Source organism: Lawsonibacter celer (assembly GCF_014281125.1).
In the GTDB taxonomy this organism is placed as follows: domain Bacteria; phylum Bacillota; class Clostridia; order Oscillospirales; family Oscillospiraceae; genus Lawsonibacter_B; species Lawsonibacter_B celer.
On record NZ_JACOEA010000004.1, the window covers coordinates 1 to 56,281 of the forward strand.

52 protein-coding genes and 2 tRNA genes (1 of these 54 cut by a window edge) are annotated in these 56,281 nt (G+C 58.7%); 25 read left to right on the forward strand and 29 right to left on the reverse strand.

Annotated features, from left to right (window positions below; translation table 11 throughout):
* Positions 1-69 precede the first annotated feature (69 nt).
* The 7 genes from H9Q75_RS08195 to H9Q75_RS08225 form a co-directional block, all read right to left on the reverse strand.
* Entirely contained in the window at positions 70-1,350 is a 1,281-nt protein-coding gene (locus tag H9Q75_RS08195) for a TRAP transporter large permease (protein ID WP_186565990.1), read from the reverse strand.
* Entirely contained in the window at positions 1,347-1,886 is a 540-nt protein-coding gene (locus H9Q75_RS08200) for a TRAP transporter small permease (RefSeq protein WP_186565991.1), read from the reverse strand. Before H9Q75_RS08200 ends, H9Q75_RS08195 begins: the two co-directional genes overlap by 4 nt.
* Positions 1,887-1,965: 79 nt before the next feature.
* Positions 1,966-3,054 carry a TRAP transporter substrate-binding protein DctP gene (dctP, locus tag H9Q75_RS08205; RefSeq protein WP_186565993.1) on the reverse strand — a complete coding sequence of 363 codons (1,089 nt, stop codon included), beginning with the start codon at positions 3,052-3,054 and terminating at the stop codon, positions 1,966-1,968.
* 80 nt (positions 3,055-3,134) lie between these two features.
* On the reverse strand, positions 3,135-4,013 hold the full coding sequence (locus tag H9Q75_RS08210; RefSeq protein WP_186565995.1) for a DUF6282 family protein: 879 nt from the start codon (positions 4,011-4,013) through the stop codon (positions 3,135-3,137).
* Between the two features lie 39 nt (positions 4,014-4,052).
* On the reverse strand, positions 4,053-4,433 hold the full coding sequence (locus H9Q75_RS08215; protein ID WP_186565997.1) for a cupin domain-containing protein: 381 nt from the start codon (positions 4,431-4,433) through the stop codon (positions 4,053-4,055).
* Between the two features lie 119 nt (positions 4,434-4,552).
* Entirely contained in the window at positions 4,553-5,338 is a 786-nt protein-coding gene (locus H9Q75_RS08220; RefSeq protein ID WP_186565999.1) for a DUF169 domain-containing protein, read from the reverse strand.
* A 17-nt stretch (positions 5,339-5,355) separates the two neighbouring features.
* Positions 5,356-6,282: a beta-keto acid cleavage family enzyme gene (locus H9Q75_RS08225; protein WP_186566001.1), complete on the reverse strand. Its 927-nt coding sequence runs from the start codon at positions 6,280-6,282 to the stop codon at positions 5,356-5,358.
* Between the two features lie 289 nt (positions 6,283-6,571).
* Here H9Q75_RS08225 and H9Q75_RS08230 point away from each other — a divergent pair, with 289 nt between their 5' ends.
* A complete protein-coding gene (locus tag H9Q75_RS08230; RefSeq protein WP_186566003.1) occupies positions 6,572-8,041 on the forward strand; it encodes a sigma-54 interaction domain-containing protein in 1,470 nt (489 codons plus the stop codon).
* 77 nt (positions 8,042-8,118) lie between these two features.
* On the opposite strand, the gene H9Q75_RS08235 is transcribed toward H9Q75_RS08230, so the two are convergent.
* Both H9Q75_RS08235 and H9Q75_RS08240 read right to left on the reverse strand, forming a co-directional pair.
* Positions 8,119-8,919 carry an HpcH/HpaI aldolase family protein gene (locus H9Q75_RS08235; RefSeq protein ID WP_186566005.1) on the reverse strand — a complete coding sequence of 267 codons (801 nt, stop codon included), beginning with the start codon at positions 8,917-8,919 and terminating at the stop codon, positions 8,119-8,121.
* 42 nt (positions 8,920-8,961) lie between these two features.
* The gene (locus H9Q75_RS08240; protein WP_186566007.1) at positions 8,962-9,438 is read right to left on the reverse strand and encodes a cupin domain-containing protein; all 477 of its coding nucleotides are present in this window, start codon (positions 9,436-9,438) and stop codon (positions 8,962-8,964) included.
* 338 nt (positions 9,439-9,776) lie between these two features.
* Between H9Q75_RS08240 and H9Q75_RS08245 the strand changes: the two genes are divergently transcribed.
* Positions 9,777-10,649 (forward strand): hypothetical protein, encoded by an 873-nt coding sequence (locus H9Q75_RS08245; protein ID WP_186566009.1) that lies wholly within the window; start codon positions 9,777-9,779, stop codon positions 10,647-10,649.
* 36 nt (positions 10,650-10,685) lie between these two features.
* Entirely contained in the window at positions 10,686-12,632 is a 1,947-nt protein-coding gene (locus tag H9Q75_RS08250) for an oxidoreductase (RefSeq protein WP_186566011.1), read from the forward strand.
* 116 nt (positions 12,633-12,748) lie between these two features.
* On the opposite strand, the gene H9Q75_RS08255 is transcribed toward H9Q75_RS08250, so the two are convergent.
* Together H9Q75_RS08255 and H9Q75_RS08260 are read right to left on the reverse strand one after the other, a co-directional pair.
* Positions 12,749-13,684, reverse strand: a complete 936-nt coding sequence (locus tag H9Q75_RS08255; RefSeq protein WP_186566013.1) for an SPFH domain-containing protein — start codon at positions 13,682-13,684, stop codon at positions 12,749-12,751.
* The gene (locus H9Q75_RS08260) at positions 13,684-14,154 is read right to left on the reverse strand and encodes an NfeD family protein (RefSeq protein ID WP_186566015.1); all 471 of its coding nucleotides are present in this window, start codon (positions 14,152-14,154) and stop codon (positions 13,684-13,686) included. The genes H9Q75_RS08255 and H9Q75_RS08260 overlap by 1 nt, the downstream gene beginning before the upstream one ends.
* A gap of 149 nt (positions 14,155-14,303) precedes the next feature.
* Here H9Q75_RS08260 and H9Q75_RS08265 point away from each other — a divergent pair, with 149 nt between their 5' ends.
* From H9Q75_RS08265 to groL, 5 genes are all read left to right on the forward strand, one after another.
* Positions 14,304-15,422, forward strand: coding sequence for a THUMP domain-containing class I SAM-dependent RNA methyltransferase (locus H9Q75_RS08265; RefSeq protein WP_186566016.1), 1,119 nt, complete (start codon positions 14,304-14,306; stop codon positions 15,420-15,422).
* 20 nt (positions 15,423-15,442) lie between these two features.
* The gene (locus H9Q75_RS08270) at positions 15,443-16,591 is read left to right on the forward strand and encodes a WG repeat-containing protein (RefSeq protein ID WP_186566018.1); all 1,149 of its coding nucleotides are present in this window, start codon (positions 15,443-15,445) and stop codon (positions 16,589-16,591) included.
* Between the two features lie 31 nt (positions 16,592-16,622).
* On the forward strand, positions 16,623-17,597 hold the full coding sequence (locus H9Q75_RS08275; protein WP_186566020.1) for a diacylglycerol/lipid kinase family protein: 975 nt from the start codon (positions 16,623-16,625) through the stop codon (positions 17,595-17,597).
* Positions 17,598-17,782: 185 nt separating this feature from the next.
* A complete protein-coding gene (locus tag H9Q75_RS08280) occupies positions 17,783-18,067 on the forward strand; it encodes a co-chaperone GroES (protein WP_186566022.1) in 285 nt (94 codons plus the stop codon).
* 208 nt (positions 18,068-18,275) lie between these two features.
* A complete protein-coding gene (gene groL / locus H9Q75_RS08285) occupies positions 18,276-19,910 on the forward strand; it encodes a chaperonin GroEL (protein ID WP_186566024.1) in 1,635 nt (544 codons plus the stop codon).
* Between the two features lie 44 nt (positions 19,911-19,954).
* Here the strand turns inward: groL and H9Q75_RS08290 are convergent, their stop codons facing one another.
* Positions 19,955-20,203 carry a helix-turn-helix domain-containing protein gene (locus H9Q75_RS08290; RefSeq protein ID WP_186566026.1) on the reverse strand — a complete coding sequence of 83 codons (249 nt, stop codon included), beginning with the start codon at positions 20,201-20,203 and terminating at the stop codon, positions 19,955-19,957.
* A 97-nt stretch (positions 20,204-20,300) separates the two neighbouring features.
* Between H9Q75_RS08290 and H9Q75_RS08295 the strand changes: the two genes are divergently transcribed.
* Together H9Q75_RS08295 and H9Q75_RS08300 are read left to right on the forward strand one after the other, a co-directional pair.
* Positions 20,301-20,594 (forward strand): hypothetical protein, encoded by a 294-nt coding sequence (locus H9Q75_RS08295; protein ID WP_186566028.1) that lies wholly within the window; start codon positions 20,301-20,303, stop codon positions 20,592-20,594.
* A gap of 33 nt (positions 20,595-20,627) precedes the next feature.
* Positions 20,628-21,227 (forward strand): carbohydrate-binding family 9-like protein, encoded by a 600-nt coding sequence (locus H9Q75_RS08300; RefSeq protein ID WP_186566030.1) that lies wholly within the window; start codon positions 20,628-20,630, stop codon positions 21,225-21,227.
* A 48-nt stretch (positions 21,228-21,275) separates the two neighbouring features.
* Here the strand turns inward: H9Q75_RS08300 and prfB are convergent, their stop codons facing one another.
* Positions 21,276-22,397 carry a peptide chain release factor 2 gene (gene prfB, locus H9Q75_RS08305; protein ID WP_186566032.1) on the reverse strand — a complete coding sequence of 374 codons (1,122 nt, stop codon included), beginning with the start codon at positions 22,395-22,397 and terminating at the stop codon, positions 21,276-21,278.
* Positions 22,398-22,831: 434 nt separating this feature from the next.
* On the opposite strand from prfB, the gene H9Q75_RS08310 reads away from it, so the two are divergent.
* Positions 22,832-22,918: transfer RNA gene (locus H9Q75_RS08310), tRNA-Leu, on the forward strand.
* Between the two features lie 3 nt (positions 22,919-22,921).
* A tRNA-Met gene (locus tag H9Q75_RS08315) sits at positions 22,922-22,997 on the forward strand.
* A gap of 93 nt (positions 22,998-23,090) precedes the next feature.
* Here H9Q75_RS08315 and H9Q75_RS08320 read toward each other — a convergent pair.
* Positions 23,091-23,897, reverse strand: coding sequence for a DeoR/GlpR family DNA-binding transcription regulator (locus H9Q75_RS08320; RefSeq protein ID WP_186566034.1), 807 nt, complete (start codon positions 23,895-23,897; stop codon positions 23,091-23,093).
* A gap of 375 nt (positions 23,898-24,272) precedes the next feature.
* On the opposite strand from H9Q75_RS08320, the gene H9Q75_RS08325 reads away from it, so the two are divergent.
* Positions 24,273-24,950, forward strand: coding sequence for a hypothetical protein (locus tag H9Q75_RS08325; protein WP_186566036.1), 678 nt, complete (start codon positions 24,273-24,275; stop codon positions 24,948-24,950).
* A gap of 178 nt (positions 24,951-25,128) precedes the next feature.
* On the opposite strand, the gene H9Q75_RS08330 is transcribed toward H9Q75_RS08325, so the two are convergent.
* From H9Q75_RS08330 to H9Q75_RS08340, 3 genes are all read right to left on the reverse strand, one after another.
* Complete coding sequence (locus H9Q75_RS08330) at positions 25,129-26,652, reverse strand: xylulokinase (protein ID WP_186566038.1); 1,524 nt, start codon at positions 26,650-26,652, stop codon at positions 25,129-25,131.
* 15 nt (positions 26,653-26,667) lie between these two features.
* Positions 26,668-27,672 (reverse strand): hypothetical protein, encoded by a 1,005-nt coding sequence (locus H9Q75_RS08335; protein WP_186566040.1) that lies wholly within the window; start codon positions 27,670-27,672, stop codon positions 26,668-26,670.
* A gap of 115 nt (positions 27,673-27,787) precedes the next feature.
* Positions 27,788-28,882 (reverse strand): ethanolamine utilization protein EutH, encoded by a 1,095-nt coding sequence (locus tag H9Q75_RS08340; RefSeq protein WP_186566042.1) that lies wholly within the window; start codon positions 28,880-28,882, stop codon positions 27,788-27,790.
* 587 nt (positions 28,883-29,469) lie between these two features.
* Here H9Q75_RS08340 and H9Q75_RS08345 point away from each other — a divergent pair.
* Genes H9Q75_RS08345 through H9Q75_RS08355 form a run of 3 tightly spaced genes read left to right on the forward strand, consistent with a single transcriptional unit; the run spans position 29,470 to position 32,564 of the window.
* Positions 29,470-30,960 (forward strand): NAD(P)/FAD-dependent oxidoreductase, encoded by a 1,491-nt coding sequence (locus H9Q75_RS08345; protein ID WP_186566044.1) that lies wholly within the window; start codon positions 29,470-29,472, stop codon positions 30,958-30,960.
* Positions 30,957-32,204: an FAD-dependent oxidoreductase gene (locus H9Q75_RS08350; RefSeq protein WP_186566046.1), complete on the forward strand. Its 1,248-nt coding sequence runs from the start codon at positions 30,957-30,959 to the stop codon at positions 32,202-32,204. The genes H9Q75_RS08345 and H9Q75_RS08350 overlap by 4 nt, the downstream gene beginning before the upstream one ends.
* A gap of 6 nt (positions 32,205-32,210) precedes the next feature.
* Positions 32,211-32,564, forward strand: a complete 354-nt coding sequence (locus H9Q75_RS08355) for a DUF1667 domain-containing protein (protein WP_186566048.1) — start codon at positions 32,211-32,213, stop codon at positions 32,562-32,564.
* A gap of 212 nt (positions 32,565-32,776) precedes the next feature.
* Here H9Q75_RS08355 and H9Q75_RS08360 read toward each other — a convergent pair whose 3' ends face one another.
* Positions 32,777-33,427: a LexA family protein gene (locus H9Q75_RS08360; protein ID WP_186566050.1), complete on the reverse strand. Its 651-nt coding sequence runs from the start codon at positions 33,425-33,427 to the stop codon at positions 32,777-32,779.
* Between the two features lie 537 nt (positions 33,428-33,964).
* Between H9Q75_RS08360 and H9Q75_RS08365 the strand changes: the two genes are divergently transcribed.
* From H9Q75_RS08365 to H9Q75_RS12980, 3 genes are all read left to right on the forward strand, one after another.
* Entirely contained in the window at positions 33,965-35,422 is a 1,458-nt protein-coding gene (locus H9Q75_RS08365) for an N-acetylmuramoyl-L-alanine amidase (RefSeq protein WP_186566052.1), read from the forward strand.
* 370 nt (positions 35,423-35,792) lie between these two features.
* Positions 35,793-36,095 (forward strand): hypothetical protein, encoded by a 303-nt coding sequence (locus H9Q75_RS08370; RefSeq protein ID WP_186566054.1) that lies wholly within the window; start codon positions 35,793-35,795, stop codon positions 36,093-36,095.
* Between the two features lie 58 nt (positions 36,096-36,153).
* Positions 36,154-36,378 (forward strand): S-layer homology domain-containing protein, encoded by a 225-nt coding sequence (locus H9Q75_RS12980; RefSeq protein WP_186566056.1) that lies wholly within the window; start codon positions 36,154-36,156, stop codon positions 36,376-36,378.
* Between the two features lie 115 nt (positions 36,379-36,493).
* Here H9Q75_RS12980 and H9Q75_RS08380 read toward each other — a convergent pair whose 3' ends face one another.
* From H9Q75_RS08380 to deoC, 7 genes are all read right to left on the reverse strand, one after another.
* Positions 36,494-37,390, reverse strand: coding sequence for a dihydrodipicolinate synthase family protein (locus tag H9Q75_RS08380; protein ID WP_186566058.1), 897 nt, complete (start codon positions 37,388-37,390; stop codon positions 36,494-36,496).
* A 29-nt stretch (positions 37,391-37,419) separates the two neighbouring features.
* Positions 37,420-38,211 (reverse strand): SDR family NAD(P)-dependent oxidoreductase, encoded by a 792-nt coding sequence (locus H9Q75_RS08385; protein ID WP_186566060.1) that lies wholly within the window; start codon positions 38,209-38,211, stop codon positions 37,420-37,422.
* 15 nt (positions 38,212-38,226) lie between these two features.
* Entirely contained in the window at positions 38,227-39,786 is a 1,560-nt protein-coding gene (locus H9Q75_RS08390) for a xylulokinase (protein WP_186566061.1), read from the reverse strand.
* 38 nt (positions 39,787-39,824) lie between these two features.
* Entirely contained in the window at positions 39,825-42,371 is a 2,547-nt protein-coding gene (locus H9Q75_RS08395) for an ATP-binding cassette domain-containing protein (protein ID WP_186566063.1), read from the reverse strand.
* A 117-nt stretch (positions 42,372-42,488) separates the two neighbouring features.
* Positions 42,489-43,574, reverse strand: coding sequence for a sugar ABC transporter substrate-binding protein (locus H9Q75_RS08400; RefSeq protein ID WP_186566065.1), 1,086 nt, complete (start codon positions 43,572-43,574; stop codon positions 42,489-42,491).
* A gap of 75 nt (positions 43,575-43,649) precedes the next feature.
* Complete coding sequence (locus H9Q75_RS08405) at positions 43,650-44,636, reverse strand: ABC transporter permease (RefSeq protein WP_186566067.1); 987 nt, start codon at positions 44,634-44,636, stop codon at positions 43,650-43,652.
* Positions 44,637-44,706: 70 nt separating this feature from the next.
* Positions 44,707-45,354 carry a deoxyribose-phosphate aldolase gene (deoC, locus tag H9Q75_RS08410; protein WP_186566069.1) on the reverse strand — a complete coding sequence of 216 codons (648 nt, stop codon included), beginning with the start codon at positions 45,352-45,354 and terminating at the stop codon, positions 44,707-44,709.
* Positions 45,355-45,724: 370 nt separating this feature from the next.
* Between deoC and H9Q75_RS08415 the strand changes: the two genes are divergently transcribed.
* Positions 45,725-46,504 carry a DeoR/GlpR family DNA-binding transcription regulator gene (locus tag H9Q75_RS08415; RefSeq protein WP_186566071.1) on the forward strand — a complete coding sequence of 260 codons (780 nt, stop codon included), beginning with the start codon at positions 45,725-45,727 and terminating at the stop codon, positions 46,502-46,504.
* A gap of 52 nt (positions 46,505-46,556) precedes the next feature.
* Here the strand turns inward: H9Q75_RS08415 and H9Q75_RS08420 are convergent, their stop codons facing one another.
* Positions 46,557-47,996, reverse strand: a complete 1,440-nt coding sequence (locus H9Q75_RS08420; protein ID WP_186566073.1) for a sigma 54-interacting transcriptional regulator — start codon at positions 47,994-47,996, stop codon at positions 46,557-46,559.
* A gap of 350 nt (positions 47,997-48,346) precedes the next feature.
* Here H9Q75_RS08420 and H9Q75_RS08425 point away from each other — a divergent pair, with 350 nt between their 5' ends.
* From H9Q75_RS08425 to H9Q75_RS08445, 5 genes are all read left to right on the forward strand, one after another.
* Positions 48,347-49,666 (forward strand): GntP family permease, encoded by a 1,320-nt coding sequence (locus H9Q75_RS08425; protein ID WP_186566075.1) that lies wholly within the window; start codon positions 48,347-48,349, stop codon positions 49,664-49,666.
* 116 nt (positions 49,667-49,782) lie between these two features.
* The gene (locus tag H9Q75_RS08430; protein ID WP_186566077.1) at positions 49,783-50,817 is read left to right on the forward strand and encodes a ketopantoate reductase family protein; all 1,035 of its coding nucleotides are present in this window, start codon (positions 49,783-49,785) and stop codon (positions 50,815-50,817) included.
* A 27-nt stretch (positions 50,818-50,844) separates the two neighbouring features.
* On the forward strand, positions 50,845-51,585 hold the full coding sequence (gene fabG, locus H9Q75_RS08435; protein WP_186566078.1) for a 3-oxoacyl-ACP reductase FabG: 741 nt from the start codon (positions 50,845-50,847) through the stop codon (positions 51,583-51,585).
* A gap of 48 nt (positions 51,586-51,633) precedes the next feature.
* Positions 51,634-52,500 (forward strand): beta-keto acid cleavage family enzyme, encoded by an 867-nt coding sequence (locus H9Q75_RS08440; RefSeq protein WP_186566079.1) that lies wholly within the window; start codon positions 51,634-51,636, stop codon positions 52,498-52,500.
* A 15-nt stretch (positions 52,501-52,515) separates the two neighbouring features.
* Positions 52,516-53,682, forward strand: coding sequence for a thiolase family protein (locus tag H9Q75_RS08445; RefSeq protein WP_186566081.1), 1,167 nt, complete (start codon positions 52,516-52,518; stop codon positions 53,680-53,682).
* An 80-nt stretch (positions 53,683-53,762) separates the two neighbouring features.
* Here H9Q75_RS08445 and H9Q75_RS08450 read toward each other — a convergent pair whose 3' ends face one another.
* The 3 genes from H9Q75_RS08450 to H9Q75_RS08460 all read right to left on the reverse strand — a co-directional run.
* On the reverse strand, positions 53,763-55,088 hold the full coding sequence (locus H9Q75_RS08450) for a hypothetical protein (RefSeq protein WP_186566083.1): 1,326 nt from the start codon (positions 55,086-55,088) through the stop codon (positions 53,763-53,765).
* Between the two features lie 2 nt (positions 55,089-55,090).
* Complete coding sequence (locus H9Q75_RS08455; RefSeq protein ID WP_186566085.1) at positions 55,091-55,555, reverse strand: RNA polymerase sigma factor; 465 nt, start codon at positions 55,553-55,555, stop codon at positions 55,091-55,093.
* Positions 55,556-55,666: 111 nt separating this feature from the next.
* A protein-coding gene (locus H9Q75_RS08460; protein WP_186566087.1) for a carbon starvation protein A crosses the window boundary here: on the reverse strand, positions 55,667-56,281 show its final stretch. It continues 864 nt past the right edge of the window; the window shows 615 of its 1,479 coding nt (coding positions 865-1,479); its start codon lies off the right edge, out of view; it ends in the stop codon at positions 55,667-55,669.

The following is a 56,281-nucleotide window of genomic DNA, read 5'->3' on the forward strand; positions in this document are numbered from 1 at the left end:
TGGCGGCTGCTGCCTGCCGCAGCAGCCGCCACGCTGGGGGTATCAGTCCGGCTCCAAAGTCCGAATGGGTCAGGTGATGCCCATAAGGTTGGGCAGGAACATGATGATTCCCGGCACATAGGCCATCAGCAGCGTCACCGCAAAGGCAACGATGATAAAGGGCAGCAACTGCTTGGAAATGCGGATGAGCGGCACCTTGGTGATGTTGGAGGTGACGAAGAGCGTCATGCCCACGGGCGGGGTGACCAGGCCGAGGGTGATCATGATGCAGAACCACACGCCGAACTGCACCATATCCATGCCGGCGGCCGCCGCCAAAGGCATCAGCACCGGTGTGAAGATCAGCTGGGCGGCGGTGGCCTCCATGGCGCAGCCCACCACAATGAGAATGGCGAACATCAGCAGAATAATGACCGCGCCGTTCTGGGTAAAGCCCAGCACCGCATTGGAGATCTTGTCGGGAATCTTGTCCACGGCCATGGACCAGCCCATGATGTTGCCGAAGCCGATGATAATAAAGATGCCGGCAGTCACGGGAACGGAGCGCATGAATACCTTTGGGAGCATAGAAAGCTTGAACTTGCGGTAGATAATACCGGCTACGATAGCAGCCACCACGGCCACCGCTCCGGACTCCTGGGGCGTAAAGATGCCGGCGGTGATGCCGCCCACCAGGATAACGGGTACTAGCAGGGCGGGGATAGCTTTCACAAAGGACTTCCCAAATTCCTTCAGGTCAAAGCGCTCGGTGCTGCGGGGAAGGTTGAGGCGCTTGGTTTGGATCCGGATGACCAAGATGTAGCCCAGACCGATCAGAATGCCGGGGATGGCGCCGCCGGCAAACATGGCGGTGACGGACACACCGGAGAGCACACTAAAGTACACGAAGGTGACGCTGGGCGGAATGACCGGGCCCAGCACGCCGGAGGCGCACACCAGGGCGGAGGAGAAATCATCCCGATAGCCGTCGCGGATCATCTCAGGCACCACCACGGCGCATAGGATGGCGGCCACCGCGTTGGCGGAGCCCAAAATGGCGGAGAGGATCATGGCCACCAGCACCACCACATAGGCCAGACCGCCGCGGAGGTGCCCTACCAGGGAGCGGACGAAGTCGATGAGCTTCTGGGTCACGCCCATGGCGTTCATCAGCTCGCCGGCCATAATAAAGAAGGGAATACAGGTCAGGCTGGACACGCTGGCGCCTGCAAAAATTTTCTGGGTAATGATGTTGAAGTAGGCATCCACGCCCATGGAGGCCACATGCGTCAGGCCGGCCAGACCCAGCACCACGCAGATGGGCACGCCCAGAATCAGGGTAATCAGAAATACGGCGACCACTAAAGTCATGCGTCAGGACCTCCTTCCTCCGGCTTGGCCGGGTGCTTGTTATACGCGCCGGAGCGATAGTTGCATGCGATGGTATAGTATTTTTCCAGGGCGAGGATGATCAGAATACCGATGCCGATGGTAATGGGCAGGTAGGGAATTGCCATAGAGATGCCGAGACCAATGCTGATCTGCCGGGAAATAGAGGGCATCTGCAGATTCAGAATCGAATTGTAGAAGATGTAGCAGGAAAAGACCAGGACAATAGTGTTGATGAGCAGCTCCAACGCCAGGCGGAGCTTGCCATGCATATGGGTTTGTACCATGTCAAAGGATACCAGACCGCCTGCCTCCCGATAGGCGACTGAGCCGCCCAGGAACGCCACGGCTACGATGCAGTAGCGGATAAATTCATCGGCCCAGACAAAGGAGTGGCCCAGAATATAGCGGCGCACGATCTCCGCCACGGAGGCGATCAGCATCGCAGCCAGTATGGCTGCGGTAATCCACTTGAAAATCGTGCAGACCACATCCAGAATGCGTGTAATTATTTTCATAAATCGTTCCTCTCTTGCTCTGGCAGGCGGGTGGATTCCACCCGCCTGCCAGAATTCAGGGTGACAACAGATTCAAAAATCAGCTCAGGGACTCCACATAGGCGATGAAGTCGGCGATCAGGGGGTCTTTCTCACGATACTCATCCCAGATGGGAGTGCAGATATTCACGAACTCCTGCTTGGCGTCGCCCTCGATGACATTGATGGCGGTGGTGTTGTCGGCCACAATGGCGGCGCGGGCTTCCTCCTCATAGTCGGGCAGGTAGGTGCTGAATACATTCTCACAGCCCTTGGTGAAGCCGTCGGTGATGATCTGGCGCTGGTCGTCGGTCAGACTGTTCCAGAAGTCCAGGTTGAACACCACAAAGGCAGGATAGGGGTACATGCCGATCTCTGAGACGTACTTGAGCTGCTCATAGTGCTTCAGGGCGTAAATGGAGGTCAGATTAATCTCCTCGCCGTCCACCACCTTGTTCTGCAGGGCGGAGTAGACGTCGTTATAGCCCACGGTCATGGGGGAGGCACCCAGGCGCTCAATGGCGTCGGTGAGCATATTGGAGGGGGCGATGCGCAGCTTCAGGCCCTTCAGGTCGTCCACACAGGTAATGGGACGGGTGTTGTTGGCAAAGTGGCGCAGGCCGTTCTCCGAAAAGCCGATGATCTTCAGACCCAGGTCCTCGGCAATTTTGTCGTAGATGGCCTGAGCGGCGTCGCTGCTCAGGGCGGCCTGCTCGGTCTCATAGTCGGTGATCAGGAACGGGAGCTGGAAGCACTCGGAAAGCGTGGTGTACAGGTTCAGGGAGGAGGCGGAGCACTCTACCATCTGGACCGTGCCGTCCATCACCTGCTGCATGACATCAGACTCGCCGCCCAGCACGCCGTCAGGGATGAAGTCGATCTCAATGGCGCCGCCGGAGGTCTCGCTGATGTAGTCAATGGCGTCATAGTGCCCCATGGCGGGGGGCATGGAGCTGTTTCCGTAGCTGGCAAAGGTAATCTTCACCGGGTCGCCTGCAGGCTGCTGCGTCTCGCTCCCGGAGGGGGAACTGGTGGAGGGCGCAGGTGAATTGGTGTTGCCGCCGGAAGGCTGGCCGCCGTTTCCGCAGGCGGAGAGAAGCATAGAGACGGAGAGGACTCCGGCCAGGAGCAGTGCCATTTTCTTTTTCATAGTTACCTCCTAGTATTGTTACATGTGCTCATTTTAACATACTTTGTCCGTGTTTTGTGGGGGGACGCGGACAGCCGGGCTTATAGACCCAGCAGCTTGGCAGGGTTCTCCTTTGCGATGAGGTTGATGTCGGCCTCGCTCAGGCCGAACTTGTCCATGAGCAGACGGATGAAGCGGTACATACCCTCCACGGGGGAGCCGTTGCCGTTCTGGCCCATGTCGGAGTCGAGAATGATATTCGACAGGGGGACCGCCTTGAGCATATCGGCGATCACCTGGTCGTCCAGGGAGCCCAGCTTGGAGCCGGAGGTGAACACGCACACATTCAGCTCAATGTAGGCGCCCATTTTGGCCCACTTGGTCATCTGCTCGTAGGTGGCGCCGATGTGGAACTGGGGATGGTTGACCAGGATGCGCTTGACGCCCAGCTCCACCGCCTTTTCCACCAGATGGTCGATTTCCCACGCAGTGCCGTGGCCGGTGCCCAGGATGACGTCCTTCTCCGCGATCAGCTTCAGGCACTCCACCGCCGCAGGGTCCATCACGCCGTTTTCATCCACATAGACCACCGGGCTCTCGGGCACGGACATCTTTCCAGAGCCGACGAAGGTGCCCTTGTGGTGGTCGATGTGGTTCTTGGAGGACACGGTGGGGAAGTAGATGATCTTAGCGCCCATGTTGATGGCCGCGTCCAGCGCCAGGGCGTTGAACAGGCCCATGGAGTTGTTGAGCGCCATGGAGCTGTAGATCTCGACCCCCTGGGAGTCACAGTGCTCCTGAACCATCTTGACCCCCATGCAGGAGGGGAAGTAGTGGTCCTTGACCAAGAAGCCGCGGTAACCGGCCACAATGGCTTCCTTCAGCATATCGGCGGCGTCCACGGCGCGGTTGGCCACCGAGGGGCCGGCGTGGACATGCAGGTCGATAATGCCTTTGAGAATCTCTCGCTCGTCAAACATAGTCTACAACCTTTCTCTCAAATTTTCAGCAGAAAAAACTTATTTCTTCAGGCTCTCCAAAAATTCGGTGTACTTCTGTTTGAATTCGGGGCGGGGCGTGCCGAAAATATCCATCTGGAAGCAGGGAATGTCGGTGTCGTGCACATCCACATAGTGCTCCACGCCACCGGGGACCACGACGAAACCGCCGGGGGTCAGGTGATAGGGCACACCGTCCACATAATAGTCGCACTCGCCGGCCACCACCAGGGCCACCTGTTCCTCGGGATGGGAGTGAGGGCGCTTCTCATGGCCGGACTCCACAATACCGATGGTGACGGTCACGTCGTCGGCGCCCATGGCCAGGGTGACCTGTTTGATGCCCTCGCGGATGGGGCGGTAGGGCATGTGGTTCCAGTTTCCAGACATAATTTCGCTCATTTCAATTTCCTCCTTGATGCAATTTGTTTGGTTGTTTGGTATACGGGTCCATATGCTTCACAGCCGCGCGGGCCGGTGGAGTGGTCCGCGCGCTGTTGACGCCGAAATCGGAATGCGCCTCAGTCCTCCCGCAGGCCGAAGCAGCGCTCCAGCTCTGCATAGATGGGCGGGAATTTGGGCTCGGCCTGGAGGCCGTAATAGGGGGATGGGATGCGGGCGGCGCCCGCTCTGTGGGAATCGGCCAGGCCGCGGATGATGTCGCGGAGCCTGCTGGCCGGCGCGGTAAAGACCATCTCGTCGTCGCCCAGCATGCCGAAGACCTTTTCGCCGCCGCCGGGCACCACCACCTGGCACTGGTCGGTCTGCAGAGTGACGGCGATCTCAGTGGCGCAGGCGCAGCGGCCCATGAACTTGGACTCGATGGTGCCGCCGGAGTGATAGAGGGCGGCCTGCACCAGACGCACGGCCTGGCCGGGGTTGCAGTAGAAGAGAACCACGTCAGGGTCAAAATCGGCGCGGTGGAGGGGAGCCAGCAGAATGGCGGAGAGCGGCCGTCCCGACCGGGGCGTGATGCTCTGGGTAATGGCGCCGTGCTCCAGGGTGTCGGTATACGCGGGGGAGACAATGCTGCCGTTTTTGATAAATTCAGGCACCTCCCGGATGCCCATCAGAATCAGGGAGTTGGAGCAGCTGTGGTCCTCCTCACAGAAGCCCATGGTCCAGCCGAAGCGGCGGGCCAGCGCCACGCCCTGGCACAGGTTGAGCCTGTGCCCCATGTCCCGCAGAGGGCGGCGGGTGCGCTCCGGGAATTGCTCCGCATTTTCCAGAGTTTTGACTGCCACGGGAAAGGTGGCGGTGCGCAGATATTTCTGTACCGCCTCATCCAATTCTTTGCAGATGCTCATGTGCCCGCACTCCCCTCTCAAACCTTAACGCGGTCGGAGCCCTTCAGCTCCAGAAGCTTACGCACCTCGGCGGGGGTGGCCACCTCAAGGCCCATAATGTGCGCCATGTTGCGCACGGCCGCCACCTGCTCCCCACTGGACTGGGCCAGCACGCCGGGCGTAATGTACAGGTTATCCTCCAGCCCCACACGCACGTTGCCGCCCAGAGCCAGGGCGGTGGCCGCCATGGGCATCTGGTGCTTGCCGGCCGCCGCCACGGACCAGTGGAACTCGCCCAGCTGCTTGCAGGCGGTCTCGTACAGGAAATTCACGTTGGCCACCGTGGCGGGCAGGCCGCCGGTGATGCCCAGCACAAACTGCAGGTAGGGGGGTGTTTTGACAAGTCCCTCCCGGATGAAGTAGGCGATGTTGTTGATCATGCCAACGTCATAGACCTCGAATTCCGGACGGGTGCCGTTTTCGTTCATGGTGCGCACATACTGCTCCAGGCCGTTGTAAGTGTTGGCAAAGATGTTGCCCCGGGTACCGGTCAGGTAGGGCTTTTCCCAGCCAAAGCCGTCGGGAATCTTTTTGGCGATATCCGCCAGAACAAAGTTCATGGAACCTGCGTTGCAGGAGGCCAGCTCCGGCTGCAGCGCCGGAATGGGAGCCAGGCGCTCCTCCAGCGTCATCATCTGGCTGGCCCCTGTGGTGACGCAGCAGATGACGTCGCAGCGCCGGTGGATGCCCGCCACCGTCTCCCGCATCAAATCCAGGCTGGCGTCCGGCTCGCCGGTGGCCTGGTTGCGGGTGTGCAGGTGCACCACTGCGGCGCCTGCCTCATAGGCCCGGGCGGCCTCATCAATCAGCTGCTGTGTGGTAACGGGGAGATAGGGACTCATGCTGGGGGTGTGCACGGCACCGGTCAGCGCAGCGGTAATAAAAATTTTCTTGTGGTTCTTCATTGTCTTTGACCTGCTCCCTTCCGTGGAGAAATTTCTGATGAATATACATGCAAGCCGCGTGCCAATTTTGTCTGCTGCGGAAAAAAGAAGTTTTTCCTGCGGCAGCAAGGGGTTGCACTTTTGAAAAAATTGGAGTATGATAGGTCCAATTCGAAAATGCATCAAAAATTAGAGGCGATACCTCACTCTTCTTTGGCCAATTTGCCCAGAAAAGGGCACATAAACGGGCTTTTTTGGGAAAAATTCAAAAATGACTTGAAAATGCGAAAACGATTTAGGAGGGAGCGCAATGCGTGATACCCAGCAGCAGTGGGAGGATCCGCGCTTTATCAACATGTACGTACTGGCCGACCTGGTCAATCAGCCGATTCATATCACCACGCCGGACGGCGTAGTCCGCTTTGTGAACAAAGCCTGGAGCACCATGTACCACAAACCCTTGGAGGAGGCGGTGGACCGCCATATCCACGACCTGCTGGAGGGAGAGCACCTGAACTACTATCTCTCGGTAGAGGATGCGGAGTCGGAGGACCTGGAGAACCTGAGCTATGAGCACTTCACCGAGCCCAAGAGTACTTCAGCTGCCGTACAGGCGGTGGAGGAGAGGCGGCAGATTACCTGTCTGACCCAGACCCCGACCTATAATCAGATGATGGTAACTGCGACGCCGATCTTTAACGACAAAAATGAGATCGTCTGTGTCTTTACCCTGGTGCAGGATCTGACCGCAATGGGACGGTGGAGGGATGCCATTGAGCAGGAGATGCAGAAAAATACCGTGCTCCAGCGGGAGCTGCAGTATCTGCGCAACAGTCAGGCCGACTCCAATCTCATCGGCAACTCCAAGGCAATAGTGGCCCTGCGCCGGCTGATCACGGTGGTGGCCTCCTCAGACGCCAGCGTGCTGATTTCCGGTGAGAGCGGCGTGGGCAAGGAGGTTGTGGCCAAGGAGATTTACAGCGAGAGCCAACGGAAGGACAAGCCCTTTATTACCGTCAACTGTGCCGCAATTCCGGAAAATCTGCTGGAATCCGAGCTGTTTGGACATGAAAAGGGCGCGTTTACCGGAGCTATCTCCTCAAAGGTGGGCCTGTTTGAGATGGCCAACTGCGGCACCATTATGCTGGACGAGATCGGCGAGTTTCCCCTGCACCTGCAGCCCAAGCTGCTGCGTGTGCTTCAGGAGCGGGAGTTCCGCCGGGTGGGCGGGACCAAGCGGATCCCCATTGATGTGCGGGTGATCGCCGCCACCAACCGGGACCTGCTGGCCATGACCAAAACCGGCAGCTTCCGCATGGATCTGTACTATCGCCTGAATGTGTTTCCCATTCAGATTCCCTCCTTGCGCCAGCGCAAGGAGGATATCCCGCTGCTGGCCTCCGCCTTTCTCAACCAATTCAACAAAAAGTACCAAAAATCCAAGTTCTTTACCACACAGGCCATCTTCTCCCTGGAGCAGTACCCGTGGCCGGGCAATGTGCGGGAACTGGAGAACGCGGTGGAGCGGCTGGTGGTCATCGGGGAGAAGGACGCCATCACGGTGGACCAGGTGTGCGCTGTGATGGGGACCGATTCCTCGGAGTCGGTCAACCTGCCGGGCAATGTTACCCTGAAGGAATCCGTGGCCATCCTGGAGCGGCGGCTTATCTCCGAGGCGCTTTCCACGTACAAGACAACCTATAAGGCCGCGGAGGCGCTGGGGACCACGCAGTCCACCATCGTACGCAAGGCTAAGGCGCTGGGCATTACCGGCTGGTAGAGCCCGGAACACGCAGCTGCCCCCTCCCGCCGTCCGGCGGGAGGGGGCAGCTGCGTGTGTGTGAGACAGCAGGCCGGTCAGCCATGGGCGATCTGATCCCGAATGGTGCTCAGGTGCTGCTTGGAGCGGCTGGAGAAGAAGCCCAGGTCGTTCATGCAGGTGACAAACTGGAAGCCCTGCTTCACGCGGCGGGCGGCGTCCTCGGCGCTGGCGGTGACAATGCCGGGGATGACGTGATTCTTCTGACAGGCCTTAAGGACCTTGTCAATGGCGGCCACCATTTCCGGGGAATCCACGGAATGGCTGGCCGAGGAGTCGGCCTTAAACTGGATGCCCATGTCCAGGGACAGATCGCCGGTGCCGATAAAGATGCAGTCGATCCCGGGGATGGCGGCGATCTCCTCAATGTTTTTCACGCCCTGCACGGACTCGCACTGGGCGATCGTGAGCACGTTGTCGTTGCAGGTGTGCACATAGTCGGGGTAGTTGCCCCAGCGTGGACCGCGGCCGCCGTTGGCGCCGCGCTTACCCAGAGGAGCGTATTTGGTGAAGTTCACCAGATTCTGCGCCTGGGCGGGGGTGTTGATCAGGGGGGCCATCACGCCGTGCAGCCCCACGTCCAGCATGCGGCTCATCATGGGGCCGTCATCCGGGTTGTAGACCCGCATCAGAGGGGCCATGCCGTACATCTCGCTGGCGCGGCACATATGTACCAGGGTCTCCGCGTCGGTCTGGGCGTGTTCGCAGTCAATCAGCACGAAGTCCAAGCCGTTGATGGCCAGGATCTCGCAGTTGGTGGCGGAGCTGGAGGCCACAAAGGCGCCCAGGACATAGCCGTTGGCGGCGATCTTTTCTTTGACGAAATTGCGCATTTGCATAGCTGCGGCAGTCCTTTCTGTAGAGAGAAATTGGCGGAGGGCTTAAGCGCGCACCTCGGCGTTGGCGTCCTGGGGAGCATCCAGATCGGGAACCTCACGTCCGCCGGCATCCCAGTCGATGTCGTACTCGGCCTTCAGCCAGGCCTTGTACTCGTCGCAGCTGGAGGAACGGCGGGGTGACATGATGTCCATCTGATAGCAGGGGCCCTGGGAGCGGTACACATGGGCGTAGTGCACATAGTGGGGGGGTACGTTGACCCAGCAGCCGGGGGCCAGACGGTAGGGCACGCCGTCCACCCAGTAGTCGCACTCGCCCTTTACCACGGTGGCAATCTGCTCATTGGGGTGGGTGTGCGGGCCGATGGGCATGCCGTTGAACATCTTGCCGATGCACATGTGCATGTTGGCGGCCTCCATGGCGAAGCACTTCATGTAGCACATCACCTTGCCGTCCACATCCTTTCTGTGGTTGGGCATCCAGGGCAGGTCGTTGTAGTTGCCGTACATAATCTTAGCCATAAATCTTTCTCCTTCCTAAATTGAACGGTAATTGGACCGATGAACGGTTCTCTGCCCAGATAATACAGCAAGATTGATGCCAGTTTTGCGTCATTTCCGTCAAACCACCGCCGCATATGGCCGGGGCAGGCGCGCAATAGGGGCGGTATATGGCACAAATAAGTTGTAAATGCATTAAAATCGTGCATTACAATGCAAAAACAACTTAACAAATGAAGGATTTTCATTGGAAAGCGTCAATTAAAAGTTGGCACGTGTTTTGCATGCTCTTTCTGTATCAGAACGTGCCGCCGATTTGGGGTACAGTTGATATAAAAATACAGGGTGGGTGAATATTTATGAGTCAGACGGTAAAAAAAGAGGTTTTCGGCGCCACGAGGCGCGGCGAGCAAGCGCTGCTCTTCCGCATTCCCAACAACACCAATGACTACATTGAAGTGACCAACTACGGCTGCACCATCCGCGGGATCTACGTCCACAATACAAAAGGAGCGCTGGAGAACGTCGTGTGCGGTCTGGAGGGGCTGGCGGACTATGAGGCCTCCAATCCCGGCGCCATTTTCGGCGGCACGCTGGGCGCGGCCCTGGCGCACAAGGTGTGGGACGTGGCCGACACGGGGGACAACTATGTGTTCTTCGTCAGCCAGTGCAGTGCCGAGGAGAGCGGCTGCGGCAGCGCGGTCAAGGTTGGGGCGCGCATTATGTGGGTCAACCTGAACCGGCTGGTGCTGGATCTGTTTGTGACGCCCCAGAATGAAACCGCAATGACCCTGGGAACCCAGCTGGCGGTGGGTGGGCGCAATGGCGCCGCGCTTCAGGTGCGCTCCTTCTGCCCGCAGACGGCCCGGCCGGACGGGACGCTGTGCCCGGTGGAAGAGAGCCGGTATGCCGGTATGGTTTTCACGGACGCCGCCTCCATGACGGATGTGTTCGTCAGCCCGTCGGAGGAGATCAAGCCCATGGCGGAGCTGGCCGATCCGGGGGCGGGCCTGTATCTGTCCGCCTATACCACCCTCTCCTCCCTGAGGCTGGAGCCCTGCGGCGCATCCGGGGGAATCCGCCTAATCCAGGAGACCCGGGAGCCGGTTGTCCTCAGAAGTGGGGAGTCCTTCACCGGGCGCGCCATTTACGGCGTGGACTATCTGCGTCCCCAGTCCCCCGAGGATGACGAGGAGCCAAACCCCATGGGCGCGTTCCTGACCGGTCTGTGATGGGGCGGAGAGGTCGCATAAAACGGGAGGATTGTCATGGAAGAATTTAAGCGCCTTTTTGCCCCCCTGCACGTGGGCGGCATGACCGTCAAGAACAGGATTTTTATGGCCCCGATCTCCACCCATATGGCGGACACTCAGGGCCGGCTCACCGAGGACGAGCTGCGCTACTACGAGGCCCGGGCAAAGGGCGGCGTGGGGTATATCACCGTGGCCAGCGTGCTGATTGAGAAGCTCAGCCGCTATGGGACCTACCGCAATCTGGGGCTGTATGAGGATTGGCACATTGAAAACCTCCGGCAGCTGACTCAGCTGGTCCACCGGTACGGCACAAAGATCGGCGCGCAGCTGCTTCATCCGGCCGTGGCCGCGCCGTCCGGCTATAACGAGGGCCGCCAGCCCGTGGCGGCCTCCCCGGTGGAGACGCGGCCTTATGCGGAGCTGCCCCGGGCTCTGACCGTCCCGGAGATCAAGACATACGTGGGCCTTTTTGCGGCGGCGGCCGGGCGGGCAAAGAAGGCCGGCTTTGACGCAATTGAGCTTCACAGCTGCCACCGCCACGGCCTTTTGGGCCTGTTCCTTTCCCCGCTGCACAACAAGCGGACCGACGAGTATGGGGGCGGCGTGGCGGGCCGGGCCCGCTTTGCAGTGGAGACAATTCGCGCCGTGCGGGAGCGGGTGGGGCCGGATTTCCCCATCATCGTGCGCATGTCCGCCTGCGACGAGGAGCCGGGCGGACAGTCCCTGACCGAGGGCATGGAGATCGCCCGGCGGTTTGAGGCGGCGGGGGCCTCGATGATCCATCTGTCCGACGGTTGCTTCGACAGTCCCTGGAACACCACCGCGCCCTTTGGCCGGGCCCAGGGCTTCAATATGGAGTATGCGGCCCAAATCCGGCGGGCGATCCACATCCCTCTGGGAGTAGTGGGCCGGATCAACGAGCCTTGGGTGGGCGAACTGCTGCTGGAGCAGGAGGCGTGCGACGCAGTCTATGTGGGCCGCGCGCTGATCTGCGACCCGGAGTTCCCCAACAAGGCCCGGCAGGACCCGGATTCCATCCGTCCCTGCATTGGCTGCCTGCGGTGCCTGGCCTCGGTCAATGCGGACCAGCCCTTCTGCTGCACCGTCAATCCGGAGGCCGGGCGCGAGGCTCTGGCCGCCGCCCCGCGGCCAGGAGCTGAGAAAAAGAACGTCCTGGTGGTGGGCGGCGGACCCGGGGGCCTGACTGCGGCCATCTACGCGGCGGAGCGCGGACACAGTGTGACCCTGGCCGAGCGGGCCGACCATCTGGGCGGGCAGATGTACCTGGCCGCCTTCCCACCCTGCAAGCAGGAAATCGCCAAGGCCACCCGCTACCTGATACGGCGAGCCGAGGCGGCGGGTGTGCGGATCCGGCTGGGCTGCGAGGTGACCCGGGAGACGGTGACGCAGGGCGGCTATAGCCTGGTCGTCACCGCCACGGGCAGCCGAAACCTGCTGCCCGGCTTCCTGCGCGGGGCGGAACAGCTGGTCACGGCCCGGGACACCCTGGAGGGCAAGGTCCGGGTGGGCAGGAACGCGGTAGTGGTGGGCGGCGGCTCGGTGGGCTGTGAGACGGCCGATTTCCTCCTGCATCCCCACCGGGATCTGAGCGCCCATGCTCGCCGGGTCACCCTAATCGAGATGGACACCGTGCTGGACCGGGAGGACCGCACCTCCGCCCGGGCGCTGCTGATGGCCCGGCTGATGGAGAAGGGGTGCAATATCCTCACCGGCGCCCGGGTGGTCTCGGTCAGCGGCCGGGAGATCATCTATGAGCAGGAGGGCCGGCCGCATACCCTCTCGGATGTGGACACGGTGATCTCCGCGGCAGGGTTTACCTATGAGACCCAGCTGCAGGAGGAGCTGGAGCAGGCCGGCGTCCCGGTCTGCCCGATTTCGGATGCGGCAGATATCCATATGGCCACTGCCCAGGCCTATCTGCTGGTACAGGAGCAGCTCTGAGCCGCGCAAAGCGAAAAAGAAAAATCTCCTCCGGCAGAGCCGGAGGAGATTTCAGTTTGCAAAAAAAACGTCAGGGTTTTCTTTGTTTCAAAGAGTTTTTCAGCTGCAGGAAACCGTTATTTGGCGGTGGGGGGCTGCTTGGACTTGTTGGGCTCCACCGAGTCAAACACGGCCTTGGCGCTGGCGCACAGGCCGGCCAGCCCCTGAATCTCGCTGGGAATAATGATCTTGGTGGCCTTGCCGTCCGCCGCGGCCTGGAAGGCCTCCAGGGCCTTGATCTTGACCACCTGCTCGTTGGGGTTGGCCTCGTTCAGAAGCTTCAGTGCCTCCGCCGTGGCCTGCTGGACCTTCATAATGGCCTCCGCCTCGCCCTCGGCCTTCATAATGGCCGCCTGCTTGGCCGCGTCGGCCCGGAGGATGACGGACTGCTTCTCACCCTCGGCCACCAGGATCTGGCTCTGCTTCTGGCCCTCGGCCTGGAGGATGGCCTCACGGCGCTCCCGCTCGGCCTTCATCTGCTTCTCCATGGCGTCCTGAATCTCACGGGGCGGGATGATGTTCTTCAGCTCCACCCGGTTGACCTTGATGCCCCAGGGGTCGGTGGCCTCGTCCAGAATAGCACGCATCTTGGAGTTGATGATGTCCCGGCTGGTGAGGGACTGGTCCAGCTCCAGATCGCCGATGATGTTGCGCAGGGTGGTGGCGGTGAGGTTCTCAATGGCGCTCATAGGGTGCTCCACCCCGTAGGTGTAAAGCTTGGGGTCGGTGATCTGGAAATAGAGCACCGTGTCGATCTGCATGGTGACGTTGTCCTTGGTGATGACGGGCTGAGGGGCGAAATCCACCACCTGCTCCTTGAGGGAGACCGCCTTGGCCACCCGCTCAATAAACGGAACCTTGAAGTGGATGCCCACGCCCCAAACCGCGTGGAAGGCGCCCAGCCGTTCAATCACGTAGGCCTTGGACTGCTGGACCACCTTAATATTTGTGGCCAGCACCAGCAGGGCAAGAATAATCAGAATAATCACAAGAATCGGAATGACAGGCGGCATTATAACTCCTCCTTTTTCTCCTGGGCCGCGGCGGGCTCTTCCGTCGGGGCGACAATGATCTTGACACCCTCAATACGGAGCACCCGCACCAGGCTGTCCTTGGGAATGGTGCGGGCATCCTCCGTGCGGGCCGTCCAAACGGAGCCGCCCACGGACACCTGCCCGCGGGCTTTCAAGTTGTCAATCGCTTCGGTGACAATTCCCTCCATGCCAACCACACGATCGGCATTGGTGGGCACCTGCTTCGGCGTCACGTAGCGCTTGGCCAGGGGACGAACCGCCAGCAGGCAGAGCACGGAAGCCGCGAGAAACACGGCAATCTGGACCCAGATATTCCCTGTAAAAAAGGAAATAATCAGTGCGGCCAGCGCGCCCACGCCGAACCAAATAGAGGTCAGTCCCACGGTGATGGCCTCCGCCACAAAAAACACCACCATGGCGGCCAGCCAGAAAATGCTGGGTATGGGCATGTGCACACCCTCCTTTCTGAATTGATAGTATCACATCTGGGGGAAAAAGAAAAGTAGGGGGAAAAATTTTACGCGCTGTGGGTTTGCCAAGCCGGGAGAAATCAGGTATACTAACCTTATTCAGAACAAGTCGAGAAAGAGGAGCTGGAATGGGAGAACTGCAATTGGCGATCCCCACTCTGTTCGGGCTGGAGGGGATCTGCGCCGACGAGCTGCGGCGGCTGGGGCTGCCCGGGGTCAGGGCGGAGAATGGCCGGGTACTCTGCGGCGCCGCCCCGGCGGATATCGCCCGGGTCAACCTGAACCTGCGCACCGGCGAGCGGGTACTGCTGGTGCTGGGCAGCTTCCGAGCCGACACCTTTGACGCGCTCTTTGAGGGTGTGCGCGCGCTGCCGTGGGAGAATTTTATTCCCAGAGAGGGGGCTTTTCCGGTGAAGGGGCACGCCCTGAACTCCGTGCTTCACGCGGTGCCGGCCTGCCAATCTATTGTCAAAAAGGCGGTGGCCGCCCGGCTGGGGACCCATTACGGCCTGGAGACCCTGCCGGAAAACGGCGCGCTGTACCAGATTCAGTTTTCCATTATGAAGGATACCGCTACCCTGATGCTGGATACCTCCGGCGCGGGGCTGCATAAGCGGGGCTACCGGGCGGTGGGGGTGGAGGCCCCCCTGCGGGAGACTCTGGCCGCCGCCATGGTGCTTCTCTCCCGTTACCGGGGGCGGGACCCCCTCTGCGACCCGTTTTGCGGCTCGGGGACGATCTGTATTGAGGCGGCCCTGATCGCTGCCAACCGGGCGCCCGGCCTGAACCGGTCCTTCTCCGCCCAGAAGTGGCGCTGGCTGGACGGCAGGTGCTGGCTGGAGGCCGCGGATGAGGCTATGGACCGGGAATACCATGGCGACTATGACATCTGGGGAGGAGACATCGACCCCAGGGCGGTGACCATTGCCCGAAGCAACGCGGTCAAGGCCGATGTGGAGGGACTGGTGCGCTTTGAGAAGGCGGACGCGGCCCAGTTTTCCCGGAGTGCTCCCTATGGACGGGTGGTCACCAATCCCCCCTATGGGGAGCGGCTGATGGAAAAACGGGAAGCGGAGGCGCTTTACCGCGCCTTCGGCGCGGCGGCGCGGGAGCTGCCCTCCGGCTGGCGGGTGAGCGTGCTCTCCTCCCACACGGAATTTGAGCGCACCTTCGGCCGCACGGCGGACAAGCGCCGCAAGCTCTATAACGGCATGATCAAATGTGACCTGTTCCAATACGGCAGATAGAAAATAAGGAGGGGAGCGGAATGAAACAGAGAAATTTGCTCCGGCGGATGACGGCCCTGATGCTGTGTTTATGCCTGTTATGCGCCGGCGCGGACGCGGTAACACTGGCAGACGGCACTGTGGTTTGGGGCTACAGCGAAGGCATGGCCCTGGCGGAGAAAGACGGAAAATGGGGCTATGCCAACGCGGCCAAGCAGATTGTCATTCCGATCCAGTACGACTCCGCCGTCTCCTTCAATCTGGGGATCGCCGCGGTGAACAAGGACGGAAAGCTGGGTGTGATACGGCAGGACGGGAAATATCTCATCCAGCCGGTCTACGATGCCCTGCTTCCTGTGGACTGTGGGCTGTACATTGCCCAGAAGGGAGCCAAATGGGGAGTGGTGAGCATCCTGTCCTTTCCGGACGGTGTGGGAGGGAAAACCAACCTGCTCTATCCCCTGGAGTATGACAGCGTCCAGGTAGAGGAGCAGGCGGGCAGCCAAGTGCTCTCCCTCCTGCAGGGGGACAAGCGCACGGTGGTGCCGCTCTTTCAGCTGCCCGCGCTGCTGAAGGAGCGGGGGGTGCCATCGGCGGCCTTCCCGCTCAACCGCGGCAGACTGCCCGCCTTCACGGATGTGAGCCCCAGGGATTGGTTTGACCTGTGGGTGGATATCGCCTATAACGTGGGCCTTACCTCCGGTGTGGGCAACAACCGCTATGGGCCGGAGCAGACCCTCACCGTGGCGGAGGCGCTCAAGCTGGCGGCCACCATGGACAGCCGGTACAAGGACGACGATTTTCATCTTCAGACCACGCCCAGCGGCAGTAAGTGGTATCGCCTGGCTGTGGATTACTGCCTGGCCAGCGGTATTATCAAGTCCGGGCAGTTCCAGGAGAGCGACTATACCCGCGCCGTTACCCGGGGGGAGATGGCCGGAATTCTGGCTGCCACAACCCTGGCCAAGGAGATTCCCCTGATCAACAGCCTGGATCAAATCAAGCTTCGGGTGCCGGATGTCACCCTGCGCACGCCCAACGCGGCCGCGATTTACAGCCTTTACGCCAAGGGAATTCTCACCGGCGTGGACAGCAGTCTGACCTTTCGCCCGGACGCTACCCTGACCCGGGCGGAGATGGCGGCTATCGTCTCCCGCATGGCGCGCGCCGAGCAGCGCCTGACCCTTTGAGAGAGAAAGAACACGGGAGGAGCACGGCGGGATGAAGCATCTGTTTCTCATCAATCCGCAGGCAGGAAAAAGTGACCGAAGCCAGGAAGTGCTCGCCCAGGTGCGCGCCTTGGCACAGGAGCGGGCGCTGGAGTATGAGGCTGTGGTGACCCGGTATCCCGGCCATGCCCGGGAGCTGGCCCGGGCGGCCGCGGAGCGGGGAGGGCCGGTGCGCATCTACGCCTGCGGCGGGGACGGTACCCTGAATGAGGCGGCCGTGGGCGCGGCTGGCTTTGACCACGCGGCCGTGACCACCTTTCCCATCGGCTCCGGAAATGACTTTATCCGGATGTTCGGACCCGGGGCGGAGCGCTTTCGGGATCTGACCGCCCTGCTGGACGGGCCCCAGGCCCGGGCGGACCTGATCGAGTGCAACGGCCGTCTGGCCCTCAATGTGTGTTCAGTGGGCTTTGACGCCCGCATCGGCCTGCGAGTGGGGGATTTCAAGCACATGCCGCTGGTGGGCGGCTCCCTGGCCTATCAGCTCTCCGCCCTGCGCACGATTATTGAGGGCATCCACCGCCCCTACCGGGTAGAGGTGGACGGGCAGCTGCTGCCGGGAAAGGAGTATACCCTCATCTGCGTGTGCAACGGCCGCTATTATGGGGGCGGCTTCAACCCCTCCGTGGACGCGCTACCGGATGACGGACTGCTGGATTTTGTCATCATCAAGGGGGTCTCACGTTTTACCATACTGGCGCTGATCGGCAAGTATGCCAGGGGTGGGGCCAAGGACATTCCCCAGATCATCATGCGCCGAGGGCGGGAGCTAAAAATCACCTGTCCGAAGCCGGAGATGGTCAATCTGGATGGAGAGCGGATCGACACGGATGTGATCTCCATTCGCCTGTCTGCTAAAAAAGTGAACTTCTTTTTCCCGCAGGGGACCCACTGGAATCCAAAGTTGCGTGAAGAAAATATAGAAAGCGAAGAAAACAAGAGAAAAAAGGAGCACGCAGTCCTTTGAGCTAGATAAATAGCTCAGAGGACTTTCCTTTTTTAAAATTTAACGGATTATTCACAAAAAAAGACTTGCGTAATTTGGCAAGGGAGGGTATTATTATAAACGTGATTAGCACTCTGATAAAATGAGTGCTAAAACACTGGATGTGTTTAATCAAAAAATAGTGATACATGAAGGAGGAACCCCAGATGAAACTCAAACCCCTTGCTGACCGAGTTGTCCTGAAGATGGTAGAGGCCGAGGAGACCACGAAGAGCGGCATTATCCTCACCGGCGCCGCAAAAGAGAAGCCCGAAGTGGCTGAAGTGGTCGAGGTCGGCCCCGGCGGTCTGGTGGACGGCAAGGAAGTGACCATGACCGTCAAGAAGGGCGATAAGGTCATCACCAGCAAGTATTCCGGCACCGAGGTCAAGGTTGACGGCGTGGAGTACACCATTGTCCGCCAGAACGATATTCTGGCCGTCGTGGAGTAAAAAAGTCTAAGGGGGACTTCGTCCCCCTTAGATACGGCTGCGGTTCCCAAGGAAACCGCAGCCGATAACCCCCTCTCGTCCGCACGGCGGACGAGGCCCTGGCCGCCGCGGCCAGGGGTATCGGTGTCCTGCGCAGGCGCATGTCCTGCTTCGGACAAACTTTAAATTTGATTCCGCCGAGGCGGAATTTGTATGGAGGTAAATTGTTATGGCCAAGATTATCTGCTACGGCGAAGAGGCCCGCCACGCGCTGGAGCGCGGCGTCAATCAGCTCGCCGACACCGTTAAGATCACCATGGGCCCCAAGGGCCGCAACGTAGTGCTGGACAAGAAATTCGGCGCCCCCCTCATTACCAACGACGGCGTGACCATCGCCAAGGAGATCGAGCTGGAGGACCCCTTTGAGAACATGGGAGCCCAGTTGGTGAAGGAAGTCTCCACCAAGACCAATGACGTTGCCGGCGACGGCACCACCACCGCCACCCTGCTGGCACAGGCCATTATCCGCGAGGGCCTGAAGAACCTGGCCGCCGGTGCCAACCCCATGGTCATGAAGAAGGGTATCGCTAAGGCCACCACCGCCGCCATTGAGGCCATCAAGGCCAACTCCAAGAAGGTCAACGGCACCGACGACATCGCCCGCGTGGGCACGGTGTCCTCCGGCGACGAGGTCATCGGTAAGCTGATTGCCGAGGCCATGGAGAAGGTCTCCCACGACGGCGTCATCACCGTGGAGGAGTCCAAGACCGCCGAGACCTACTCCGAGGTCGTGGAAGGCATGCAGTTTGACCGGGGCTACATTACCCCCTATATGGTCACCGACACTGAGAAGATGGAGGCCGTCCTGGACGACGCTCTGATTCTCATCACCGACAAGAAGATCTCCAACATTCAGGAGCTGCTGCCCATTCTGGAGCAGGTGGTCCAGGCCGGCAAGAAGCTGCTGGTCATCGCCGAGGACGTGGAGGGCGACGCTCTGTCCACCCTGATTGTCAACAAGCTGCGCGGCACTCTGAACGTGGTGTGCGTCAAGGCCCCCGGCTTCGGTGACCGCCGCAAGGAGATGCTCCAGGATATCGCCACCCTGACCGGCGGCACTGTGATCTCCTCCGAGATGGGCTATGAGCTCAAGGAGGCCACCATGGATATGCTGGGCAAGGCCCGCCAGGTGAAGGTCCAGAAGGAGAACACCATCATCGTGGACGGCGCCGGAAGCGCCGAAGCCATCAAGGCCCGCGTGGCCCAGATCCGCAGCCAGATCGAGACCACCACCAGCGACTATGACAAGGAGAAGCTGCAGGAGCGCCTGGCCAAGATGGCCGGCGGTGTGGCAATTATCCGCGTGGGCGCCGCCACTGAGGTGGAGATGAAGGAGAAGAAGCTGCGCATCGAGGACGCTCTGAACGCCACCCGTGCCGCTGTGGAAGAGGGCATCGTGGCCGGCGGCGGCACTGCCTATGTCAACGCCATCCCCGCCGTGGAGAAACTGCTGAGCGAGGCCGAGGGCGACGAGAAGACCGGCGTGCAGATTGTGGCCCGTGCCCTGCTGGAGCCTATGCGCCAGATCGCCGCCAACGCCGGCATCGACGGCTCCGTGGTTCTGGAGAATGTGAAGAAGGCCGATAAGGTCGGCTTCGGCTTTGACGCCTATAACGAGACCTATGTGGACATGATCTCCACCGGTATCGTGGACCCCACCAAGGTGACCCGCTCCGCGCTGGAGAACGCGGCTTCCATTGCCAGCGTCCTGCTGACCACCGAGTCCCTGGTGGCTGACAAGCCCCAGCCCCCCGCGCCTGCGGCCCCCGCGCCCGACATGGGCGGTATGGGCGGCATGTACTAAGAAAACCGCGAGGCCCCCGCAGCCATTGGCTGCGGGGGCCTTTTTCATTCCGTTCCGTCAATCAGATATTCGTAGGATACATGAAAGTAGCGGGCCAACACGCGAAGCTCTAAATCGCTGACAGCCCGTGTCCCGTTTTCAATACGCTTAATGACGCCGCGCTCAGCATCCATGCCCATCAGCTGGAGCTGAGCCATCAGCTTCTCCTGGGAAAGGCCGCGGGCTTGACGGAGTATGCGCACACGCGGGCCAACCAAATTGCGGCTTCCGGTCTCCGTACGCATATGCTTCATATCTTCACCACCCGATTGGTCAATTTTTGACTAACGGGTTGATTATATTCGTAATGTATGATAGAATTTGGTCAGAAATTGACCAGGAGGAATAGTTATGCTGGACTGCACAAGGGCTATGCTGGAACAGGAACTGGGCCGGCGGCTGATGCAAAATATGGGGCAGCCGCCCTTTCGGCTGGAGGACACTGTGGAGGGAAAATGTGCCGCCGCCCTGGAGCGGATCCGGCTCATCTTGGACGACGTCCATTTGGGCAGAAAAAATGACGACTTTGAATGTGTGGAGTGTATCATACAGGTGCTTGAAGAGCTTGGGATCCGCACGGAGCGGCACAAGTTTGGGCTAGAGAGCGCACAGGGGGCTCCGCTTGCACAGAGGCGCGGCAGGTGATAGAATAAGAAAAACGAGAGAAGGTGCGGCGCTATGTCTGATCTGAGCTATACCATCCAAAGGAGACGTGAGCCCGATTGGTCCGGGATCCCCGCGGTCTCTCTGGCGCACACGGGCTGGACGGCGCCCTGCCCTATTTCAGCCAGCGCCCGGGCCTGCTGGGATGGGGAGCGGCTCTTCATCCGCCTGGAGGCGGTGGAGTCCCGCGTCCGCGCCACCCTCACCGGGCGCCTGGACCAGGTGTGCAGCGACAGCTGCCTGGAGTTCTTTTTTGCCCCCATGGCCGGGGATGCACGGTATTTCAACTTTGAGTTCAACCCCCTGGGGACGATGAATCTGGGCTTTGGCGCGGAGCGGCCCACCCGGGTGCGCCAGATCGTAAAAAAGCCGGAGGAGCTCTTCCGGGCCAAGCCCTTTACGACCGCCGGTGGCTGGGGGATTGCCTTTCAGGTGCCCTTTTCCTTTGTGCGGCTCTACTTTCCGGAGTTTGCGCCTGGGGAGAGCGCGGGGAATTTCTATAAATGCGGGGACCAGACTCCCACGCCCCATTTCCTGGCCTGGGCGCCCCTGAGCAGCCCCACACCGGATTTCCACCGGCGGATGGACTTTGGCAGATTGCTTTTTGAAGGATAAAAAGGCGGGGGACCGATTCAAGGATCGGTCCCCCGCAGGCGTATCTGCTTATTTCTCCACCCAGTTGCCTGTGGCCTCCGCCTTCAGGTAGGCGTTGATGAAGCCGTCCAGGTCACCGTCCATGACGGCGTTGATATTGCTGGTCTCGTACCCAGTGCGGGTGTCCTTCACCAGCTGGTAGGGCATAAACACATAAGAGCGGATCTGACTGCCCCATTCGATCTTCATCTGCACGCCCTTCAGATCGGAGATCTTCTCCGCATGGGCCTGCATCTGCAGCTCCACCAGCTTGGAGCGGAGCATCCGCATGCAGGTGTCCCGGTTCTGGAACTGGGAGCGCTCCTGCTGGGAGGAGACCACGATGCCGGTGGGGATATGGATCAGGCGGACCGCGGAAGAGGTCTTGTTGACCTTCTGGCCGCCCGCACCGGAGGAGCGGTAGACCTGCATCTCAATGTCCTCGGGGCGGATGTCCACCTCCACGTCGTCGGGGATTTCGGGCATGACCTCCAGCGCGGCAAAGGAGGTCTGCCGGCGGGCGTTGGCGTCAAAGGGAGAGACCCGCACCAGCCGGTGCACCCCGTTCTCGCTCTTCAGGTGGCCGTATGCGTTTTCGCCCTCAATCATAATGGTGGCGCTCTTGATACCCGCCTCGTCCCCCTCCTGGTAGTCGATGATCTGGTAGGTGTACCCATGGCGTTCCGTCCAGCGGGTGTACATGCGGTAGAGCATCTGGGCCCAGTCCTGCGCCTCGGTCCCGCCGGCCCCGGCGTGGAAGGTGAGGATGGCGTTGGAGCTATCATACTCCCCGGTGAGCAAGGTGGACAGCTTGGCCTCCTCGATTCCGGCCTCCAGCTTGGCAAAGCCCTCCTCCACCTCTGGGATCAGGCTCTCATCCTCCATCTCATTGCCCAACTCGCACAGGGTCATCAGGTCCTCCCACTGGTTCTTGCGTTTTTGCTGGCCGTCGATCTTGCCGCGCAGCTGCTTGACCCGCTGCTGGACCTTCTGGGCCTTCTCCAGGTTGTTCCAGAAACCATCGGAGGCGCTCTCCGATTCCAGCATCTCCGCCTCGCGGATGGCGGCCTCCAGGCCGAGGGCCTGGTCCAGATCGTCCAGCTCGGGGCGCAGATTATTGAGTTTCACCTTATATTCATCGAATTGCAGCATGTGCGTCCACTCTCATTTCTCTAAAATAGCCTTACTATTATATCCAATTCAGCCCTCTTTGTAAAGAAAAAAGGAGCGCTGCACCGGGAAAAAGGCGGCAAAAAACCGCCCGCAGGCGGGCGGTTTTTTATCGATCGCTGGCGAGCCAGCCCGGGTCAGTGCGGAAGATCAGATCATCCACATCCTCACGAGGCGCAGTGTTGACAGCGGTATCCATATCATGGTCCGGCATTTGCCAGGCCTCCTCTCGCAGGTGATGTACAAATCAGTATATGCCCAACAGGGGGCGAGATGTGCCGAAACCCGCTGGGCCGTGCTCTTTTTTTTGTGCCGCGCCCCCGGGAAAAGAATACGGAATTTAGACTTGACAACAGCAGGTGGGTGTGGTATTCTATTTAAGCACTCAAAAAGCAAGTGAGACTGGAGCGGCTTACGCCGGAGTGGCGGAATTGGCAGACGCCCGGGACTTAAAATCCCGTGGGAGCGATCCCGTGCCGGTTCGACCCCGGTCTCCGGCACCATATCGCGGGGTAGAGCAGTTGGCAGCTCGTCGGGCTCATAACCCGGAGGTCGTAGGTTCAAATCCTACCCCCGCAACCAGAAGGAAACCCTGGAACTGAAACAGTTCCAGGGTTTCCTTTTTGTTCTGCGGCGGGACGGGATCCCGGCCTGTACATATTTGGGGGTGCTTCTCTACTTTCCCCAAGTGGTGCGCCTGGGGTAGAAGCCGGGCGCCACCACAACTTTCAGGCCGGCCTCCTGCAGTTCGTTGATATAATAGGGGTCGGCGTCGTCGTCAGTAATCAAAGCGGTAATCTCGTTGGCAGCCACGAGGGTAAAAACGGAATCCTTATTCAGCTTGGAACTGTCACATAGAACATATTTTTCCTGCGCATAGCGAAGCATGTTCCTTTCTACCTCGCCGACAAGGATGTTCTCACTGCCCACGCCTTTGCTCATACTGAAACTCTCACAACTGATGAACGCCTTGTCTGCCGGCTGCCCGCGGAATAGCAGATCGGCATCCGGTCCAACCACACAGCCGGTTCGACTTTTTACAATGCCTGTATTAATCCGTACCTCAATGTTTTTATTCCTTGAAATAATATCTGCAATCGTAATTGAGTCGGTCAGAACAATGGAGCGATTCAGCTTCTTGATATAAATGCACAGTTCGGCGATTGTACTCCCGCCGCCTAAGGAGATAATGTCGCCATTATTAATAAATTCCATAGCGGCGGCGGCAATCGCTTTCTTCTGCGGGATATTAACCATTGATTTTTTGTCAATCGGCTCATCACGGTTGGAATCAATACTCAGAGCGCCGCCATGGGTGCGGATCAGAAGGCCCTGCTCCTCCAGCTTGGCGAGCTTTTTCCGAATGGTTGAAGGGGCCAGATTAAATGTTTGGCAGAGCTCTTCCACCGAAATACGGGTGTTGATTTCCAGAAGATGTATGATGTAGCTCTCTACAGAGCCGTGAGGACGATTGGGGTACATTGAGAAACCTCCTCAACTTCGATGGCACCAAAGCCTGCGCCCATCAAGGCTCCACCGTTGAATCGTTTAAGTGTAGAATAACACCTGATTTTTTAAAATTCAAGCTTGCAGAGGAAATTAATTTTTCTGTATAGGTATAAAATTTTGGATTTTTTTACCGGGAAATTGTTTGTAATGCTGAAATAGTGCTCCATAAACGCCTAATATTGTCACGCCGCTCTTTATCCGATTTTTGCGCCCGCTTTTGACCCGTCCCGCAGTCTTGAAATATCAGGCAAAACCGATATAATTACAAGCAATAGCCGACCGCCTACGGCTACAGCACAGCCTTCCGGCACAGCCGGAGGAGAGCGAATGTGATTAGGAGTGATTTTGATGAAGAACAAACCAAATCTGGTCGTCATGCTGACGTACAACGATGTTACGGTAGAGAATGCATATGAGGTTTTTGACAGCTGCAAAGATCTGCCTGTCCAAAATTGGGGCTTCAAGAATGTGGGCCTGCCCAAGGACCAGATGAAGCAGCTGGTGGCTGCGATGAAGGCCGCCGGTAAGACCACGTACCTTGAGGTAGTCACTTATGATGAGAAGTCCTGCCTTGAGGCGGCGCATACCGCGATTGAGTGCGGCTTTGATGTCCTGATGGGCACGGTCTACTATGCGTCTGTACATCAGTACCTGAACGAGAACCACATGGAGTACAGCCCGTTTGTGGGCAAGGTCTCCGGCTCCCCCAGCATTCTGGAGGGCACCAACGAGGAGATCATCCAGAACGCCCGCGACCTGATGGCCAAGGGCATCGGGGCCTTTGACATTCTGGCCTACCGCCATGTAGTGGACGGTGAGAAGCTGGCTCGTGAGTTCTGCGCCGCCATCGACGCCAAGGTGTGTATCGCCGGCAGCATTTCCAACTTCAAGCGCATCGACACCATGTTTGACATCGGCCCCTGGGGCTTTACCATGGGCAGCGCCCTGTTCACCAAGAACTTTGAGCCCGAGGGATCTTTCCGCGATAACCTGAAAGCTGTCGCCGACTATATGGCTGCAAAATAAGTTTAAGCTGATACGCACGCGTTTCCGTTTCAATAAAGCCCCGGCCGTGTTTAGAACAGGCCGGGGCTTTATTGGAAGAACTTCCCAAAATGTGCCCATAATTTTAGAAAAGTGAAAAAGGCAGCGGCCGCCGGAGATTCTTCTTCGGCGGCCGCTGCTTCATTGAGGGGAGGTATGGTCAACGCTTGCTGATCATGTCAAATAGCTCGGCACAGTCATTCTGCATCTTCTTATAGATTTCAAAGCCCCTGTCGTAGATCTCCTTGTTGGCGGGGTTGGGCTCATAACGGGCGACAACCTCAATCATGCTGTCGCAGGCGGCCTCAATGCTGTCGAAGATCCCGACGGCGTGGCCGGCCAGGATGGCGGCGCCGAGGCAGGCGGCCTCCTTGGAGTTGGTTACGCAGATGGTCTTTTGCAGAATGTCGGCCTTGATCTGGTTCCAGGCAGGGCTCTTGGAGCCGCCGCCGAACGCGCGGACTTCGTCCACTTCGATGCCCATGTCAGACAGGGCCTCCATGTTCCGGCGCACCAGATAGCCCAGAGACTCCATGACGGCGCGGATAAAGTGACCCTTCCCGTGGACCAGAGTAATACCCATAAACACGCCGGTGGCATTGGGATTCACGTCGGGGGCCAGGGAACCGCTCAGGTGGGGCAGGAAGATCAGCCCGTCGGCACCCGGCGGGGTCTGCTCGGCCTGCTTGGTCATCAGGTCGTAGGCGTCCACGCCGGTCATTTCCGCGGTGGTCATCTCATACTTGCAGAACTTGTCACGGAACCAGCGCAGGCAGATGCCGCCGGAAGTGAACGTGTGCATCATGTAGGTGTCCCTGATGGGGTAGTAGTGGACGGGCATCTGGCGGTTGGGGTCATAGCAGATATCCCGGGTGGGCACGCAGACGGCCAGAGTGGAGCCGATGCTCTCGGAGAACATGCCGGGGTGGCAGGCGCCCACGCCCACGGCGCCGATGGCATTGTCCATCGCGCCGGTACAGACCTTGGCGTGGGGGTTGATGCCCAGCTTTTTGGCCATATCGGGCAGGACGTTCCCAACCACCTCGCCGGGCTCCATGATCTCGGGGAAGTTCTCCTCGGTCATGCCCAGTTCATCGAGCATGGGCTGCCAGTACTTCTTGGTGGTGATGTCCCAGTACAGGGTGGAGCACAGCATGGCGCAGTCAGACACATAGCGGCCGGTGAGCTGGAAGATGATAAAGTCCTCGATCAGCAGAATCTTCCTGGTCTTGGAAAAGACCTCGGGCTCGTTCTGCTTGACCCAGAGGGCTTTTGCGACGGGCCAATTGGCGGCGAAGCTGATCTGGCCGGTGTGCTGATAGCATACCTCGTCGCCGTACTTGGCGGTGAGGTATTCGGCCTGCTCTACCGCGCGGTTGTCCATCCAGCTGATGGAGTTGCGCAGGGGCACGCCGTACTCGTCCACGAAGAACATGGTCTCGCTCTGCAGAGAGAAGCTGATTGCGGCCAGATCCATCAGGTCGACGCCCTGTTCAGCCAGCTTGCCGAACCCCTTGACGATGGCGTCCATATAGACGGCGGGGTCGGACTCGACGAAATAGGGCTTGGGGGTGATCAGCTGATATTCCAGAGTAGCGTTGCCCTGCATCTTGCCGGTGGTATCAAAGACAGCGATCTTCAGGGCGGTGGTGCCCAGATCGATACCTGCTAATAATTTGCCCATAATAAACCTCCGTAATTATGATGGAACGGATGGAGTATAGACCATACTCCACTTTACATTCTCCAACGGGGTGGACCAGACAGAACCATCGGGCTGTGTGACGAAAGCGGCTGTCTCGGACAGATCAAGCGCCGCGCTGGCCTCAAAGGTCATATCACCCAGGCGGGTCAGTTCTGTGCCATCCGGCTGGCATAGCCAAACGGAGCCATCCTCCTTCAAAAGCGCCAGCATTGTGGGGCCGGATATGAACGACTGGATGTCTTCGGCCAGGACGGAGTCGTCCTGTTCCAAATAGGGACGTTTTTTCAGCGTCCCATCCAGAAGATAGAGAATTCCCTCGCTGTCCAGCGCCAGACCGGAGAGCGCTTTCGGAAGTGTATGCTCCAAAGAATTTTGTGTAACCACATGATACCAGCGATAGTTTCCATTGCTTTCAAGCGTCAGGAGATTGCCGCCATAAGCCCAGAAATCCAGAACATCGGCGCCGAAAAGCTGCTTTTCATAGGAGCCGACCAGACTGCACCGGTAAAGGCGCGTGCTCCCCCTGTATTCCTGCAGGGAATAAATGTAATCGCCCATGACCTCGAATTTCCGGCAGCTTTTGACCGCAGTGTGCGGCTTGCCGTCTCCGCCGATCTGGAGTCGGTAGACCGTTTCGCCGTCATAGAGGTACAGGTATCCCACAGACTCCGCCATGCGCACAATGGGCCTGCTGCTCTTCTCGGCGATATCGCCGGCCTCGACCTTGATATCAGAGGAGAGCTCACGTGCCACGACCTGGCTGCCCGTGTTGATCAGGACAATTCCGTCCCGCTCCAGCGCATGCGCGGAAGAGGGGATATACTTCAGCCCATAAGTCAGGTTTGCATCCAGGTCCGACGGCCTTTTCTCCGTCCTGCCCAGAAGGCCGAAATCCAGCAGGCGTCCGCCCGTCAGCGAGTAAACGCCGAAAGCGACGGCCAGTACCACCAACAAAAGAAGTAAATAACTCCGTTTCGACGGCGTTGGAGACTGCTTCATACAGTAGGCACCTTCTTTATCGTGGAATGGGTCATACCTGCCGGGGCGGAGGCTATCCTGGGCAACATGGACACGGCAGCCATGGGGTAAAGCAAGGAAACGGGGGATCAGAGGGTTAGTCGGCCAGCTGCTTGGCGTTCATTTTACACACGATGCAGGCCGCGCCGATTGCCAGGATACCGCCGACCAGCTTGGCGATCACCATAGGAGCGATCAGGTCGGGCTCGACGCCGGCGCAGAAGCCCAGGTGATCGCCCAGAGCGAATGCCGCGCAGGCAGAGAAAGCCACATTGATAACCTTTCCCTTGTTGTCCATATCCTTCATCAGGTTATAGGCGGGGATACAGTTGGCGCAGCAGGCGATGAGGCCGGCGATAGAGACGTCGTTGACGCCGATCAGGCCGCCCAGCTTGCCCAGAGGCTTGCTCAAGACCTTGGTCAGGACCTTGACCAGAGGATAGGCGCCGGCCAGCATGATGGCGATGGAGCCGCAGGTGATCCACACATCGGACAGAGGCAGCAGTTCAATTACATGGATGGGGGTTAATTCCTGAATAATAGCCAGTGCGAGGAAGAAGGTAAGGTAAGCAACCATGAGCTTGGAGAATACGTCAAAGCCCTTAATCATTCCATTCGGAATCAGCGCCAGACCAATGGCAATCAGCACCGCGAAAACGATGACAGGGATAATGTTGATGATGACCATGCCGGGATTGAAGCCCGCTACAAGGCCGCCCACGATACAGGCAAAGGGGATGCATACAATGCCGGAAAGAGCCCCCAGTGCGAGGAACTTCTTATCCTTGGGATGGATGATGCCGAGACAGATCGGAATGCTGAACGCAATTGTGGGCCCCATCATGGAGGCGAGAATGATGGCGGAGTAGTTTGCGATATCAGGATCATTGGGCTGAATGGCATGGGCCAGTGTATAAGCGCCGGTGTCAATGGAGAGGATCAGTGATCCCGCCATGCAGGGGTCGGCGCCGACCATTTTGAACAGAGCGCCTACCGAAGGAGTGAGCACCTGGCCGATGAGCTGTGCGGTGACCATGATACCGGCCATGCCAAGAGCCAGTCCGCCGAGGGCGTTAAAGCCCTCTTCAAACTGGGTGCCTAAGCCGAGCTTGCTGCCAAACATGCGGTCGACAGCGGCAATTGCCATGAAAATGACCATGATGTACACGATGACTTGACTGATGACTGCCATTGGAAAATGCACCTCCTAATTACTCCTTTATCCCCTTGATGCTCCAGAAGTACACGGGCCAAGAAGCGGTGCTAAGACCTCGCCCAGGCCGATCCCGCCTATTAGACCGGCACGACCGAAAATTCTGATCTCTGGGCAACCGTCCCAACCGCTCTGGCCCAGCCTTCTGGCCATCAAGCTACTATAAAAATTATTGCATAATCCGTAAGGTCTTTCAATCGCTCGTTTTGATGATATTTCCTTGATTTATATCGTTTTGAGCGATGTCAGGCATAACTCGCTGAAACATTGGTGTAATCGTACAAAATATCCATATTTATTGGGAAGAAAGTTTGGAAGCACAAAGAAAAAATCGCAATAAAACAGTGCAATTTACATATCTCAATTGCGAGATGGCTGAAATGATTTATACGAATTGCATTGAAAACGACAATTAAGAAGCAAAAATTCTGTTTTTGGCTCGCTTGGATGTGGAGCGGCTTGCTGCTGGACAGCGGGACATTTGACATGGTTCATAAGACATTTTATACTCTTTCCATCAAAGCAACAGGAAACAGGGCAAAGCAAGACTAAAGGAGGTTTTACTCATGTGGGATGCAATTGTCATCGGGGCCGGAATTAGTGGCTGTTCCACAGCGCGGGAGCTGTCCCGCTACCAGCTGAAGACTTTGGTGCTGGAAAAAGGACATGACGTAAGCGCGGGCACGACCCGGGGCAACTCCGCCACGGTCCATGCGGGCTACGACCCTGATCCGGGCAGCTACAAGGCAATCTATAATGTGCGGGGCAGCCGGATGTACCCCGATCTGTGCGCGGAGCTTCAGGTCCCATATGTCAAAAACGGGATGATCGTTTTCGCGGTCAACGAGGCACAGATGGAAGAGGTTCGCCGCCTGAAGGAGAAGGGCGACAGCAACCATGTGGAGACCAAGGTGTGCACACGGGAGGACCTGCTGGAGATCGAGCCGGATATGGGAGAAGGCGTCATTGGAGGCCTGTGGATCCCGGACAGCGGCATGGTCTGCCCCTACAACCTGGCTATCGCCCTGGCTGAAAACGCGGCCCGCAACGGTGTGGAGTTCAGACTGTCCACAGAGGCGCAGTCCATCGAGAAGATCCAGGGCGGCTGGCTGGTCAGGACCAGCGGCGGGGACTTTGAGACCAGGTATATCTTCAACTGCGCCGGTACTTATGCGGATAAGTTCAATAATATGGTCTCCAAGGATGTGTTCCATATCATTCCCCGGGAGGGCCAGCACCTGATCGTGGACCGGGACCTTGCGAAATATACCAAGACTACCATCTGCCAGACGCCCGAACCGCTGCCAACCGGCGGCCATACCAAGGGCATGGGCCTGATGCCGTCTGTAGACGGCACCATCATTCTCGGATGCAACGCAGACGATGTGGATGACCCCGATTTCTCGGATAACACCCGGGAGGGCCTGGATAAGATTGTAAACTACTTTGAGAAGAACTGGAAGCATTTTCCCATCAGCAGGCATGTGCCCCAGTTCCCCCGCGACGCGGTCATCACCGCGTACGGCGGAAGCCGGGCCCATCCGGACCGGGACGACTTTATCCTGGGCGAACCGGAGGATGCGCCTTGCTTCATCAACCTGGCCGGCATTGAGTCCCCCGGCGTGACCGCCGCCCCCGCGATCGCGGAGGATATGGTGAAGATCCTGGTGGAGCGGGAGGGCACTCCCCTCAAGGCGGATTACAAGCCGGGGCGGGAGATCAAGGCCCCGTTCCGCACCATGACTATGGAGGAGCGCCAGAAGGCCATCGAGGAGGACCCGGACTACGCCAAGATCGTGTGCCGCTGTGAGCAGGTAACCGAGGCTGAGATCCGGGACGCCATCCGCCGCCCTGTGGGCGCGCGCAGCGTCAGCGCCGTCAAAATGCGCACCCGCGCCGGAATGGGCCGGTGTCAGGGCGGCTTCTGCAGCCCACGGGTGCTGCAGATCCTGTGTGAGGAGCTTGGAAAGGAGCCGTTGGAGATCACCCAGTCCGGTGGTCACTCCAACATTCTGGTTGATCATGCGTGCCAGCCGAAGGAGGGGAATGAGCAGTGAGAACAGTCGATCTGGTAATCATCGGCGGCGGCTCTGCCGGACTGTCCGCCGCCGTTGGGGCCCGTAAGCAGGGCGTAGAGGATATTCTGGTTTTGGAGCGGAGCCCCTATCTGGGGGGTATTCTCCGGCAGTGCATTCATAACGGCTTTGGCGTCCACAAGTATAAAGAGGACCTGACCGGCGTCGAGTTTGCCAAGCGTATCGCAGACGAGGCGAGGGCTCTGAATATTACCTGCATGTGCGAGACCTTCGCCCTGAGCATCTCACCGGAGAAGGTTGTCACCGCCATGAACCCCTCCTCCGGACTGTTCACCATCCAGGCCAGGGCGATTATCCTGGCCATGGGCTGCCGTGAGCGGTCCAGGGGTGCGCTGATGATCCCCGGCTCCCGCTGCGCCGGCGTCATCACGGCCGGAACGGCCCAGCGATATCTGAATCTGGAGGGCTACCTTCCCGGCAAGCGGATCGTCATTCTCGGCTCCGGCGACATCGGCCTGATTATGGCCCGTCAGTTTACCGTGGAGGGGGCCAAGGTCGAGCGCGTGGTTGAGATTATGCCCTACTCCAGCGGCCTGGCCCGCAATATCTCCCAGTGTATCGAGGATTTCGACATCCCCATCAGCTACAGCAGCACGGTGACCCAGATCAAGGGCCACGGCAGAGTGAGCTCTGTCGTGGTGTCTAAGGTGGATGAAAAGCGCCGTCCGATCCCGGGGACGGAGTTCGAGATCCCCTGTGATACCCTGCTGATCTCCGCCGGCCTGATCCCGGAGAATGAGCTGAGCAAGTCCGCCGGCATCGAGCTCTCCCCCGTGACAAAGGGCGCGGTGGTGGACGACTACCTGATGACCTCGCTGCCCGGTGTGTTCTCCTGCGGAAACGTGCTTCACGTCCACGACTTGGTGGACCACGTCAGCGCGGAGGGAACTCAGGCCGGCGCCAATGCGGCCCGGTATCTGCGGGGTGAGGTGGAGACCAGCGAGACCGTCCCGGTGGAGAGCGGCTTCGGCGTCAACGGCGCGGTGCCCCAGAAGGTGCGTCGTGCAGGGACGGGCAAGGTTGACTTTATGTTCCGGCCGAGAGATAAGTTTCCTGCCTGCCGCATTTGTGTGGATGTAGACGGCGTTTGTGCCGCGACGTATCACAGACCGGTTTTGACCCCGGGTGAGATGTGCTCGTTCTCGGTTGACCGCAGCGTCCTGGCAAAGGCAAAAGAGAAGATCGCGGTACGGGTGGAGGTGTAATCGGATATGGAAAAGCAGTTGGTCTGTATTAATTGCCCCATGGGCTGCCGGCTTATCGTGTCCATGGAGGGAGACAAGGTATGCTCCGTAGCTGGAAACGTCTGCAAGCGCGGCGAGGAGTACGCGCGCCAGGAGGCGGTGGAACCTCTGCGGGTGCTCACCTCTCTGATGAGAATAGAGGGGCGCGAAAAGCCTTTCAGCGTGAAAACCTCCGCACCCATCCCCAAGCGGCTGATGTTTGATTGTGTAAACGAGATCTTTGCCCACCGGGCCGTCGCCCCCATCCATGTGGGGGACGTCATTCTCGCCAATGTGTGCGGGACCGGCTGTGATGTGATCTCCACCCAGGAAGTACTTTAAGCGCGCTTGCTGTTTCTTCTGATTCAACCAAGTTCCCCATAAGCGCGGCATATAAAAGACGCGCCCTGCCGGTGTGCCGAAAACCCCCAGTCTGTACCTGAGTGCAGACTGGGGGTTTTACCACAGCAAGAGAAAACTGAGTAAAAAGAGTTCGCCGCTGATTCAATTCACGGCGCTTTGATGTGGGGGCAGAACTCTGGAGGGGGCGGCACTTAGTACTCCGTCCGGCTTTCCACAATGCGGCCCAATATCCTAATGGTGTGCTCCTTGAGATTGTAGAACTGCACCTGGTTTTCAGGATTAGTGGATTGCGGGGTCAGGATCACAATTCCCTTTTCCAGGCGGTACCGCTTTATGGTGGCGGATTCATCCACAAGCACCACCGCGATGGCCCCGTCCTCCACAATATCCTGCTTTTTTACGATTACAATGTCGCCGTCGTTGATGCCGGCGGCGTTCATGCTGTCGCCGCGCACACGCAGGCCAAAATACTCCGCGCCATGGTTGCGATCGGTCCAGAGATAGCCCTCGATATTTTCCTCTGCGTAGATGGGCAGGCCGGCCGCGATCTGACCCAGCAGGGGGATTTTATGCGTCGGGTTGATCGGAAAGGCCCCGGGGAGCGGCGGCGCCTCCGGGCTTTCCCGCTCCATAGGGACGTGATACCCCATCAGCCAGGCTTCGTTTACATCCAGTGCTTTCGCGATCAGCGCAATGCGGTCCGGCCTTGGAGTAAAGGAACCGCTGCAATATTGGCTCACAGCGCTTTTGGGAATACCTGTGGCCTTACATAAATCCTTTTGCCGCATGCCGCGGACGGTGAGGCCCTGGCGGATCCTCTGGGCGCAGCTCATCTTTTCCATTTTGGCGTTGCCCCCCTTTCTGTTAATAGGACTATACCATGTAAGTTTAGAAAAATCAAGAACAGGAAAGAAAAAGTTTAGAAAAATTGAAAAATGGAATTGACATGCTTCTGTATCTGTGCTATCCTCTAGTTTAGAAAAATAAAACCAAAGCAGCTTTTATAACACAGACAATTGCCCATCTTACAATTTTACAAAGATAGGTTTTGTTTTTAGATAAAAAGTTTAGAAAAATAGATCTAATGGTAGGAAGAGATTTTGGGTGTGGGGTGGCCGCTCTCCCCTTTGCAGAATCCAGTATAGCAGGAGAACGGCACGATAAAACGGACGATTGTGTGTTCCACAGACGAGTCAGCTGAGCTTTGGGCACGGGTTGACGGGCCTGAGCGGTAATAAAACATGTTTCAAAGAGGTGAAAGGAATGCGGACCGTAAACAAAATTTTAGGTGACATTGCGGCCATGATCGAGGAACAGTACAAGGGAGAGGCGGTGTATACGAAACTGGGCACCCTCTGGACTGAAAGGGGGAGTGAACGATGAGCAAGTACATAACGGAGACCCCGCTGGAGCAGATCGTGCGGGCGGAGCTGGTAGAGGCCAAAGGGCGGAGCATGTCCCAGGTTAAGACCGCAGTGGGCTGTGACCAGATCATCAACTGCTGGTTTTACAACATGTCCACCGGGCGGCCGGTGGGCAATCTGAGGATCAAGGGCGTGGTGAAGGCCAACGCGGGCTGGTCCGGGTACGGCCTGACCTGGGACGCCGTGGCGGACATGCGCCTGGCGCTGGTGCCCGTGCAGGGCGGCGAGAATTACCTCTCCGGGGTGGAGCTGCTGACGCCCTCCAGGCAGGAGGGTGCAAAGCTGTCCTACGATGCCGCATACGGCGGCAGGCGCGGCCGGTCCGCGGCCATGATCGCCGGGGACACGCTGGTGCTCTACTGCAGCGGGGATGGAACCGGGGATGCAAAGACGCCGGAGGCGCTGCGGGACGAGCTGGCGGCAATCGGCCGGAAGTACGAGCCATCCGGAACGCTGTACGCCACGGGATGGGATTCCGGCGGCTCCAGCCAGTGCGACTTTGGCGGCGGGCAGAAGATCACCAGCAGCCGGAAGGTGGCCGGGTATTTCTGTCTTTGGCTGGAAAAGGATGAGCAGAAGGGGGACAGGCCTGTGGGCAGACAGTACAAAGTAACGCCGTCTGTGGGCGTCAATATCCGCAGCGGTCCGGGGACAGGCTATTCCAAGGTTGGGGCCTATGCGTGCGGCACGGTGGTGGCGGTCACGGCTGCGCAGGGCGGCTGGGGACAGACGGCCAAGGGCTGGGTGGCCCTGGAGTATCTGGAGGCCGTGGAGGGCGCTCAGCGGACCACGGACACGGGGATGAAGATTCGGACGGCGTACATTGACGCCGGACGGAAGAACCGGCCGGGCGGGATAAATCCCTGCAGGTACATTACCATCCACGAGACGGGCAACAAGGCCTCCGGCGCGGACGCCGAAGCCCATGGGGCCTATCTGAACAGCTCCGCCGGGGAGGCCGATCTGGTCAGCTGGCACTACACGGTGGACGACCACGCCATTGTGCAGCACCTGCCCGATGGGGAGACGGCCTACCACGCGGGGGACGGCAAGGCGGGGACGGGCAACGCCCAGAGCATCGGGATTGAGATCTGCGTCAACGCGGACGGGGACTTTGCAAAGGCCAAAGCGAATGCGGCCGCCCTGGTGCGGCTGCTGATGGAGGAGCACGGCATCCCGATTGCAAACGTGGTGCAGCACAACCGCTGGAACGGCAAAGACTGCCCGTACACCATCCGGCACACGGCCGGGGCCTGGGAGGCCTTCCTGGCGCTATGCGGGGGTGAGAGCGCCGCGGAGACAGACCGGAAAACGGTCCAGGAGCGCTTTGGCCTGGCGGACGAGACCATGGACTACCTGGAGGCATACAAATACGGGGCCGACCTGCTGAAAAAGCTGGCCGAGAGGGGATGAGGCGCAGGGCGAAGCAGTGTGCTGATTCAGATCGTATGGCTTCTTACGTCTGCCCGTTGACGGGTACGAATCAATGCTTCTCTGCGCGCCTTGTGTAAGATATGGACCACCCCATCCGGTATGGGTAAAAGGCCGGGTTCTTTCATTCGGGAACGGAATTAACCGAGTCTTTATAAAGAATGGGATCGTGAAGTTTACGTGCCTGCCCTAGAATAAGAGTGTGGCCTATTCTGAGAAGTTCTGCGGTGTGGGCGTTCACATATTGCTGTGCGGCCAGCGGTACCGGGATGGTCGATTGAACGGGTCGGCAAAGAGAATGCAAGAGCAGAAGGAGTCGGAGAAGCATTGAAAAGAGGTATGAAGCGGATACGTGGCAGCCATTTCATGGCCGCTCATTTCTGTGATGTCAGTGGGGCTGTTCCAGGCCGCGCTGACGGCAAGAGCCAGCGCGGTGGAGCGCACCGCAGCAGAGCAGAGGGAGCTGTGGGAGATTGTGCTGGAGGAAGGGTACACCCACTATGATACCATTGATTTGTGCGGCGGGAACTTCCGCCTGCGGGGTATTTGCGTGGATGATAAGATGGAGTACATGTACTTCTTCTACACCAGCGCACCTACAAAGATGGACATGAAGACCGGTAAGGTGGTCGGATCGGTGGTCGGCTTCGGGTAGGGGAGCTTCAGCGCCCCCCAGCGGCGCCCATCTGGACTGCCCTGCCGCCCGCTTCGATGTGGCGGAGGGAAGCTGGCACGCCTCTGCGGCGGCCTGGGCTGCGGAGAGACAGATTGTCAATGGATGTGGACACGGACAATTTGGTCCCAATGATCCGATTACCCGGGAACAGCTGGCCGTCGTTCTGATGGCATATGCCGAATATAGGGGTAACGACGTGAAGAGGCGGGCTGAGGTGGCACAGATGCTGAGAAATTTTGTGGAGCTGACAGCACAAGCCTAAGGGGGACCAAGCTCCAGCCGGCCCCCTTATAAAAGGAAGGTATGAATTGCTCCCGGCATGAAGAAGGAGGGATCAGCAGCTGCTGATCCCTCCTTTGCGTTGAGGCAACAACGGACTAGATAAGATGGAGCGCCTGGAGATTCGCCTTAATGGCATCCTTTTCCTTCTGGGTTGCATCGCTGAGCGGGTTGCGGACAACGCCCAGCTCCAGGCCGATGAGGGAAGCTGCGTATTTGTAGCCCGCCAGGAAGGGCGCGCCCTTCAGCGCGGTGCGGATGGCCAAAATCTCTTTCTGCTTTTCAAAGGCGCCGGCAATGTCGCCCCTGAAATAAATCTCGCACACGTCGATGATGGGCTTGGGGAATACCGCGGAGATCAGAGAGATGATGCCGCAGCCGCCAATGGTCAGAGTGGGGAAGATGGTGGCGTCGCTGCCGGCAACACACTCAAAATGTTTGCCCGGCTTGATGCCCGCCATGACGGACTGGAGATGGATAATGTCCTGGGTGCTGTCCTTATAACCCACCACATTTTCATTCTCATTGACGATCCTATCCACCAGCGCCGGGGACAGGGTGTTGCTGGTCTGGGGCGCATTGTATACGTATACGGGCAGCTTGGTCATGCCGGCCAGCTCGGAGTAATAGCGGAAGAGCAGGTCGGGTGTATAGCCCAGAACATAGGGCTGGGTGATGCAGATGGCGTCCACGCCGGCATCCACATAGCGCTGCAGCAGCGTTTTGGCGTCGCATAAACGCAACTCGGCGATATTGCCCACCACGGGGACCTTGCCGCCAGCCTTTTCCACCGCGACTTTGGTCATTTCAATGCGCTCATCTTGGGTGGTGTAGAGGCTCTCGCCCGCCAGACCGGAGCAGAACAGACCCTTGATGCCGGCCTGCATCTGGAAATCGCACTGGCTTGCGTACATACCCAGGTCCAGTTTTTCGTTCTTGTCAAAAGTGGCAATCAGCTCGGTAACGGCGCCCTTCAGAAGAAATTGTTCCATCATACAGACTTCCTTTCTTAATTTGGCTTGGGTTACAGCATGGATCCGGCGTCAATGGTCAGAGTCGCACCGGTAATGAGGCGTGCCTCGGGAGAGGTGGCAGCCCAGACGATCATGCGGGTCACATCCTCAGGCTCAATAAAGGCGACTCCCATGGCGCGCTTTTTGCTCAGTGCTTCATCGGCCTCTGCGAAGGTTTTAAAGGAGGTGCCGTTCATTTTGTTTAGATAGTCCACAAATTCCGGGCGGTCCGTCATAGGCGTCTTTACCATGGTGGGGCAGATCACATTGACGGTGATGCCGTGCTTGGATAGCTCCTTGGCCAGCGTCTTGGTCAGACCGATCACGCCGAACTTGGACATGGTGTAATGCCCCAGATTGGGGGTGCCCTTCAGACCGGCGGTGGAGGAGATGTTGATGATGCGGCCGCTGCCCTGCTTGAGCATGTATTTGGCGGCCTCTTTGTCCACCCGCCAGGTGCCCATCAGATTGATGTCAATGGTCTTCCACACCTGCTCCTCGGGCAGCTCCCAGGTGGCGCCGAAGGTCATGATGCCCGCGTTGCTGATTGCCACGTCAATGGTCTCAAACTGCTCGGCCGCCTGGGCGAAGAGAGCCTCCACCTGGTCGCCCCTGGTCACGTCGCACTGGACGGCCAGACACTTGCCGCCGGCCTGCCCGATGGCCTGGACCGCGGCCTGCATCAGCGTGTGCTCGGGCGGGAACAGGTCGCCGATGACCACGTTATACCCCAGCCGGGCGAAGGCCAAAGCGTGGCTGAGGCCCTGCCCCTGTGCTCCGCCGGTGATGACAACTGTGCTCATAACAAATCCTCCTAATTATAATGTCGTTTCCGCTGCGTCGATGGCCAGCCGGCAGTCGGCCAGCTTGTCAAAGACGGGGATCAGCTGTTCATAAGTGGTGAGGAACACGTCATACAGCTTGTCGTATATGGGCTTGACGGCCGGATCCGGTATGGATACGCTCTCCCGGCGCACCAGCGCCTGCGCCTGGTCGAAGTCCTTCCACAGACCGACGCACACACCGCCGCACTTTGCAGCGCCCCAGGTGTTGGCCTCCTGCTTCATGGTAGTACACACCACGGGGAGTTGGAGCACGTTGGCGATGATCTGTTTCCACAGCGAGCCCTTTGCGCCGCCGCCGATGAGGTAGACCTCCCGGATCTCGGTCTTTGTCTGTGCGGCCAGAATATCCACCATTTCCCGCATGATGTAGGCTACGCCCTCCAGAATGGCGCGGCAGATGTCCCCATAGGTGTGTCTGGGCTCCAGCCCCACAAAGCCGGCCCTGGCGTTGATGTTCTGGGTGGGCGCGCCGCCGCCCCTCAGGTAGGGCAGGAAGATGAGCCCTCCGGCGCCGATCGGCGATTGCCGGGCCAGTTCATCCATACGGTCGTAGGTAATTTTTAAATCGCTGCCCGGGATAGTGTTTACCAGCTCACGGGCCCACTGCTGGCTCAGACCGCCGGAGAAGGCCACCACATGGGGGGTGTACCCCTCGGTCGTGGTGCTACAGATACAGGCGATGCGCTTTTGATAGTCCAACATGGGCTGATCGGAGCACATCCCCACCCAGGAGCCGGAGCCGATGTACAGATAGCACTCGCCGTCCCTACTCACTCCGGCGCCGGAGGCGGCGATGGCTACGTCGCCCCCTCCCACACACACGGGGGTGCCCTCTCTCAGGCCGGTGGCCGCAGCCGCAGCGGCGGTCACGTGGCCCAGCAGGTCAGAGGACTTACGGATGGGAGGCAGGACGGACGGGTCAATACCGATGATGTCCAGAATTTCTTTGGACCAGATGCGGTTCTTGATGTCCATCATCACAGTCTCCGACGCGTCGGAGAAGTCTGTGGCCATCTGGCCGGTGAGTTTGTATCCGATGTACTCCTTGGGCTGGAGGTAGTAGGCTGTCTTTTGAAACAGCTCGGGCATGTTTTGGCGGAACCACAGGATTTTATAGCCCGTAAAGGTCTCCTCCGTCAGCCCAATCCCAGTGTGGTAGTAGACTTTCTCCTGGCCGCCGAACCGTTCGGCCACCTCCCGCACCTGGGGGGTGGTGCGCATATCCGCCCAGATCTGGCACGGGTCCATCAGAAGGGTTCCGTCCCTGTCCAGGGGGATCAGGGCGGACATCTGGCCGCTGGGTGCCACGCAGGCGATGTCGTCCGGAGAGATGTGATGCTCTGCCAACAGCTTTTTGGAGGCGTCGCAGAAATAGTTCCACCAGTCCGTCGGACTTTGCAGGGTCATATTGGGGCCGGGGTATTCGGTCTTGTATTCGCCGTATACGCTGCCTAGGATGTTGGCCTGGGCGTCAAAGACGGCGACCTTGATCCCTGTGGAGCCCAGATCCAGCGCCATAATCTTATCTTTCATACTTTCCTTACACCCGCTTCCCGTTGTTCTGCCGCCGGTCAGTGCTGCGCGGCATGAGACATAATGCGGTCCTGCTCTAGTTCGCCGCGCTCCAGCAGAGCCGTCATAACACCCTCACGGAGCACGGCCACCCGGTCGGCGCAGCCGATCAGCTCCGGCATTTCGGAGGAGATGAGGATTACCGCCACGCCCTGCCGGGCAATATCGGAGATGAGCTTGTGAATCTCCGCTTTTGCGCCGATGTCGATGCCCCGGGTAGGTTCATCCAGGATCAGGATGCGCGGCTGGATCGCCAGACGATTTGCCAGGGATACCTTCTGCTGGTTACCGCCGGAGAGCTCCACGACGTTCTTCTCCATGGAGGTGGTCTTGATCTGCAGACGCTCAATATAGTCTGCGGAGAGCTGCTTTTCGTCGCTGCCCCGAATAAAGCCCAGCCTGCTGCTCAGCTTTTTGTAGGAGGCCATGGCGATGTTGTCGCGGATGGACATCAAGGGGACAAAGCCGTCCTGCTTGCGGTCCTCTGGGACATAGGCAATATGCTGCCTGAGCGCGTCCAGGGTGGAATGGATTTGGACAGGCGTTCCATCCACCAGGATCTCCCCACTGTCCGGCTGGTCCAGGCCGAAGATGCAGCGGGCGATCTCTGTGCGGCCCGCGCCCACCAGCCCGCTGAAGCCCAGCACCTCTTTTTCGCGGACCGTAAAAGAGATGTTATGGAACACGCCGTGCTTGCAGAGGTTGCGCACCTCCAGCACCGGCTTGCCCAGGGTCTCGCTGCGCTCACGCTCAAAAATATCGCTGAGCTCACGGCCTACCATCATGCTGATGATCTTGGCTTCGTTGGCCTGGCTCACATCCTCCACGCCCACCAGCTTGCCGTCCCGGAGAATAGTAATCTTGTCGCAGATGCGGAAGATCTCCTGCATGCGGTGAGAGATGTAGATGAGACACAGGCCCTCGGCCTTGAGCCGCTCAATGATGGTAAACAGCTCATCCTTTTCCCGTTCGCTCAGAGAGGAGGTGGGCTCATCCATGATAATCAGCCACGCATCGCTGGCCAGAGCTTTGGCGATTTCCACCATCTGCTGCTCGGAAACCGTGAGCGCGCTTGCTTTCTTGGATACGTTGATTTTCAGCCCAAGCTTATCCAGTACAGCCTGAGCGTTCTGATTCATCCTGCGGTTTTTCAAGAAGACGGGGAGCTTTGCCTTTTCCTCTTTGCCCAGGTAGATGTTCTGTGCCACGGTGAGCTCCGGAATCAGCGCGATTTCCTGGTGGATCAGAGCGATGCCAAGCTGCTTGGCCTCCATGGCGCTGTTGATCTCTACGGGTTCTCCGTTGATACAGATGGAGCCGGAGGAGGCGGGCAGCTCGCCGCTGAGGATGCGCATCAGAGTGGATTTCCCCGCGCCGTTTTCGCCCATCAGCGCCTGTATCTCGTGGGGGCGGACGGTAAAGTCCACATTATCCAGGGCGCGCATACCGGGGAACACCTTGGTAATGCCCCGCATCTCCACCACGTGCTCCTTGGCAGCGCGCATCTGCTCCACACTGGCGGCGGACGCATGGGGGATCTTCTCGGACTCCTCCGCGCTGAGTTTGGGAATCAGACGCTGATTGGAGTAATGTGTGATGGCCATGTCGGTGAGTACGGCGATGAGGACCAGCGCGCCGGTGGCAATGTATTCAAAGAATTTGTCCACGCCCAGCAGGCTCAAGCCGTTGCTGACAATGCCCACCAGGAGCGCGCCGATGATGGTCCCCTTCAGGCTGCCCTTGCCGCCTTCCAGGCTGGTGCCGCCCAGCACCACCGCGGTGATGCAGGAGAACTCCAGGTTCTGGCCGGCGTAGGGCTGGGCGGAGCCGAGACGGCCCACGGTCATGATGGCGCCGACGCCTGCGATCAGGCCGCCCAGCATGTAGACCACCAGAAGCTTCTTCTCAATATGGATGCCGCAGGCCCGGGCCGCGCAGCTGTTGCCGCCGATGGCGTACAGCTCACGCCCAAATACCATGCGGTCGTTTACTGTGCAAAACAGGAGGTACAGGACCACCACGATGATTAAAATCACGGGGATGCCGGCCACACTGCCCTGTCCAATGAATTTGTAAAAAGGATTGGTCACCTTGATAGAGGTGGCGCCGTGCAGCAGCATGGTGGCGCCGCGTCCGACAAATTGCATGGCCAGAGTTACGATAAATGCGGCAATTTTCAGTCTGCCCACCAGAAAGCCGTTGACGGCCCCAAAAGCTGTCGCAAGAATAAGAGTAGAAAGAACAGCCAGCACCGTGCTGTTCGTAGCATTCAAAACCACAATGCCGAACATACCGCTCACGGCGATATTAGAGCCCACCGACAAGTCAATGCCGCCGGTGAGAATAATAAAGGTCATGCCGATGGACACGACCAGCGTAACGCCGGTCTGCCGGACGATGTTCATCAAGTTGGTGGGGCCCAGGAAAGCGGGATTAAGTACGGCGAACACGATACAAAGGATAACGATGATGGAGATTAACGCCAAATACCGCACAGTAGCGGTACTTGGTGGCCCAAAGCGGGCCTTCCTTTTTACACTTTTCATCATGAAACTCCAAACTTTGAAAATTTGAGGCTGCGGCGCGCACGCGCTCTGCACGCGCCACAGCTCAATTTTTTCTCACCAGTTTGTTTTCGCCGGGGCGGGGGATACGTGTTCAGGTCAGCCGTACATACCGACAAATTCAGAGGAGTAGTCCGCGACCATGGCCAGGGCCTCCTCAGGCGTGCAGCCGCCGATAATATCCCAGGTGTCGGGCTGATTGGCTGTGATAAGATCCTGGATTTCCTCGGAACAGCAGGCGTACAGAGGCAGGTACACGGTCTTTTCCACCTCTACGCCCCGCAGGATAGCGTCGGCATAGGCCATGCAGTGATAGCCGTCGCGTTGGCTGCAGAAGAACGCTTCGGAAACCACCTTCCCGTCCACCATATACTCCAGGCACTCCTTTTCGCCGTCGTTGCCGGCGATGAGGATCTCGTCCAGGCGGCCTGCGTTCTCCACTGCATTTACAACCGCGGGGGTGGCGCCGTCGGTCTCGCAGAGGATGGCGTCAATTTGCTCATACTTGGCCAGCCAGCTGTCCACGATGTTCACGGCCTTGGCGGGGTCCCAGTCGCAGGGCTGGGTGTCCAGCAGCTCGATGTTGGGATACAGCTCCAGCACGTCATAGAAGGCTTCGGTGCGGGAGTCGGAGGCCTCGTGTCCCACCTGACCCTGCATTAGCAGTACCTTGCCCTCGCCGCCCAGAGCCTCAAAGCAGGCCACGGCGGAGCCGTAGAAGCCATTATAGTGGTTGATCAGGCAGTTGTAGTCGGCGTTGGCCATGGGGCTGCGCAGGGAGACCATGATGACGCCCGCGTCACGGCCTTTCTGGAACACATCCTCCAGGGCCTCGGCGTCCTGCGGATCGGCGATAATCATGTCGTAGCCCAGCTCAATAAAATTTTCAATAATGGAGATTTCCTCCTCCAGGCTGTTTTCGGCAAACTGTTCGTCCAGCTCATACCCAAAGTCCTCAGCGCCCTTGTGGAAGGCCTCGGAGGCACCCACATAGTAGGAGTTGGTGGTATTGATCTGTACCAAGCCTATTTTCTTGGCGCCCTCCGGGCTGCCTGTGGAGGGGATGCTCGCAGAGGGATCGGCGCTGGGGGTGTTGGTGCTTCCGCCGCCGGACGGATTGGAGCAGCCGGCGAGCGTCACAAGCAGCAGAGACAGGGAGAGCGCGATTGCGGCGATTCGTTTCATTGTGATGTTCCTCCTTTATATGTTTGATGATATTTGAGCATGGCATTCCTGCGCCATTTTTTGCGATTGTTCGGCTCAGACCTGCGGAAATATCCTGGCGCGGGCCCGGACGTCCTCCTTTTCCTTGAGCCGCTTGCTGAAGTAGTTCATCAGCAGCGCCATAACGATGACCAGCCCCTTAAAGCACTGCTGGGCAATGGTGGGGATGGAGAGAAAAACCAGCAGGCTGCTGATGACGCCCAGGAAGATCACGCCCAGCAGCGTGCCTACCATATCGCCCTTGCCGCCCTCGATGGCGGTTCCACCGATGATAACGGCGGCGATGCAGTCCATTAGGTAGGTGTTGCCGCCGCTCTCCTGGGTGACCTGGGAGATCCGGCAGGCCATGATAATGGCCGCGATCCCCATAGTCAGGCCGCAGATGATGTATACCATCATCTTATATCGCCCTGTGTTGATACCGGCCAGCTTGGTGTTTTTCTCAGAGGAGCCGATGGCGTACACATAGCGCCCGAGGGTCGTGCACCGCAGGATTACCTCCCCGACAGCAAAGACGATCAGGAAGATCAGCGTGCAGAGGGGGAATCCGGTGCCAAACACATCCCCGACGGCGATCGTGGTGAAGACCTCGTGCTTCAGAAAGAATTTGCTGCCAAGGGCGATGACATTCAGGATGCCCTGTGCGATAGACATGGTCGCCAGTGTGGAGATAAACGGGATTACCTTCAGCTTGGATACCAGAAGGCCGTTTACAAGGCCGAGGATACCGCCCGCCACGACCGCGCCAAGCATGGAGAGCCATGGATTCCCTGTGTGGTTGAACAGCAGCCCCATCACGATTGCGCCCAGAGTAATGCCATACCCTGCCGACAGGTCGATTCCGCCGGTCAGGATGACAAAGGTCATCCCGATTGCCAGGACACCGGGCGCCGCGATCTGTCTGGCGATTCCCAGCAGGTTGTCTGCGGAGGCGAATCTCGGATTGACACAGGTGGCAATGATGCTCATTGCCACGATCAAACCAACGAGAATCAGCTTGCTCCAATCAATACTCTTTTTCATAGGCTTGAACCTTTTTCTCCTTTATGGCCTCTGCCGGAAATTCTGTTCTGCGGCGTGGGAGCGCTTGCGCTCAACTGTTGAGCAGCTTAATGCCGGAGCTGGTGCCCAGCCGGTCGGCGCCCGCATCCATAAAGGCGTAGATATCCTCCTTGGTCTTCATGCCGCCAGCTGCTTTGATCTTCACATCCGGACCGATGTGCTTTTTGAAAAGCTCCACATCCGGCACAGTGGCTCCGGCAGTTCCGAAGCCGGTAGAAGTCTTGATATAGTCGGCCTTGGCGTTGGTGACGCATTTGCAGATGGCGATCTTTTCCTCGTCGGTAAGGTAGCAGGTCTCGATGATGACCTTCAGCACCTTGCCGTCGCAGGCCGCGCGCAGCGCCTTGATTTCGTCCTCGATGGCCTGGAAGTTGTGATCTTTGGCGTCGCCGATGTTGATTACCATGTCAATCTCGCCGGCGCCCTCTTCAATGGCCTTTTTGGCCTCAAACACTTTGACCTCGGTGGTGTTGTAGCCCAGAGGGAAACCAATCACCGTGCAGATGTTGATCTGGTCGCCGTACTTGTCATGTACGCGCTTGACAAATGCGGGCGGAATACAAATGGAGGCAGTCTTATATTGGATAGACTCCTCGCAGATCTGCTGGATCATATCCCAGGTGGAGGTGGGCTTGAGCAGAGTGTGATCGATGTGGCCATAGATTTCTTCCTTTGTCATTGTGGAAAACCCCTTTCAAATAAAATGATAATATTTTAACATTTTGCTGCTGGCATTGCACAAGGATACGAGATATTTCTAAAAATTATTATAACATTACGCACAATTATTTCAATATACTGCGATTAAAATTGTATATATAAACAATTTTGGGTTTCTAAACTATATATTCTACACAGAAAAACTAACATTTAAACATTTAAATTGTTTATAATGATTAATAAAATTTTTAAAATTGATAAAAGATGAAAAGAAAAAATAAAAAATGTTAAAAATATAGCAATGATGTTGAAAAAATGATAGGATAAGTATATACTTGTGTTAGAACATTTTCGGAGTGCCTTCTGGAAAACAAGTGGGAGGAGTCGTTATGTCCAAAAAGCAGGGACGCCAAAACGAAATTTTGTCTATCCTGAAAAATGCGCCTGGGATGTCAATCCGCAGCCTGGCGGCTGAAGTGAACGCATCGGAGATGACCGTGCGGCGGGACTTGAGCGAGCTGCATGCCAAGGACTATGTAAGCATCATTCAGGGCGTGGCAATTCTGAACAAGAATAAGGATGGCTCCGCCATTATCAAGGAGTACTCTCTGACGGTGGAGCGGCGGGCGATGAGGGACGCCAAGCGCCGTATCGGCGTGCTGGCCTGTACGCTGCTGGAGCCCAACGACAGCATTCTGGTGGATACGGGCACAACGACGGAACAGCTTTTTGAGCACCTGCCCGACGATATGCCGCTGACCATTATGTGCTACAATATGAACATCCTGCTGGCATGTAAAGACCGGGAAAAGACCAACCTGATTTTTGCCGGGGGATTTTACCATAGAAATACCCAGATGTTTGAATCCCCGGAGGGAGCGGATCTCATCTCCCGCATCTGCGTCAATAAATTTTTCTGCTCCGCCGCCGGGATCAGTCAAAAGGGAGCGGTCACCTGTATCGAACAGCATGAACTGCCGGCCAAGCAGAGCGGACTCAAGGCCGCTACGACGCGGATTCTGCTGGCCGACTCCACGAAATTCGGGAAAATCCGCCCCTGCATGTTTGCCAGCTTAAATGATTTTGATGTGATCATTACGGACAGTGACATTGCACCGGAATGGCTGAATCTGTTTTCCGAGTCGGGAATTAAATGGATGTTGGCCTGAGGGCGGAGCGCTGTTCCTCTGATGAACTTTGGATACCAAAAAAGCGCCCCCGTCAGGGGGCGCTTTTCTCGGGCCTGGGTGAGAGATGATACTTTTGCAGCTTTCGGTACACGCTGGACAGATCGAGCTTAAGGGCCTTGGCCGCGGCGGCGGGCGTGTGCAGACGGTCCAGTGCCTGGACCAGCAGGTCCCGTTCACAGGCGTCCATATAGGCGCGGAAGGAGAATGAGGTGCTGTCCTCAAAAGAGGGAAGACCGGTATGCGGGACAGGATGCTCTACAGACTCCGCCACAGGCTGTCCGCCGCTCAAAAAACCGGGCGGAACCGATTCAATCAGCCACTCAGGCTCAGGAGAGGTGATGATCATCCGCTCAATAAAATTTTTTAACTCCCGGACATTGCCCGGCCAGTCATAACAGCGCATGTCCTCCAAAACCTGTTCCGTAAAAATTTTCACACAGGTATATTTTTTGCAGTAGTGGCGCAGATAGTGGAGGGTCAGCGGAATGATGTCCTCTCTGCGCTCCCGCAGAGGCGGGATATGGACGGAGATGACGTTGATCCGGTAGAACAGGTCCTCGCGAAAGCGCCGCTCTCCCACCAGCGTGAGCAGATCCTCGTTGGACGCACAGATCAGGCGGAAGTCGATCTCCTTGGCGCTGACTGCGCCCACGCGGGTAACCTGCCGGGTTTCCAGCACGCGCAGAAGCTTGGTTTGCAGCGCCATGGGCATAGAGTTGATTTCGTCCAGAAAGAGTGTGCCGCCGTTGGCCATCTCCACCAGACCGGGTTTGCCGGTGGGAGCGGCGCCGGTAAAAGCTCCGCGGTCATAGCCAAAAAGCTCAGATTCCATCAAATTTTCTGGAATGGCGGCACAGTTGAGCACCACAAAGGGCTGCTCACTGCGCCGACTGGAGCGGTGGATGTGGCGGGCGATGACTTCTTTGCCCGAGCCGGAAGGCCCGCTGACCAAAACTGAGGCATCTGTCTTGGATACGGTGGCCAGGAGCGAGACCAGCTGTTTCATTTGGGGGCTCTCCGCAATAATATCTACCGGAGGAGAAGCGGAAGGTATTTTAATCTGGAGGTTGAGCGAGGTAGACTTGTTCATCATACCCCTCTGTAGACGGGTATGCAGGTTGGATAAGGTCTCCTGAGTGTAGAAGATATACTTTAGAGCTCCGGATTCGTCAAAAATGGGGGCCCCGGTTGTGAGCGTATCATAGAGGCGGTTGTTGTCCCTGTCCGTGATAGTAACCACTGCCTGGACAAGGCTGCGTGTTTGCAGGACCTGATCGTAGACACTTCGGGTGAGGTAGCCCTCTTGCTGGAACCAAGAGATGGTCTTCCCATAAAAGAATTTCTTTGAATGGAGCGTTAAATCACAGTAAGGTTGATTTACATAGAGATAATAACCATCAGCATCCAAAATAAAGATGCCGATGTTAATATAATCCAAAAGCAAGGGAAAGAGATGCGTGTTGAATTCCATCGCAGAACCCCTCCATGATAAGAATTAAACATAGTATACCCCGTAATTTGCGTTACTGCAAATAAAAAATTTGCAGTAACGCAAATTTTTGCATCTTTACAAAAGAAGGGTGAGGCTTCAGAAGCAGAACTTTTTCCAAGCGAGGGAGAAAGAGGTATTTAAAAATGGCGGGTTGAATAAAATTGAATGCCCAAAACTGGACAAAGTGACGATGTAATTTAAAAAGAGGGAGGGAGGCACTGGTGTTGGCACGAAATATGCAATAGAGAAAAAACAGTTATGGCCATAGCGACTGCGGGGTGCGCACCCGCAAAAGTAACGGTTCGGAAGAAATTGGGAGGTAAATATTCATGATTGGTGTTATTGGATTACTTCTGGCAATTTTAGTAATGATATTAGGCGCGTATAAAGGCCTTCCGCCGCTACCGCTGACACTGCTGGCCGGCCTGGTGGCGATCCTGACCAACGGCCTGAATGTATGGGCCGGCTACTCCACCATGTATGTCGCCGGCTATGCGGGCACATATTCCAGTTATTTTCTGATTTTTATCTTCTCCGCGCTTTACGCGAAATTTATGGAAGAATCCGGCTGTGCTACCGCTGTCGGCTACAAGCTGATCGACTGGTTCGGCACCAAACACGTACTTCTGGTTCTGGCTCTGATCACCAGCGTACTGACCTACGGCGGCGTGAGCCTGTTTGTGGTCATCTTTGCGGTCAGCCCCATTGCCTTTACCCTCATGAAAGAGGCCAACCTGCCCCGTCATCTGATCGTGGCTTCCCTGGTCATGGGCTCTTCCGTCTACACTATGACCTCTCTCCCCGGCACCCCCGCACTGACCAACATTATTCCCACCCAGTATCTGGGCACCACTATGACGGCGGCTCCCGTCCTGGGCATCATCTGTTCCGTGGCCATGTTCGTCCTGTGCTACCTCTACTTGGTAAAGGCTGAGAAGAAGGCCGTCCGTCTGGGTGAGGTGTGGAGCTATCCCGAGGGCGCGGATCCCTCCAAGTATGAAGCCGCTGACCGCAGCACCCTGCCCAGCGCCGGCAAGGCTTTTATTCCCATTATCGTTCTGCTGCTGATTATTATTGTGGGCGGCTTCTGGGTCAAGGATTCCTCCATGCTTACCGTAGTTGCCATGCTAGTGGGCTCCGTCCTGTGTTATGTATTTAATGTCAGCCATTTCAAGGGTAAGAACATGCGCACCCTGTTGGGCAACGGCCTGGGCGGCGGCATCAGCGCCATCGGCGGCCTGGCCGCCGTGGTGGCCTTTGGTACCATTGTGCAGAACACCGCCGCCTATCAGAATATCGTAGAGTGGCTGATGGGCCTGAGCATGCACCCCTATCTGAAGGGCATCTTCTCCACCGCCGTGATCTCCGGTATCACGGGCTCCTCCTCCGGCGGCCTGCGCCTGACCCTGACCTCTCTGTCTGAATTCTTCCTCAACAGCGGCTGCAACCCCGCTACCCTCCACCGTCTGATGGCCATCGCCGCAGGCAGCCTGGATACCCTGCCCCACTCCGCGGGCCTGTTCCTGGTGCTGCAGGTACTCGGACTCAACCACAAGAACTCCTACCGCCATATGTTCTGGACCTCTGTGGCGATCCCTGCCGTTACGGTAATTGTTGCCACTCTGGTCTGTATGGCCCTGGGACTGTAAGGCAAAAAGCCCGGAACCAGAAAACCGCTGGAAGCATTGGTATCGTACTGTGATTTTATGCTGCTTGAGCTGCTCGGGCTCCACAGCAAGGTTTTATAGAAAGGGGAAAACAAAACATGCGCGTAGCAATTTTAGGATGCGGATCTATGGGAACCATTTTGGGCGCTTTCCTGAACAAGAATGGCTGCCCGGCCGAGATGATCGACAATTATGAGGCCCACGTCAAGGCACTGAACGAAAAGGGGGCTCAGGTGGTGGGTACCCAGCAGTTCACTGTGCCAGTCAAGGCGATCACCCCCGACCAGATGGAGGGGATCTATGACTTGGTCTTCCTGTTTACCAAGCAGACCGCCAACGAGGAGGTCCTGCCCAAGCTGCTGCCCCATTTGAGCGAGAGCAGCACCGTCTGTACCCTGCAAAATGGCGTGCCTGAGCCCTTTGTGGCCAAGTATGTGGGCCAGTCCCGGACGGTCGGCGGCACCGTGCTCTGGAGCGCGACTTTCCAGGAGCCCGGTATTTCCTGCCTGACCCAGGATGTGAGCAACCTGAACTGCTTCTTTGACATCGGTGAGATCGACGGCTCGGATACCCCCCGCATCCACCAGGTGGCGGAGGTCCTGTCCAAGATGGGCCCGGCCGTAGTCATGCCCGACTTGATGGCCGCCCGCTGGGGCAAGCTGGTCAACAACGCCTGCGTCAGCGGCATGTCCGCCGCCTGCGGCACCACCTTCGGCGGTGTCATTGACGATCGGAAGGCCCGCGCCTGCCTGGCCTATCTGGGCCACGAGGTGAAGATCTGCTGTGAGGCGGAGGGGCTGGTCATGCCCCTGCTGGTCAATGGCTTCTCCCCCGACTCCCTGGACATCAAGGACAAGGCCCAGTATGAGGAGAACCAGAAGATGTGGGCCGACATGTACGCACCGGCCCGCCCCGCCAAGGCCAGCATGCTGCAGGACCTGGAAAAGGGCAAGCTGACTGAGGTGACCATGATCAACGGCTATGTCTCGGAAGTGGGCCGGAAGCACGGGATTCCCACCCCCTTCAATGATACCGTGGTGAAGATCGTCCAGGGCATCGAGCGCGGCGAGCTCCCGCTGTCCTTTGACAATCTGAAGTATTTTGACCAGTCCTGGTTTACTTACGGGCTGTAACGTGTAACATTTTAGGAGGAAAGCAGCATGTACGATTTCAGCGGAAAGATCGTGGCGGTGACCGGGGCGGCCCAGGGGCTGGGCAGGGCCATCGCGGAGCGGTTTTTGAAGGACGGCGCCGAGGGCGTGGCCTTGCTGGACCTGAAAGAGGATGTCCTGGCCGCGGCCGCCGCGGAGCTGGACCCCGCTGGCAGCCGCACCCTGGCCGTGCCCTGCAATGTGGCCGACCCGGACTCCGTGGCTCGGGCCTTCCAGCAGATTCGGGACCGCTTTGGGTGGGTGGACGTCCTGGTCAACAACGCGGGCATTACCCGGGACGCTCTGGTGCACAAGATGACCAATGAGCAATTTGACCAGGTGCTCAAGGTGAGCCTCTACGGCACTTTCTACTGCGTCAAGCAGGTCATTGACGGCATGCGGGAGCGGGGCTACGGGCGGATTATTTCCATGTCCTCCCTGGCCAACCGGGGAAATGTGGGCCAGGCCAATTATGCCGCCGCAAAGGCGGGCATCATCGGCCTGACCAAGACCCTGGCCATGGAGCTGGGCCCCAAGAACGTCACGGCCAACTGCCTGGCCCCCAGCCTGATCAACACAGATATTATCAAGACCGTGCCCGACAAGGTCCGCAACGCCATGACCGCCTCTGTTCCTCTGCGCCGGATCGGGGAGCCGGAGGAGGTGGCCGACCTGGTGGCGTTCCTGGCCAGCGACGAGGCCAGCTATGTCAGCGGCCAGTGCATCAGCATCACCGGCGGCCTTTGGTAAGAGACCGGAAGTTTTATTAAACCATTTCGTGTAAGGAGGAAGTTATCCATGTCTAATCTGTCCAACAAAGTCATCATCACCGCCGCCCTCACCGGCGCCGTCACCCCTCCGGGCTATGACATCCCCATTACCCCTGAGGCGATTGCCGAAGACGCCTATAAATGTTGGAAGCTGGGCGCCTCTGTGGTTCATATCCATACCCGTGCCGAGGACGGCCTGGGCGCCATGAACCACGACCATTTTGCCAAAATTTGCAAGCTGATCCGTGCCCATGAGGACTGCGATGTGATTCTCAATTGCACCTCCTCGGGCTACTCCGCTCAGCACATGGCCACCGACGAGGATCGCTACCATCATTTCGAGATCATTCCCGAGATCGAGATGGGTTCCTACGATGCCGGCTCCTTCAACTGGATGCCCTCCCTGGTGTTCATGAACTCACCTCAGTTCCTGGAGAAGCTGGGCAACGTTTATCTGGAGAATGACGTTAAGCCTGAGATCGAGATCTTTGACGCCGGAATGCTGGGCATTACCAATTACTATGTCAAGCAGGGCAGCCTGAAGGCCCCCTGTCACTACCAGTTTGTGCTGGGTGTGCTGGGCGGTATGCCTGCCACCGTGGAAAACCTGCTCTACCTGAAGAACCACATTCCCGAGGGCTCCACTTGGTCCGCGTTCGGCGTGGGCGCGGGCCATCTGCCCATCATGTACGCAGCCCTGGCCCTGGGCGGCCATATCCGTGTGGGGCTGGAGGATAACGTAGTGTACGGCTATGACGAGAACGGCAAGAAGATCATGGCAACAAACCCGATGCTGGTGGAGCGCGCCGTTCAGGCGGTAAAGGTGTTCGGCAAGACCCCCGCCACCTCCGCCGAGGCCCGCGAGATCCTGGGCATCAAGCCCCTGGTGCGCTGAACAGGGGGCCGAGACATGACACGCAACCCCAGAGACGCGGTGGTGGTGGCCTACGGCCGCGCGCCCCTTTCCAGGGCCTACAAGGGTCCGCTGGCCAACGTCCATCCTGTGGAGTACGGCGCCCAGACCCTCAAGGGCGTGCTGGAGCGCCTGCCCGGCCTGGACCCGGCCCTCATTGACGATGTGATCGTGGGTTGTGCCAACCCGGAGCGCCTGTGCGGCTATAACATGGGCCGCCTGATCGTTCAGCGGGCCGGCCTGCCCGACTCCGTCACCGCTCAGACCGTGAACCGCTTCTGCTCCTCCGGCCTGCAGACCATTGCCACCGGCGCCAACGCCATCATGGCAAATCAGGCCGATGTGATCGTGGCCGGCGGCGTGGAGCGCATGACCGACCTGCAGATGGCCTTCCCCAAAGAGTTCAGAGACGCCGCTTTGGAAGAGCAGGATCCCGGCGCGTATCTGCCTATGGGCTTTACCGCTGAGAACGTGGCTTCCCGTTACGGCATTACCCGTACCGACATGGACCAGATGGCAGTGGACAGCCACCGTAAGGCTGCCGCCGCTCAGGCTGCGGGCAAGTTTGTGGACGAGATTATCCCCATCCACATTCCACAGGCCGATGGTACGCAGATCGTTGCCGACCATGACGACGGCATCCGCCCCGGCACTAATCTGGAGGGGCTGGCCGCGCTCAAGCCCTGCTTCAAGCCGGACGGGGTCGTGACCGCCGCCATCTCTTCCCAGATGACCGACGGAGCCGGCTTTGTGGTGCTCATGGCCCGGGAAAAGGCGGAGGAGCTGGGCTACGCTCCCATTGCACGCTTTGTTGCCTTCGCCGTGGGCGGCGTGCCCGCAGACGTGATGGGCATCGGGCCCACCGTGGCCGTGCCCAAGGTGATGAAGCGTACGGGCCTGAGCGTGGACGACATGGACGTGATCGAGATCAACGAGGCCTTCGCCTCCCAGGCGCTCTACTGCATCCGGGAGCTGAAGCTCCCCGTGGAGAAGGTCAACCCCAACGGTGGCGCCATGGCCCTGGGCCATCCCCTGGGTGCCACCGGCGCGGTGCTCACCTGCAAAGCGCTCGCCGAGCTCAGGCGCACTGGCGGCAAATACGGCCTGGTCACCATGTGCATCGGCGGCGGCATGGGCGCTGCCGGTATCTACGAGATGGAATAAACACAGCGAGACCTCCCATTTTACCCTTCACACACATTGCAAAGGGCGCGGACCCGATCGGGTCCGCGCCCTTTGCGCGCTTAAGAAGCTGAGCGGGCGGGGCGGCTGACCAGTCTGGCCGCCTCCTCCGGGGAGAGGCCCTTGATGCGCCAGTCTACGGCAATGGTGCTCCCGTCCTCCTGGGGGTAATGCAGGGTAAAGGAGGGGTAGCGCCAGCCCGGGGTATCCCCCGCGTCGTCGTCCACATAGCTGCCCCATTCCTCCAGCGCCTCGTCGGAGATTTGATCCGGATCAAGGTCGGGGGCAGGGATGCTGGCATGGGCCGGGAAGCGGGAGACGGTCACATCCACGTAATCGTAACCCCGGATCCAACTCAGGTGCAGCCAGTCCCGGTTCTGGCCCAGCTCCCGGTGGGCGGAGCCAAAGGCGTACCCCTCCGGGGCGGCCTCGGGCAGCCAGGCGCCCAGTTCCTCGGCATAGGCTTCCTCCAAAGTCAGCTCCTCGCTGCGCCATTCAGGGATTTCCTCGGGAACTAGGTGCATGGTGGTGAACATTCCATCCTTCCGGGCGGCGTGGGAGAGCAGGCAGTCGCACAGCCAGGAGGCCGTCTCTTCCTCGCGCGCAGTGACCTGAAACCGCACCCCTGCGCCGTAGAAGAATTCCGTGGCGTACACATACTCCTTTTCCCCGTCCTTGTCCCGGTCATAGTGCTGATACCAGGCCGTGACCTCCAGGCCCTCAAAGTCCACGGTATCCACCTCAAATACGGTGTCCCGGACAGGGATGTGGTCGGGCGCCAACATCAGGGAGAAGGTGGTCCCATCCTCCTCCCGCTCTCCCCGGATGGTGGCCCGCCATACCTGACCTTGGCCGTCATAGATCACCTGCCCGGTCAGACCGAAGCCGGTCCAGTACAGGGGCCAGGGTACCGCATCCCCGCCGCCCAGGGCCGCGATGATATCCTCCGCAGTCATCTTTTCCGTAAAGCTGCCCTGGGGCAGCACGATGGAGGCGGACATTGAGGGCGCGTCGGTGCAGTCGGTGAATTCCACGCCGGAGATGCTGAAATTGCCGTGGGGCCGGCCCTCAAAGGGGTCGGTTACCACCAGGGTGTACTGCTGCTCCCCCTCCGGCGGGGCCACGGGAGAGGGGGAGCCGGTCAGGACCGGCTCCGGCGGGAGGGCCGTGCCGGACCCTCCGGGGACGGAGCCGCCCCCCAACTGCCCCGCCGCCCGGAAGCCCGCGAAGAGGGCGAAGGCACAGCAGGCGGCCAGGGCGGCATATTTTAGGATGGGGACGCGGCGGGGGCGCGGGGTGCGCCGGGCTGTGTCCAGCGTGTCCATCAGCCGCCGGTGCTGCCCGGCGGAGAGGGAAATATGGTCGAAATAAGAGCGATAGGCCTTCATAATCATTCTCCTTCCAGCAGGCCGCGGAGCTTGGCCCTGGCCCGGCTCAGACGGGAACGGATGGTGCCCTCCGCCTCGCCGGTAATGGCGGCGATCTCCGTGGTCTGATAGCCCTCATAATAATAGAGGTGGACCGCAGCGCGCTCTTTGGGAGGAAGGGAGAGGACCGCCTCCAGCGCGGTCTGCTCCTCGGGCGCGGCGGCGGGATAGGTGTCCAGCAGCGGGGCGCGGCGCCTGTGCCAGGGGGAGCGCAGGCGGCTTTTGCACAGGTTGAGCGTGACCCGCAGCAACCAGGCCCGTTCGTACCCGGCGCCGTCCAGGACCGGGGCCTTCTCCAGGTATTTTAAAAAGGCGTCCTGCACCGCGTCCTCCGCCTCCTGGGGGTCGCCCAGCAGGGAGAGGGCGGCGCGGTAAAGGGTATTCTCGTGGGTGCGTACTACAACTTCCAACCGGTTGGGATCTGTCATCACTCGGCCTCCCTTCACCCTATATACGCTTTTAGACGGCCAAATGCTGCAAAGGTTGCAAAAAAAGCGCGGGGCGGTTTTTCCGTCCCGCGCCGGGCGCGGAGAAGCGCGTTATTTTGCGGCGCCTGCCAGCGGAGTCACATCGTTCTTGCCCACGATGAGAATGCGCCAGATAAAGACGACCAGGAAGAGCGCGGCCACCGCCAGCCCCACCGGATAAGCGATAGAGGTAGACAGATTCAGGCACTCCTTTGCCTGGAAGAAATAGGTGACCGACACCGCGGACATAAAGGTGGCGGGGAGAGCGGCCATCATGCAGGAGATGGGCGGGAAGCCATACTTGTGCAGGAACACCGCGCCTGTCCACAGCACAATCATGGCCAGAGTCTGGTTGGACCAGGAGAAATAGCGCCACAGCACATCCCAGGGGAGCGCCAGAGCCACCACCGCGCCCACGGCCAGCAGGGGCACGGACAGGGCGGCGCGGGGCCCCACCTTGGACTGGTCGATGTGGAACCAGTCCGCAATGGTCAGCCGGGCGGCGCGGTAGGCGGTGTCGCCGGAGGTGATGGGGCAGGCAATCACGCCGATCATGGCCAGTACGCCGCCCACAGGACCAAGCAGGGTGGTGGAGATTTCATATACCACGTCGCCCGCGCCGCCGGCGGCGATGGCATTGGTCAGGCCGGTCATGCCGTCCAGCAGGGAGCCGTGGTTGGTATAGAA

What these genes read in the sequence shown, in the direction of transcription:
- H9Q75_RS08355 (WP_186566048.1), top strand. Translation starts at nt 32,211, where the DNA reads ATGGAAAAGCAGTTGGTCTGTATTAATTGCCCCATGGGCTGCCGGCTT.
- H9Q75_RS08270 (WP_186566018.1), top strand. Translation starts at nt 15,443, where the DNA reads ATGAAACAGAGAAATTTGCTCCGGCGGATGACGGCCCTGATGCTGTGT.
- H9Q75_RS08255 (WP_186566013.1), bottom strand. Translation starts at nt 13,684, where the DNA reads ATGCCGCCTGTCATTCCGATTCTTGTGATTATTCTGATTATTCTTGCC.
- H9Q75_RS08245 (WP_186566009.1), top strand. Translation starts at nt 9,777, where the DNA reads ATGAGTCAGACGGTAAAAAAAGAGGTTTTCGGCGCCACGAGGCGCGGC.
- H9Q75_RS08405 (WP_186566067.1), bottom strand. Translation starts at nt 44,636, where the DNA reads ATGAAAAAGAGTATTGATTGGAGCAAGCTGATTCTCGTTGGTTTGATC.
- H9Q75_RS08240 (WP_186566007.1), bottom strand. Translation starts at nt 9,438, where the DNA reads ATGGCTAAGATTATGTACGGCAACTACAACGACCTGCCCTGGATGCCC.
- H9Q75_RS08335 (WP_186566040.1), bottom strand. Translation starts at nt 27,672, where the DNA reads ATGAAGCAGTCTCCAACGCCGTCGAAACGGAGTTATTTACTTCTTTTG.
- H9Q75_RS08380 (WP_186566058.1), bottom strand. Translation starts at nt 37,390, where the DNA reads ATGATGGAACAATTTCTTCTGAAGGGCGCCGTTACCGAGCTGATTGCC.
- H9Q75_RS08275 (WP_186566020.1), top strand. Translation starts at nt 16,623, where the DNA reads ATGAAGCATCTGTTTCTCATCAATCCGCAGGCAGGAAAAAGTGACCGA.
- H9Q75_RS08300 (WP_186566030.1), top strand. Translation starts at nt 20,628, where the DNA reads ATGTCTGATCTGAGCTATACCATCCAAAGGAGACGTGAGCCCGATTGG.
- H9Q75_RS08390 (WP_186566061.1), bottom strand. Translation starts at nt 39,786, where the DNA reads ATGAAAGATAAGATTATGGCGCTGGATCTGGGCTCCACAGGGATCAAG.
- H9Q75_RS08420 (WP_186566073.1), bottom strand. Translation starts at nt 47,996, where the DNA reads ATGGAATTCAACACGCATCTCTTTCCCTTGCTTTTGGATTATATTAAC.
- H9Q75_RS08250 (WP_186566011.1), top strand. Translation starts at nt 10,686, where the DNA reads ATGGAAGAATTTAAGCGCCTTTTTGCCCCCCTGCACGTGGGCGGCATG.
- H9Q75_RS08195 (WP_186565990.1), bottom strand. Translation starts at nt 1,350, where the DNA reads ATGACTTTAGTGGTCGCCGTATTTCTGATTACCCTGATTCTGGGCGTG.
- H9Q75_RS08220 (WP_186565999.1), bottom strand. Translation starts at nt 5,338, where the DNA reads ATGAGCATCTGCAAAGAATTGGATGAGGCGGTACAGAAATATCTGCGC.
- H9Q75_RS08215 (WP_186565997.1), bottom strand. Translation starts at nt 4,433, where the DNA reads ATGAGCGAAATTATGTCTGGAAACTGGAACCACATGCCCTACCGCCCC.
- H9Q75_RS08450 (WP_186566083.1), bottom strand. Translation starts at nt 55,088, where the DNA reads ATGAAGGCCTATCGCTCTTATTTCGACCATATTTCCCTCTCCGCCGGG.
- H9Q75_RS08400 (WP_186566065.1), bottom strand. Translation starts at nt 43,574, where the DNA reads ATGAAACGAATCGCCGCAATCGCGCTCTCCCTGTCTCTGCTGCTTGTG.
- H9Q75_RS08430 (WP_186566077.1), top strand. Translation starts at nt 49,783, where the DNA reads ATGCGCGTAGCAATTTTAGGATGCGGATCTATGGGAACCATTTTGGGC.
- dctP (WP_186565993.1), bottom strand. Translation starts at nt 3,054, where the DNA reads ATGAAAAAGAAAATGGCACTGCTCCTGGCCGGAGTCCTCTCCGTCTCT.
- H9Q75_RS08210 (WP_186565995.1), bottom strand. Translation starts at nt 4,013, where the DNA reads ATGTTTGACGAGCGAGAGATTCTCAAAGGCATTATCGACCTGCATGTC.
- H9Q75_RS08365 (WP_186566052.1), top strand. Translation starts at nt 33,965, where the DNA reads ATGAGCAAGTACATAACGGAGACCCCGCTGGAGCAGATCGTGCGGGCG.
- fabG (WP_186566078.1), top strand. Translation starts at nt 50,845, where the DNA reads ATGTACGATTTCAGCGGAAAGATCGTGGCGGTGACCGGGGCGGCCCAG.
- deoC (WP_186566069.1), bottom strand. Translation starts at nt 45,354, where the DNA reads ATGACAAAGGAAGAAATCTATGGCCACATCGATCACACTCTGCTCAAG.
- H9Q75_RS08395 (WP_186566063.1), bottom strand. Translation starts at nt 42,371, where the DNA reads ATGAAAAGTGTAAAAAGGAAGGCCCGCTTTGGGCCACCAAGTACCGCT.
- H9Q75_RS08230 (WP_186566003.1), top strand. Translation starts at nt 6,572, where the DNA reads ATGCGTGATACCCAGCAGCAGTGGGAGGATCCGCGCTTTATCAACATG.
- H9Q75_RS08440 (WP_186566079.1), top strand. Translation starts at nt 51,634, where the DNA reads ATGTCTAATCTGTCCAACAAAGTCATCATCACCGCCGCCCTCACCGGC.
- H9Q75_RS08200 (WP_186565991.1), bottom strand. Translation starts at nt 1,886, where the DNA reads ATGAAAATAATTACACGCATTCTGGATGTGGTCTGCACGATTTTCAAG.
- H9Q75_RS08455 (WP_186566085.1), bottom strand. Translation starts at nt 55,555, where the DNA reads ATGACAGATCCCAACCGGTTGGAAGTTGTAGTACGCACCCACGAGAAT.
- H9Q75_RS08295 (WP_186566028.1), top strand. Translation starts at nt 20,301, where the DNA reads ATGCTGGACTGCACAAGGGCTATGCTGGAACAGGAACTGGGCCGGCGG.
- H9Q75_RS08445 (WP_186566081.1), top strand. Translation starts at nt 52,516, where the DNA reads ATGACACGCAACCCCAGAGACGCGGTGGTGGTGGCCTACGGCCGCGCG.
- H9Q75_RS08235 (WP_186566005.1), bottom strand. Translation starts at nt 8,919, where the DNA reads ATGCAAATGCGCAATTTCGTCAAAGAAAAGATCGCCGCCAACGGCTAT.
- H9Q75_RS08325 (WP_186566036.1), top strand. Translation starts at nt 24,273, where the DNA reads ATGAAGAACAAACCAAATCTGGTCGTCATGCTGACGTACAACGATGTT.
- H9Q75_RS08330 (WP_186566038.1), bottom strand. Translation starts at nt 26,652, where the DNA reads ATGGGCAAATTATTAGCAGGTATCGATCTGGGCACCACCGCCCTGAAG.
- H9Q75_RS08340 (WP_186566042.1), bottom strand. Translation starts at nt 28,882, where the DNA reads ATGGCAGTCATCAGTCAAGTCATCGTGTACATCATGGTCATTTTCATG.
- H9Q75_RS08360 (WP_186566050.1), bottom strand. Translation starts at nt 33,427, where the DNA reads ATGGAAAAGATGAGCTGCGCCCAGAGGATCCGCCAGGGCCTCACCGTC.
- H9Q75_RS08280 (WP_186566022.1), top strand. Translation starts at nt 17,783, where the DNA reads ATGAAACTCAAACCCCTTGCTGACCGAGTTGTCCTGAAGATGGTAGAG.
- H9Q75_RS08290 (WP_186566026.1), bottom strand. Translation starts at nt 20,203, where the DNA reads ATGAAGCATATGCGTACGGAGACCGGAAGCCGCAATTTGGTTGGCCCG.
- H9Q75_RS08415 (WP_186566071.1), top strand. Translation starts at nt 45,725, where the DNA reads ATGTCCAAAAAGCAGGGACGCCAAAACGAAATTTTGTCTATCCTGAAA.
- H9Q75_RS08425 (WP_186566075.1), top strand. Translation starts at nt 48,347, where the DNA reads ATGATTGGTGTTATTGGATTACTTCTGGCAATTTTAGTAATGATATTA.
- H9Q75_RS08345 (WP_186566044.1), top strand. Translation starts at nt 29,470, where the DNA reads ATGTGGGATGCAATTGTCATCGGGGCCGGAATTAGTGGCTGTTCCACA.
- H9Q75_RS08385 (WP_186566060.1), bottom strand. Translation starts at nt 38,211, where the DNA reads ATGAGCACAGTTGTCATCACCGGCGGAGCACAGGGGCAGGGCCTCAGC.
- H9Q75_RS08265 (WP_186566016.1), top strand. Translation starts at nt 14,304, where the DNA reads ATGGGAGAACTGCAATTGGCGATCCCCACTCTGTTCGGGCTGGAGGGG.
- H9Q75_RS08225 (WP_186566001.1), bottom strand. Translation starts at nt 6,282, where the DNA reads ATGAAGAACCACAAGAAAATTTTTATTACCGCTGCGCTGACCGGTGCC.
- groL (WP_186566024.1), top strand. Translation starts at nt 18,276, where the DNA reads ATGGCCAAGATTATCTGCTACGGCGAAGAGGCCCGCCACGCGCTGGAG.
- H9Q75_RS08320 (WP_186566034.1), bottom strand. Translation starts at nt 23,897, where the DNA reads ATGTACCCCAATCGTCCTCACGGCTCTGTAGAGAGCTACATCATACAT.
- prfB (WP_186566032.1), bottom strand. Translation starts at nt 22,397, where the DNA reads ATGCTGCAATTCGATGAATATAAGGTGAAACTCAATAATCTGCGCCCC.
- H9Q75_RS08260 (WP_186566015.1), bottom strand. Translation starts at nt 14,154, where the DNA reads ATGCCCATACCCAGCATTTTCTGGCTGGCCGCCATGGTGGTGTTTTTT.